Genomic DNA, 57,671 nt, shown 5'->3' on the forward strand with positions numbered 1-57,671 from the left:
GAGCGGACGATGAAGAGCGAGAAATCGCCGAGATAGCCGATATCCCATACTTCGCCATAGAAGCAGTTGGCCGACAGGTCGGCCGGCGCATCGGGAGAAATACGCACCTTTTCCGGGCGGATGGCGAAGGCGACCTTGTCACCTTTCACCGCCTGGCATTCCTGGTCGACGGCGATGGAGAGGCCGTCGCTCTCGATCTTCACCGTGCCGGGCGCGCCGAGCGCACTTGCCGTGTCGGTGATCGAGCCTTCGAGGATGTTGATGTCGCCGATGAAGTCCGCGACATAGCGGCTGTTCGGCGCCTCGTAGATTTCCGCAGGTGTCGCCACCTGCATGATGATGCCCTTGTCCATGACCGCGATACGGTCGGACACGGTCATCGCCTCTTCCTGGTCATGGGTGACGATAAGAAAGGTGAGGCCGAGCGTGTGCTGCAGGTCCATCAGCTCGAACTGGGTTTCCTCGCGCAGCTTCTTGTCGAGCGCGCCGAGCGGCTCGTCGAGAAGCAGAACCTTGGGGCGCTTGGCGAGCGACCGGGCGAGCGCCACGCGCTGGCGCTGGCCGCCCGAGAGCTGGTTCGGCTTGCGCCTGGCGAACTCTTCCAGCTTGACGAGTTTCAGCATTTCCTGAACGCGCGCCTCGATCTCGCCCTTCGGCATGTTGTCCTGCTGCAGGCCGAAGGCGATGTTCTTCTCCACCGTCATATGGGGGAAGAGCGCATAGGACTGGAACATCATGTTGGTGGGGCGGCGATAGGGTGGGACGCCACGGATATCCTGTCCCTGAAGCAGGATACGGCCCTCGGTCGGCTCCTCGAAGCCGGCGAGCATGCGCATCAGCGTGGTCTTGCCGCAACCGGACGGGCCGAGCAGCGAGAAGAACTCCCGCTCGTAGATATCCAGCGTCAGGTTATTGACGGCGGTGAAGTTACCGAACTTCTTGGTTATGTTCTCGAAGCGGATGAAGGGCACCGCCTGCGGATCGGTCCAGGGAGAGAATTTGCGTTTTACCGGTCCGAGAGATTTCGCCATGCCTTGCCCCAGCTCGTCTTGCAAATGAAAAGGGCGGGTCAATGCCCGCCCTTGCGATATCGGCGATCAGCTGCCGGTTTTGACCTGCGTCCAGACCCGGTTCAGCACGCGCTGTTCGCGGGGGCCGTAGGGCGAGATGGTGAACAGCTTCGAGATCACCTCTTCCGGCGGGTAGACCGACGGGTTCTCCAGGACTTCCTTGTCGATGAACTGCTGCGAGGCAAGGTTGCCGTTCGCATACTGGACGTAGTTGGAGGCCTTGGCGATCACTTCCGGCTTCATCAGGTAGTTGATGAAGGCATGGGCTTCCTCGACATTCTTCGCGTCCGCCGGGATCGCGAGGTTGTCGAACCACATGTAGGTGCCTTCCTTCGGGATGACGAACTCGACCTTGACGCCGTTGCCGGCCTCCTCGGCGCGCGATTTCGCCTGCAGGACATCGCCCGACCAGCCGATGGTGATGCAGCTGTCGCCGTTGGCGAGCTCATCGATATAGGCCGACGCATTGAAGGTCTTCACGAAAGGACGGATTGCCTTGTAGACATCGCCACCGGCTTCCAGGTCAGCCTGTTCCTTGCTGTCCGGGTTCTTGCCAATGTAGTTCATGGCGATCGCGAAGGTCTCGTCGGATGCATCGAGGATGTTGATGCCGCAGGACTTGAGCTTCTCGGCATTTTCCGGCTTGAAGAGAACATCCCAGCTGTCGATCGGCACGTCGCCGAGGGCTGCCTTCACCTTATCGACATTGTAGCCGATACCGGTCGTGCCCCACATGTAGTTGATGGCGTATTCGTTGCCGGGATCATATTTGGCAAGACGCTCGCTGACCATCGGCCAGAGGTTCGTCATGTTCGGCAGCTTGGACTTGTCGAGCTTCTGGAACACGCCGGCCTGGATCTGGCGGGCAAGAAACGGACCGGTCGGGACGACGACATCGTAGCCGGAACCGCCGGCCAGAAGCTTGGTCTCCACGAGATCGTTGCTGTCGAAGACGTCATAGACGACCTTGATGCCGGTTTCCTTTGTGAAATCCTCAAGGATCGACTCGTCGATATAGTCCGACCAGTTGTAGACATGGACAACCTTCTCCTGGGCCGAGGCGCCCGAAGCGAAGACCGACGCCATGAGCGCGGCAGCAAGGCCAAGTAGATGGTTTCTCATGATTTCTCCTGTTCCGGCTTTTCCCGCCGCCATTATTCGGGGAAAAATTCCCTCATCTTTTAAGGCAGAGTAGAAAGGATTTTTCCGAGCCACAAGTGGGAATGTGCGGTGCGATAAAACTTCCTCCCCAGGCTTCTTGCAGTCCCTATTGAAAGTCGAAGGCGCTGAGGCCCGTCACCATTTCATCGAGCCCGAGCGGACGGGTGATCGGCGGCTCGGCGCGGGACAGGCAGGCCTTGCGCTCGCAGATGCGACAGGCTGGGCCGATGGCGACCGAAACCGGCGACGCAGGCAGTGCGGCCGCATAAACGAGATCATCGGCAAAAGCGACATCGCAGCCGATCAGAAGAGCGGTGCGGCGGATGCGCTCGCCGAAATCTGCCTGCGGTCCTTCCAGCGTCCGCGAAAGCGTCAGGAAGGCGTGGCCATCCGGCATTTCCACCCTGTCGACGAGGATGCGGCCGGGCTCGGCGAAAGCAGAATGGATGCCGAGTTTAGGACAGAGCCCGCCGAAGCGCGATTGGGGAAATCCTTGCGCCCCTGCCCGCCGGACGGCATTGCCGGCGTGGTCGATTTCCATGATGAAGAAGGGAAGGCCCGGCGCGTCCGGCCGACAGAGCGAGGTCAGCCGGTTGGCGGCCTGCTCGAAGGAGACATCGAAGCGGGCGCGCAGCACGTCGATATCCCAGCGGGCACGGCGGGCGGCGGCGAGAAAGTCGCCATAGGGCATCAGCAGCGCATGGGCGGCATAGCGGCCGAGCTCGAAGCGGGCGATGCGACGTGCTTCCGCCGTGTGGAGCGAAAGCCCATCCAGTTCCGCATCAATCTCCGCATGAAACGCCAGAAGCGACACTTCCATCGCGAGTTCCCGGTTACGATCGAAGGGTGACAGGCGTTCGGAGAGAAAGAGACGCATGCTGTGGCGGTCATAACGACGGCGCAGCGTCGGCATGACATGGGCAGGCAGCGTGCGGACCGTGATGCCGCGCTCGGTTTTCAGCCATGCACGAAGGGCAACGGGCATTTCATCTGCCGCCACCAAGCTCTTCGCCAGAGTTTCAGCGGCATCCTCGATACGGGAGAAGAAGTTGGGGCGTCGTTCGAATGCCTGGCGCACCTCGTCGATCGGCATGCGGCTGCCAGTGACCGACAGTTCATGGCCTTCGCGGGCCAGAACCGCCGCGAGATCCGAAAGGCGCTGCGCCTGCTCTTTATAGGCGCGATACAGCTTGACGGTCGCAAGTGCGGCATTGGGCGCGGCTTCCGCCACCTCGATGATCTCTTGGTCGCCCGGGATCTCGCCGGCCAGGAGCGGATCGGCGAAGACCTCGCGAAGCTGGGTATCGAGGCCGCCGCCCTCCCCCTGCAGCGCTTCGAGATCGACCTTGTGGACCGAGGCGAGCTTCAGAAGCAGCTGTACGGTCAGCGGCCGCTGGTTGCGCTCGATCAGGTTGAGATAGGACGGCGAGATGCCGAGATCGGCCGCGAGCGCCGTCTGGGTCAGGCCCAGCCCCTGGCGTACGCGCCGAACGCGCCCGCCCGCGAATACTTTCCGTTCCGCCATTCGACCTCCTCCTGTCAAAGGCTTTTACAGTTCGTCTCTTTTACAATTTTTACAAATTCACCGGACACCTTGTGTAAGTCGTGACATCATAACCCGTTTAATCTCAGCAGCTTATAGCATGCCTACCGGCAATACTGTAAATCTTTCACAGAACATCCTGTGCGTGTCCAGATGTTCAATCCAAGTGGGAGAGAGATAAATGACAGATTTTTACAAGCTCGTAGCCAATGCACCTGACGGACGTTTCGACGGCATCAGCCGTCCCTATTCCGCTGAGGACGTGCAGCGGCTGCGTGGCTCGATCGAGATCCGTTATTCGCTGGCGGAACAGGGCGCCAACCGGCTGTGGTCACTGCTGAGGCAAGAAGACTTCGTCAATGCGCTGGGCGCCATGACGGGCAACCAGGCCATGCAGCAGGTCCGCGCAGGGTTGAAGGCGATCTATCTCTCCGGCTGGCAGGTGGCCGCCGACAGCAATACCGCATCCTCCATGTATCCCGATCAGTCGCTCTATCCGGCCAATGCCGCGCCGGAACTGGCGCGCCGCATCAACCGCACCCTGCAACGCGCCGACCAGATCGAGACGGCGGAGGGCAAGGGCCTTTCGGTCGACACATGGTTCGCGCCGATCGTTGCCGATGCGGAAGCAGGTTTCGGCGGGCCGCTCAACGCCTTCGAGATCATGAAGGCGTTCATCGAGGCGGGCGCTGCCGGCGTCCATTTCGAGGACCAACTGGCATCGGAGAAGAAATGCGGCCATCTGGGCGGCAAGGTGCTGATCCCGACCGCCGCGCATATTCGCAACCTGACGGCAGCGCGTCTCGCAGCCGACGTCATGGGCGTGCCGACGCTGGTCATTGCCCGCACAGATGCGGAGGCGGCGAAGCTGTTGACGTCGGATATCGATGAGCGCGACCAGCCGTTTGTCGACTATGAGGCCGGTCGGACACCGGAAGGATTCTACCGCATTCGCAACGGACTGGAGCCCTGCATCGCCCGCGCCGTCGCGTATGCGCCCTATTGCGATCTCATCTGGTGCGAAACCTCGAAACCGGACCTGGAACAGGCGCGGCGGTTTGCGGAGGGCGTGCACAAGGTGCATCCGGGCAAGATGCTCGCCTATAACTGCTCGCCGTCCTTCAACTGGAAAAAGAACCTCGACGACGCGACGATCGCCAAGTTCCAGCGCGAACTGGGGGCAATGGGCTACAAGTTCCAGTTCATCACGCTTGCCGGCTTCCACCAGCTGAATTTCGGCATGTTCGAGCTGGCGCGCGGCTACCGTGATCGTCAGATGGCAGCCTATTCGGAGCTGCAGGAGGCGGAGTTCGCTACCGAGATCAATGGCTATACGGCCACCAAGCATCAACGCGAAGTCGGCACAGGCTATTTCGATGCGGTGTCCATGGCGATTACCGGGGGGCTTTCGTCGACAACGGCAATGCACGAGTCCACCGAGCATGCTCAGTTCCGGCCGGCTGCGGAGTGAACAAGAAAAGCCCCCTCCCAACCCTCCCCACAAGGGGGAGGGCTTAACCCAGCCTCACCGCCGTTGCGTGCGGCGAGGACGAGCGGGTGCCACAAGTTTTCGCCCCCCTTGTGGGGAGATGGCCGGCAGGCCGGAGGGGCCTTTATCGCCGAGAGGGCACCGACGTTAGGGAATGATCTAAACCACCCAATCCAACGAGAGGAGAAACGACATGACGATCCAGACACCCATCCAGACCCACGTCAAGGAACGGGCCGAAGAACAGGCGACGGCGATGACATCGGACCAGCAGGCGGCGATCAGAGCGCTCGCCAACGATCTACACCGGCTGAACCACGCGGTCATGCGGGCGGTCGATGCGGGCATTTCGGTCGAGCTGATGCGGACGGCCCGGCACCATGGCGGCGACGGCCACTGGGGCGACCTGATGGTGCCGATCGTCATGACCAACCGGCTGCAGTAAGCGATTGAGCCCTGCTCGCGAAAGGCACGGCTTTCCAATCTCAGGACGATCCAACACCGGCCAGAGGAAGAGCCGGGATCATGGCCGCGCCGGCCCCTCCGGCTACCGGACAAGCCTTGTCTTCATCCCCGAACAGATCATGCAAAAGGAAAGGGCGGCCAAAGCCGCCCTTTCTCACGTTTCAATATTCGCTTGCCGGAACACGGCCGATCAAGCAGCGCGGTCGTAGCGGTGGCCAGACTGAGTGGCAGCCGAGGCATCGATGCGGAACTGCTGCAGCAGGCCAAACAGGGCTTCGGTCTCGTCGGCCAGACGACGGCTCGCCTCGCTGGTTTCGGCCACCATGGCGCCGTTCTGCTGGGTCATCTGGTCCATCTGGTTGACGGACTGATTGATGTTCTGCAGGGCGGCGGACTGGTCGCGGCTTGCGGTCGCGATCGTTTCGACATGCTGGCTGATGACGACGATCTCGTTGCTGATCGTGGCGAGAACTTCGCCGGCCTGCTGGACGAGCGAGGCACCGGCGCCGACTTCGTTGGTCGACTGGTTGATCAGGCCCTTGATCTCCTTGGCGGCATCGGCAGAGCGCTGCGCCAGTTCGCGGACTTCCTGAGCCACGACCGCGAAGCCCTTGCCGGCTTCACCGGCGCGTGCCGCCTCGATACCGGCGTTGAGCGCCAGCAGGTTGGTCTGGAAGGCGATGTCGTCGATAACTTCGATGATCAGCTCGATCTTCTGCGAGGCGTCTTCGATCCGGCCCATGGCGTCGATGGCGTTCTTGACGACCACGCCGGAATTGTCAGCGTTCTTCTTCGTCAGTGAGACAGCTTCATTGGCTTCACGGGCACGGTCGGCCGAAGAACGGACCGTCGTGGTGATCTCGTCGACGGCAGCCGCGGTTTCTTCCAGCGATGCAGCCTGGCTTTCGGTACGGCGCGACAGGTCGGCCGAGGAATGGCTGAGATCGGCGCTGCTCTTCTGGATCGCCATCGTGCTCTGGCGGATATGCGACAGCGTATCGCGCAGCTTGATGATCGAGCCGTTGAAGTCGGTGCGGAGCGGTTCGAGCTTGCCGGAGAACGGATGATCGATCGTGACCGACAGATCGCCCTGCGAGAGACGCGAAAGAGCTGCACCGAGAGCCGATACGGCCTGGTCGATCTGGCCGTCGACCATACGCTTGTCGCTGTCGTTGCGCTCGCGCTCGGCTTCGGCCTCAGCGCGCTCCATGGAGCTCTGATGTTCGATGCGCAGCTTTTCCAGCGCGTTGTCACGGAAGACTTGAAGAGCGCGGGCAATGTTGCCGAACTCATCGGAGCGCTGCGTGTATGGGATTTCCGACTTGTTGTCGCCGGCGGCGATCGCACGGACAGAACCGGTCAGGGTCCCGAGCGGACGGACCATGCCACGGATGACGAAGTAGCTGACGGCGGCCAGAACGAGCAGCGCGATCAGCGAGGAGACCATGACCGCCATGCCGGCCGAAGCGATATGGGCAAAGTAGACTTCCATCGGGATGCCGATGAACAGCACGCCGCTGACGGCGCCGCCGGCATTCACGATCGGATAATAGGCAGTCATGAAATCTCGACCGAACAGGACCGCAGGCCCATAATAAGCCGTACCTTTGGCAAGGGCTGCCTGGGCCGGATGTTCAGCGGCAAGCTTGGTGCCAATAGCGCGTTCGCCCTTTTCGTTCTTCACGTTGGTAGAGATGCGGACGTAGTCACTGCCCTGCTTTTCGAAGACGGTGGCAACGCCACCGATCGAACCGGCCGTACGGTCCACGAGATCGTGCCCCTGCAGAGCGCCTTCCCCGGCCGCAACCTTGGCAAGCTTGCCCTCGGCAAGCGTAGTCTTGGCGCCCGCGAGGCTGGTCTCATAGATCAGGGCCATCGTGCGGATGGACTTGTGCGTATCGTCGACCGCCGTCTCCATGATGTCCTTTCGAAACGTCATGAAGGCCAGACCCGATACAGCTGAGACAGCCACTCCGATGAGAAGCAGACACAGGAATACAATTTTCGTGACAACCGATGACGGTACGATCTTTTTCATGGAGACCCCTTGCGAGAGTAAATTTCCCGACAAGTAATCGCCTATAAGAATGAATTTTTGCTAAATTTGATAAAAATCAAAGATAAGGCGAAGTCTCGCCCGACCAACCCGCGCATTAAATACTTGCGCGATATATTATATTAGCCTCTATGTATGTTTTGAGCTAATCAGCCAAATAGAACCGGCAATGCCAGAACAGCTGCTGTCGCCCCGGCCGCGAGCATAAGTAGACGGAAACGATATACTTTAGAGCGGTCTTCCGCCTTGGCAACTGCAATGGCGCGGGCACGGCGAGCATTCGGCATGAATTCGAACTCCCAGACGATAATGGGGCTGAGTGTGACAGCCAAGCCAGCGTTTGAACATGGAAATTTGCTGGCAATATGGCAACTTCCGCCAGCTATATTAAGAAGTGCTGAATAAAAGTCACACACTCTCGCCGCAGACATGGCCCGACGCCCAGGCCCACTGGAAATTATAACCGCCGAGCCAGCCCGTGACATCGACGCATTCACCGATGAAATATAGCCCTTGGACGGTCTTCGCCTGCATTGTCTTCGAGTCCAGATCTGCCGTGTCGATGCCGCCGAGCGTTACTTCCGACGTTCGATAGCCTTCCGAACCGGCAGGTCTGATCTTCCAGCTTTGAATGGAGGCGGCAATCGCGTCGAGCAGCTTGTCGGAACAATCCGCGAGCTTGATGGCGGCGGGATGCTGTTCCGCGAAGAATTGTGCCAGCCGTTTGGGAAGTATTTCCGAAAGCGCCGTCTGGGGCGCCTGGCGGCCGTTCGATTTGCGCGCGGCCTTCAGCAGGTCCGCAATAGGCATGTCGGGCTCGAGCACGAGAGTTACATCATCGCCTTCCCGCCAATAGGAAGAGATCTGCAGAATCGCCGGGCCGCTCAGTCCCCGATGAGTAAACAATAGCGCCTCGCGAAAGCTCGTCTTTCCATGGCGGATTTCGGCCGGGACGGCGATGCCCGATAGCGGCGAGAGCTTTTCCAGGAGGTTCGGATCGAGTGTCAGCGGCACAAGGCCGGGGCGGGTTTCGACGAGCTTCAACCCGAACTGCCTTGCGATATCATAGGCAAGCCCGGTCGCACCCATTTTCGGGATCGACTTGCCGCCGGTGGCGACGACGAGGGAACGCCCCTCGACCACTTCGGAGCGGGATGTCGTCACACGAAAGCCGTCGAGAGATTTTTCGATCGAGGCGATGCCCGTCTGCAGTTCCAGTTTCGCGCCGACGGCTTCCATTTCGGCGAGCAGCATGCGGATGATGTCCCTGGCGCTGTCATCGCAGAAAAGCTGTCCAAGCGTCTTTTCATGCCAGGCGATTCCGTGGCGATCGACAAGATCAATGAAGTCCTGCGCCGAGTAACGCGCAAGCGCCGACTTGGCGAAATGCGGGTTTGCCGACAGGTAATTCTTCGCGCCGGCATGGATATTGGTGAAGTTACAGCGGCCGCCGCCGGAAATGCGGATCTTGTCACCCGGCGCCTTGGCATGATCCAGAACCAGCACGGAGCGGCCACGCTGCCCGGCGCGAATTGCCGCCATCATGCCGGCGGCGCCAGCGCCCAGTATCACCACATCGAATTTGCGCGCCAATATCCGTTCCTTTGCCTTCGGCGGTTGTCAGCTTCGCTCTTCGCCATACTTGTCGCAAAGTCAATGATGAGTGCTCTTGGGCGTATCCTCCTGCCGGAGGTTTCATCCTTCGCCCCCCCTCGCCATTCGGCAATCCCTGACTATGATGGGAACATTCGATCAACCCCACCCCGGTGTGTCATGCCGCCTAAGAAATCAGCTCCCCCACTCGCAACCGGCACAGTGGCCAAAGCTGCAACCGAGCAGCCCACGCTTACCTCGCTTCGCGGCGTGTCCAATTGGCAGGAGGCGGCGGCGTGGCTTCGTGCCCGCGGGATCGAGGATATCGAATGCATCACGCCCGACCTTGCAGGCGTACCGCGTGGCAAGATGATGCCGTCGTCAAAATTCACCTCCAACACGTCGCTCGCCTTGCCCTCGGCGCTCTACCGTCACACGATTTCCGGCGAATATCCGGAGGAGACGGCCAATTTCCGCTATGAGCCGCGCGACAGCGATCTGAAGCTGATGCCCGACCTCTCGACGCTGTCGGTGGTGCCATGGGAGACGGATCCGACCGCACAGGTGATCTGCGACATCGTCAGCACCGAAGGCGGTGCGGTAACCTATACACCGCGTAACGTTTTGAAGAATATCGTCGACCTCTACAAGGAGCGCGGCTGGAAGCCGGTAGTGGCGCCGGAAATCGAATTCTATCTCGTCGCCAAGAACGACGACCCCGACTATCCGCTGCATCCGCCCAAAGGCCGTTCGGGCCGCTCCATCCTCGGCGGCCAGGGCTACTCGATCGCCGGCATCAACGAGTTCGACGAACTGATCGACGACATCTACCACTTCTCCGAAAAGCAGGGGCTGGAGATCGATACGCTGATCCACGAAGAGGGTCCGGCGCAGCTTGAGATCAACCTGCGCCACGGCGATCCGGTCGAGCTTGCCGACCAGGTGTTCATGTTCAAGCGCACGATCCGCGAGGCGGCACTGAAGCACGGCATCTACGCCACGTTCATGGCCAAGCCGATGCAGGGTCAGGCAGGATCGGCGATGCATATCCACCAGTCGGTCGTCGATATCGAGACCGGCGCCAACATCTTCTCCAACAAGGACGGCAAGCCTTCGAAGGAGTTCTTCCAGTTCATCGGCGGGATGCAGACCTACATTCCGAAGGCGCTGGTGATGATGGCACCCTATGTGAATTCCTATCGCCGCCTGACCCCGGACATGGCTGCGCCGGTGAACACCGCCTGGGGCTACGACAACCGCACGACGGCCTTCCGCGTGCCCGTCTCGGACCCCGCCGCGCGGCGCGTGGAAAACCGCCTGCCGAGTTCGGATGCCAATCCGTATCTTGCGCTTGCCGCATCGCTCGGCTGCGGCCTGCTCGGCATCATGAACAAGATCGACCCGACGCCGCCGACGGACGAAACCGCCAATGAAGGCGCGATTTCGCTGCCGCGCGACCTGTTGAACGCGGTCTCGCTGCTGGAGGAAGAGCCCGAGCTGACCAAGGTCTTCAGCCCGGAATTCATCGGCATCTATGCCGGCGTCAAGCGCGGCGAATTCGAGACATTCATGCAGGTGATCAGCCCGTGGGAGCGTGAATTCCTGCTTCTCAACGTGTGAGGTCGCGCCCGATGACGGACACATATCCGGCCGACAATCGTGTGAGCAATACACTTGCCGGTGAGACGGCCGTTGGCGACACCTGGCAGAGCCCAATCGCGCCGGGCCTCTCCTGGTATCAGGCAACGGTTCCGGACCGGCCTGCCTATCCGCAGCTCGACGGGTCGCAGGCGGTGGACGTCACGATTATCGGCGGCGGGTTTACCGGCCTGCAGGCGGCCTACAATCTTGCCAAGGCGGGCGTCTCCGTGGTGCTCATCGAAGCGAGTAGGTTCGGCGACGGCGCATCCGGCCGGAACGGCGGTCAGCTGGGCACCGGCCAGCGCTGGTGGCCGGAGGATGCGGAGAAGGAACTCGGCTACGAGCGCTCCAAGCTGCTGTTCGACATGGCAGAAAACGCCAAGCATCACCTGATGGATTTTGCCAGTGTCCACGGCATAGACATGGAATACATGCCGGGCCAGCTCAACGTGTCGCACAAACCAGGATACGAGCGCGACTACCGCGCCAATGCGGAGATCGCGGCTGAGCGCTACTACTACCCGCATCTCACCTTCATGGACGCAGCCGAGACGGCCAAACGGGTCGGCACGAAGGACTATTTCTGCGGCGTGCGCGACACCGGCACCGGGCATATCCATCCGCTCAAGCTGCTCGTCGGGCTGGCGAAAGTGGCGAAGGCCGCGGGCGCCATGATCCATGAGAATACCAAGGCGACCGCGATCCGCCGCGAGGGCGGCAAGATCAAGGTCGAGACCGCCCGCGGCACGCTGACTTCGGACAGATTGCTGATCGCGACCAACGCCTATGTCGGCGATCTCGAGCCGGTCACCTCCGCGCATGTCATGCCGATCGGATCCTTCATCGCCGCGACCGAACCGCTCGACGCATTTCCTCATGTCATTCCCGGCATGGAGGCCGTGTGCGACAGCCGCTTCGTCGTGCGCTATTTTCGCAAGTCGAAAGACAACCGCCTGTTGTTCGGCGGCCGCGAGGTCTACAGTTCAAAAAATCCGAGCGACACGGCAGAGGCGATCCGCCAGCAGATCGTCGGAACCTATCCGGCGCTGAAGAATGTGCGAATCACCCATGCCTGGGGTGGCAATGTCGGCATCACCTTGCCGCGCCGTCCGTTCGTGCGGCAGATCATGCCCGGCGTCACCTCGATCGGCGGTTATTCCGGCCATGGCGTCATGCTGTCAAATTATTGCGGCAAACTTTATGCTGAAATGGTAGCAGGCAGGCCGAGCGAATTTGACGCGCTCGCCGATCTCGACATCAAAGCTTTTCCCGGAGGTCAAATGATGCGCAAGCCACTGCTTTTCCTAGCGCTGACCTGGTTTGCCCTGAGAGACCGGATGTGATGTCCACCTTTTCGGACTAGCGTTTTTAAATCGATTAGATTAAGACACCAACCACCAAGATGAAAGTTGAGCGATGAGCAGCCAGATCATTCCAGTGGAACCATTCGATTGTGTAGTCTTCGGCGGAACGGGAGACCTTGCGGAACGCAAGCTGCTGCCGGCCCTGTATCACCGGCAGATCGAAGGCCAGTTCACGGAGCCGACGCGCATCATCGGGGCGTCGCGTAGCGCGCTTTCCCATGAAGAGTATCGCAAGTTCGCGCAGGATGCCCTGAAAGAGCATCTGAAGAAGGGCGAATACGACGAAGAGCAGGTCAAGAAGTTCTGCGAGCGGATCTATTACGTTCCCGTCGACGCCAAGTCGGAAGGCGGCTGGGCCGACCTGAAGAAGCTGCTCGACGAAGGCAAGGACAATATCCGCGTCTTCTATCTGGCCGTTGCTCCGGGCATTTTCGGCGCGATCTCGGAAAAAATCCGCGATCACAAGATGATCACCAAGTCGACCCGCATCGTCGTCGAAAAGCCGATCGGCCGTGACCTTGCCTCGGCGCTGGAACTCAACAACACGATCGGCAAGGTCTTCTCCGAAGAGCAGATCTACCGCATCGACCACTATCTCGGCAAAGAGACGGTGCAGAACCTGATGGCGCTGCGTTTCGCCAATGCGCTCTACGAGCCGCTGTGGAACGCCAACTATATCGACCACGTGCAGATCACGGTTTCGGAGGCTGTCGGCCTTGAAGGCCGTGCCGGCTACTACGACACCGCAGGCGCGCTGCGCGACATGGTGCAGAACCACATCATGCAGCTTGTCTGCCTGGTTGCGATGGAAACCCCGTCGTCGATGGATTCGGAAGCCGTGCGCGACGAGAAGCTGAAGGTGCTGCGCGCGCTGAAGCCTATCAATGCCGACAATTGCGAGCAGATGACGGTGCGCGGACAGTATCGCGCCGGCGCATCCGCTGGCGGTCCGGTCAAGGGCTATCTCGACGAGCTGGAAGGCGGCGTCTCCAACACCGAGACCTTCGTCGCCATCAAGGCCGAGATCGGCAACTGGCGCTGGGCGGGCGTGCCCTTCTACATCCGCACCGGCAAGCGCCTTGCAAGCCGCATGTCGGAAATCGTCATCACCTTCAAGCCGATCCCGCACAACATCTTCGATGCCAGCGCCGGCCGCATCAACCAGAACCAGTTGATCATCCGGCTGCAGCCGGACGAAGGCGTCAAGCAGTCGCTGATGATCAAGGACCCCGGTCCGGGCGGCATGCGCCTGCGCAACGTCTCGCTCGACATGAGCTTTGCGGAAGCCTTCCACGTCAGAAGCCCCGATGCCTACGAGCGCCTGCTGATGGACACGATCCGTTCCAACCAGACGCTGTTCATGCGCCGCGACGAAGTCGAGGCCGCATGGCAGTGGGTCGATCCTATCCTGAAGGGCTGGGAGGCATCCGGCCAGAACGTGCAGGGCTATACCGCCGGCACCTGGGGTCCGAGCCAGGCCATCGCGCTGATCGAACGTGACGGCCGCACCTGGCACGAGGGCTGATCGGCCATGACCTTCACGATGAACGAATTCAAGGATGGCGCGGAACTGGCTTCGGCTTTGGCCGATGAAGTCGCGCGCCGTCTGGCGGGTGCGATCTATGCGCGGGATTCCGCCTCGATCGCGGTTTCCGGTGGCTCCACCCCGAAGCGCTTCTTCGAGGAGCTTTCGACCAAGGAACTCGCCTGGGACAAGGTCAAGGTGACGCTGGTTGACGAGCGTTTCGTGCCGGCCGACAATCCGCGCTCCAACCATCTGCTTGTCGCAACGCATCTGTTGAAAAACCAGGCGGAGGCTGCGACCTTCGTGCCGCTCTACTACGATGCCGACACGATCGAGGAAGCCGCGAAGAAGGCGACCGAGAAGACTGCCGGTCTCGACCGGCCGTTCGACGTCGTCATTCTGGGCATGGGCGGAGACGGGCATACCGCCTCCTTCTTCCCGCACGGCGACAATCTCGACCGAGCGCTCGATCCGACGGGGCTCAACGGCGTTCTGACGATGCAGGCGCCTGGCGCCGGCGAGGAACGCCTGACCTTCTCCTTCTCCAGCCTTTCCGATGCGCGCTTCCTGGCGCTTCATATCGAAGGGGACGAGAAGAAGGCCGTTCTGGAAAAGGCAAAGGCCGGATCGGACGAAACGGAAATGCCCATCCGGGCCATGCTCAATCGCGCCGCCTCCCCGGTGGATATCTACTGGGCGCCGTGACGCGACCATAATACGCATCGCAAATCCCGAAGGTCGCGTGCGATCTTCGGGATACTGCAAAGGCCGGGTGAAGCCGGCCAAACAGCTTAGCCAAGTCCCGGTAAGCATCGCGTCCATTGGCGTTCTGCGTCCATTGAGCGCCCCGCGTTCGCCGGGACCGATCAGAGAGGACAAAAGCCATGGCGGCCCATTCCAGCATCGAGGCGATCACTGCAAGGATCGTCGAACGGTCCAAACCGCAGCGCGAGCCCTATCTCGACCGCGTGCGCAAGGCCGTCGCCCGGGGCCCGCATCGCGCCACGCTATCCTGCGGCAACCTCGCCCATGGCTTCGCAGTCTGTTCCCCCGCCGAGAAGGAGGCGCTCGCGGGAGATGTCGTTCCGAACCTCGGCATCATCACCGCCTATAACGACATGCTCTCGGCGCACCAGCCCTACGAGACCTATCCGGCACTGATCCGTGACGCAGCGCGCGAGGCGGGCGGCATTGCCCAGGTCGCCGGCGCGGTGCCTGCCATGTGCGACGGCGTCACCCAGGGCCAGCCGGGCATGGAGCTGTCGCTCTTCTCGCGCGACGCAATCGCCATGGCGGCCGGCATAGGCCTGTCGCACAACATGTTCGATGCGTCGGTCTATCTCGGCATCTGTGACAAGATCGTGCCGGGCCTCGTCATCGCCGCTCTCTCCTTCGGCCACCTGCCGGCCGTGTTCATTCCGGCCGGTCCGATGACGTCGGGCCTGCCGAATGACGAGAAGTCGCGCATCCGCCAGCTCTATGCGGAAGGCAAGGTCGGCCGTGCCGAACTGCTGGAAGCGGAATCCAAGTCCTATCACGGGCCGGGCACCTGCACCTTCTACGGCACCGCCAATTCCAACCAGATGCTGATGGAGATCATGGGCTTTCACCTGCCCGGCGCCTCCTTCGTCAATCCCGGCACGCCGCTGCGCGATGCATTGACCCGCGAAGCCGCCAAGCGGGCGCTGGCGATCACCGCTCTCGGCAACGAATTCACGCCTGCCGGCGAGATGATCGACGAGCGCTCGATCGTCAACGGCGTCATCGGCCTGCATGCGACCGGCGGTTCGACCAATCATACGCTGCATCTCGTCGCCATGGCACGCGCTGCCGGCATCTGTCTGACCTGGCAGGATATTTCCGAGCTTTCGGATGCCATTCCGCTACTCGCCCGCGTCTACCCGAACGGGCTTGCCGACGTGAACCATTTCCACGCGGCGGGCGGTATGGGCTTCCTGATCAAGCAGCTGCTGCGCCAGGGCCTGCTGCATGACGATGTGAAGACAGTGTTCGGCCAAGGGCTGGAAGCCTACACCGTGGAAGCGAAACTCGGCGAAGACGGCCAGATCTGTCGCGAGACGGTGCCGGATGCCAGCGGCGACCCGAAGGTTCTGTCGACCATCGACGCGCCGTTCCAGAAGACCGGTGGACTGAAAATGCTGACCGGCAATGTCGGTCGCGGCGTGATCAAGATCTCGGCGGTCAAGGCGGAGCGGCATGTCGTCGAGGCACCGGCGCTGGTCTTCCACGGCCAGCAGGAAATGCAGGACGCCTTCAAGCGCGGCGACCTGAACCGCGACTTCATCGCCGTCGTACGTTTCCAGGGCCCGAAGGCGAACGGCATGCCGGAGCTTCACCGGTTGACCCCGCCGCTCGGCGTGCTGCAGGACCGCGGCTTCAAGGTGGCTCTCGTCACCGACGGCCGCATGTCCGGCGCATCCGGCAAGGTGCCGGCGGCAATCCATGTGACACCCGAAGCCTGCGACGGCGGCGCAATCGCCAAGATCCGCGATGGCGACATGATCCGCCTCGATGCGGTGGCCGGCACGCTGGAAGTGCTGGTCGACGCGGCGGAATTCGACGCGCGTCCGCCTGTCGTGGCCGATCTTTCCGACAACGAATTCGGCATGGGCCGCGAACTGTTCGCCGCCTTCCGCCGCAATGTCGGCCGCGCCGATCAGGGTGCCAGCGTGTTTGCATAGGGCAAAACTCTTCGGGGATCGGGAATGGTCAACCTCGCGCTTTACAGCGACCAGATCATTCCCGAGAACTCGGCGATCGATGCCAGGCTGATTGCGCTGCTGCAGTCGCAGGGCGTTGGCAATCACATCGGCTATGTTGCGTCCGGCCCGGACCCCTCGCGTCGCTTCTTCACCGAACGACAAGCCTATTATCGCCGCATCGGGCTCGACCTCTCCCTGTTTCACGATCTCGATGCAGAACCCGATGTATCCGATATGGATGCGCTGTTTGCCTGCGATGCGATCCATCTCTCCGGCGGCCATACGGGCGGCTTCCTGGCGCGGCTCAAGCGCGCCGGCATGGTTGGGCCACTTAAGGAATGGGCGACCCGAGGCGGCGTGCTGATCGGCACTAGCGCAGGTGCCATCCTGATGACGCCGACGATCGCGGTCGATGCCCTGTTTTCCGATGGGAAGCCCGAGGATGTCGTGGATGGAGAGGCGCTGAACCTGCTGCCATTCGAATTCTTTCCGCATCTGAACGGCAAGCCGAATTTTCTGCCGGACCTCGTTCGCTACAGCAGGCATACACTGAGGCCGATCATCGCCTGCAATGACGGCGATGGGCTGGTCGTTTCGCAAGGGCAGGTCGAGCTCATCGGCAATCCGCTCTGGATCGCCAATGGCGAAACGAAAGAGGCCCGGCAGATCGAGCCGGGCCTCCTCAATATATTGTCGGTCTAGGACGCGGCAGCGTTACCAGCTGCGGATGTCGAGCTTACGGTCGCGATGGGCCGGATGGGTCGAGAAGACGAAGATGCGATCAAGTTCCTTCTGCGTCAGCAGGCGCAGGAAGCGGACGTTGATCGTGTTGTTGGTGTTGACCCGCATCAGCAGGCAACCAACCTTCGAGATGCGGGCATCCGGAATGTCGAGATAGAACTGTTCGGGGAGATTGTACTGGGTCAGCAGACCGAGCACGGCCTCGCTCAGGGAGATCCGCAGCACGTCGCAGCGACGCTGCGCCATGTTGAGGATCGCTTTTTCGGTGTATTCGATGCGGCCGGCATTCATGGTGTCTTCCATCTTGAACCGCTGCTCGCGGTCGTACATGAAAGACTCTTCCTTGTTCAAAAAGTGATTTCTACCAGCTGGCGCGGCACCCACGACCCGTTCTCCTGTTTCAATGAAAAGAGACTAGGCGCGGAAGTTTAAGAATGCGTTGGCGTATGTTAGCCACTGGCTCGTAAACCTTGGTTTTTCCGCGCCGTTGCTTGCCGTTATCCACAGGCTTACCGACGGTAGGAGCGCCCGTTATCGCCGAAAAGATGCAGCCTGGCGGGATCCGCGCTCAGGCGGACGATATCGCCCTTGGCGATATCCGACGTGCCCTGCAGCTTGGCGATGATCGGCTCATCGGCGGACGGCCCTTCCAGATAAAGCAGGGTCACTTCGCCAAGTGCCTCGACCAGCAGGATGCGGCCTTCGATCAGATAGTCTTCGCCCGTCGAGACCGTCAGATCCTCCGGCCGGACGCCAAGGCTTGCGGCCTTGCCCTTGTCCGAAGCCGGCACCTCGATCGGCACGCCGGCGGATCGATTGCCTTTCAGTGACAGGGTCGTTCTCGCCCCAGGCTCAGCAATGGTGACCGGCAGGATATTCATCGCCGGCGAGCCGATGAAGCGGGCAACGAAGAGGTTGGCGGGCCGCTCGTAAAGCTCCAGCGGCGCTCCGACCTGCTCGATCTTGCCGGCGGAAAGAACCACGATGCGGTCGGCGAGCGTCATTGCCTCCACCTGGTCGTGGGTGACGTAGATCATCGTCGTGTCGGCCATTTTCTCCTTGAGCTTGGCGATCTCGATACGGGTCGCCACGCGCAGCGCCGCATCAAGGTTCGAGAGAGGCTCGTCGAAGAGAAAGACCTTCGGGTTACGGCAGATGGCACGGCCGATCGCGACACGCTGGCGCTGGCCGCCGGAAAGCGCCTTGGGCAGGCGATCGAGATAGGGCGTGAGCTGCAGGACATCGGCCGCCGCGCGGACGCGGCGATCGATCTCGTCCTTGCTTTCCCTGGCGATCTTCATGCCGAAAGCCATGTTGTCGTAGACTGTCATGTGCGGATAAAGCGCGTAGGACTGGAAGACCATGGCGATGCCGCGCCGCGACGGCGGGACGTCGTTGACGACGGCCCCGTCGATCGACATTTCGCCGGCGGTGATGCTCTCGAGGCCCGCAATCATCCTGAGAAGCGTCGATTTTCCGCAGCCGGAGGGGCCAACGAAAACGACGAACTCGCCCTGTTTTATGTCCAGGTCAATGCCGTGAAGCACCTTCACCTGGCCATAGGACTTGCGGATTTCCTTAAGCGTAACACCTGTCATGGCCTGTCCCTCCCCTTATCCTTTTCGTTAGACCGTCACCTCATCAGACGCGGCGGGCGAAGAATGCGCCCCAAGGCTGCAGCTCGACATCCCGCCCTTCGAGCGAAGCGTCGAAGCCATGGCCGGTCAGGACCTCCCAATCACCGATCGGCAACGTGCCTTTGAGGGAATTAGGGCTCATGTTGAAAAGGCAAAGGACCGTCTCGTTGCCGTGGCTGCGGGTATAGGCCAGCAGAGGCTCCTCCGTCGGCAGGAAGGCGATGTCGCCTTTGGCAAGCGCCGGATGCGTCTTGCGGAATGCGAGGAACCGCCGGTACTGCTCCAGCACGGAAGACGGATCGCCATATTGGGCGCTGACGGCGTGCAACTGATGCTCGACCGGGATCGGCAGCCAGGTGCGTTCGGCGGTCGAAAAGCCCGCCTGCAGCGCCTGGGCATCCCAAGCCATCGGCGTGCGGCAGCCGTCGCGGCCCTTGAATTCCGGCCAGAACTGGATGCCATAGGGATCCTGCAGGTCGGCATAGGCGATATCCGCCTCGGTCAGGCCAAGTTCCTCGCCCTGGTAGAGGCAGACGGAACCTCGCTGGGTCAGCAGGATCGCGGAGGCCATCTTGGCGAATGTATCGCGGTCCAGCACCTCCTGGCCCCACCGGGTCACGTGGCGCACGACGTCGTGGTTGGAGAAGGCCCAGCAAGCCCAGCCCTCGGGTGCGGCGGCAGAAAATGCGGTCTGGACCTCTGCTACCCTCGACGGCGTCAGCGGATCGGGCGCCAGGAACTCGAAGGCGTAGCACATCTGCATCTTGTCGTCGCCGGACGTATACTCACCGACGATTTCGAGACCTCGCTGGCTGTCGCCCACCTCGCCGACGGCGGCGATCGCCGGGAATTCGTTCAGCACGGCGCGAAAACGCTTGAGGAATTCCAGGTTCTCCGGCCGGTTCTTGTCGTAGAGATGCTCCTGGAAATTATAGGGATTGACCGCAGGTGCCGTGGAGGCATTGCGCCGCGAGGGATCAAGCGCCGGATTGTCGCGCAGGTCCCTGTCGTGGAAGTAGAAGTTGATCGTGTCGAGGCGGAAACCGTCGACGCCGCGCTTTAGCCAGAAACGGGTCATGTCGAGCAGCGCGTCCTGCACTTCCGCATTGTGAAGGTTCAGGTCCGGCTGCGAGGTCAGGAAGTTGTGCATGTAATATTGCATGCGCGTCGGATCCCAGTGCCAGGCGGACCCGCCGAAGATCGACAGCCAGTTGTTGGGCGGCGTGCCGTCCGGCTTGGCGTCGCTCCAGACATACCAGTCGGCCTTGGGATTGAAACGGCTCGACCGGCTCTCGATAAACCACGGATGCTGGTCGGACGAATGGGACATGACGAGGTCGATCATCACCTTGATGCCGAGGCGATGGGCTTCCGCAATCAGGCCGTCGAAATCCGACAGCGTGCCGAACATCGGATCGACGTCGGTATAGTTCTGGACGTCATAGCCGAAGTCCTTCATCGGGGATGGGAAAAAGGGAGAGATCCAGACCGCATCGGCGCCGAGCGCCGAGATATGCGGCAGGCGGGCGGTGATGCCCTTCAGGTCGCCGATCCCGTCGCCATTCGAATCCTGAAAGGAACGGGGATAGATCTGATAGATGACGGCGCCGCGCCACCAGTCCTTGTCGGGCTCGACGGAGCCTTCAGTCACAATGCTCATTCGCTACCTGTCTTGAGAGGATTATAGGAATTGACCGCCTGCCCGCTCAGCCACCCTTGACCGAACCGGCAAGGAGGCCGCGGACGAGGTACCGCTGCAGGGCAAAAAAGACGATAATGGGGACGAGGATGGAGATGAAGGCCGAAGCCGTCAGGATTTCCCATTTTCCGCCCATCGACCCCAGCAATGCATTGAGCGCGCCCGTCAGCACCAGCTGATCCTTGCCGGTGCCGAGAAGGACCATGGCGACGAGAAGGTCGTTCCATGTCCAGAGAAACTGGAAGATGGCAAACGAGGCGAGCGCCGGGAAGGACAGGGGCAGCACGATCTTGACGAAGATCTCGAAATCGCTGGCGCCGTCGACGCGGGCGGATTCGATCACTTCCTTGGGCAGGCCGGCGATATAGTTGCGCAGGAGATAGATGGCGAGCGGCATGCCGAAGGCGGCATGGGCAAGCCAGATGCCCACATAGCTGCGCGACGGCACGCCGAAGAAGGCGCCGATATTGTTGTACATCGTCAGGAGCGGGATGAGCGACATCTGCAGCGGCACGACGATAAGGCCGACGACGACCGCGATGATGATCGTGCGGCCGGGAAAATGCATCCACGATAGCGCGTAGGCGGCAAAGGCCGAAATCAGGATCGGGATGATGGTGGCCGGGATTGCGACCGTCAGCGAATTGACGAAGGATTGGCCGATGCCCTGCGCGGTCAGCACCGTGCGGTAATTGTCGAGCGTGAAGGACGGCGGCTGGGTGACCGAAAGATAGACGCGTTTGCCGCGCTTGTCGTCGAAGGGTCCATTCTTCGTGTAGGTATAGCTGCCGTCGTCGTTGACGATGAGCTTTTCGCCATCGCCGAGGTCGGCTTCCTCCCCAGCGGCGAATTCCGTCGGAGCGGCGACGCGTGTTCCGTAAGCCTGCACGCTGCCGTTAGGCCCTGCGCCCTGGTCGTCGAAGACGGAGCCCGAGATCACGTAGTTCGGACCATCCTGCCGCGCCGTCGACGGATCGCCCAGGCGTGCCGCGCTGGTTTCGGCAGCGCCGGTGAAGGCCGTCCACCAGCCGGACGAGGCAATCTGCCCCGCTTCGCGGAAGGAGGTAACGAAGATGCCGATAGTCGGGATCATCCAGAGGATACAGATCAGCAGGACGGAGACGTGGACGATCAGGCGCGGAAGGCCGATGCGGCGGAGGCTTGCGACGGCGCTCATGTCAGTGCCCTCCCCGGTCTTCGCTGGCCTGCCTTATGTTCCAGATCATGATCGGTGTGACCGCCGCCATGATGACGAGTGCGATGACGGCGCTGCGGCCGGAATCGCCGCCGCCGCGGAACATCCAGTCGAACATCAGATTGGCCAGCACCATCGAGTTCCACTGGCCGTTAGTCATGGTCAGCACGATGTCGAAGACCTTGAGGACGAGAATGGTGATCGTCGTCCAGACGACGGCGATCGTGCCCCAGATCTGCGGCACCATGATCTTCCAGAAAATCTGCCAGCCGTTGGCGCCGTCGATCACCGCCGCCTCGATCGTCTCTTCCGGGATGCCGCGCAAAGCTGCCGATAGGATGACCATGGCAAAGCCGGTCTGGATCCAGATGAGGATCGCCATGAGGAAGAAGTTGTTCCAGAAGGGCAGCGCGATCCAGACCTGCGGATCGCCGCCAAAGAACTGCACGACGGCGTTGAGAAGCCCGATCTGCGCCTCCTCGCCTCCACGGAACTCGTAGATGAACTTCCAGATGACCGAGGCGCCGACGAAGGAGATCGCCATCGGCATGAAGACAAGGCTCTTTGCGATATTGCCCCACCAGATGCGGTCGGTCAGCACCGCGATGACGAGGCCAAGGAAGGTGCAGGCGGCCGGCACGACCGCGAGCCAGAGGATGTTGTTGAAGATCGACTGGCGGAACTGCTCGTCGCCGATTGCCCAGCGGTAGTTGGCGAGGCCGACGAAATTGCCGCCCGAGCGGTCGTAGAAGGAGAGGATGAAGGTCGAGATGACCGGATAGACGAGATAGACGAGCAACAGGAGAAGTGCCGGACCGAGGAAGAGCCACGGCCGGATGACCGCATGGGCCCTGAGATTGGAAGAGGCGCGGCGGGGATCGCCGACGCGGACGGGAAAGGCGACCTGCAGCAGCTTGTCGGACAGCCAGTAATACAGCGCGCAGGCAAAGACGCCGGCAATGACCGCCCCGAAGGCCGTTATAATCTGCGATGCCATGCTTCCTCCCCTTGTTGTTCTTGCGGTCTTGCGACGCTTATCCGCGCGCCCGGATGGCCGTCCAAGAAAGTCCCCCCCCCCAAACCCTCCCCACAAGGGGGAGGGCTTAACCCAGCAGCACCGCCGAAACTCAATTGAGACGAGCGGTTGCCGCGGATCTTCTCCCCGGTGTGGGGGAGATGGCCGGCAGGCCAGAGGGGGGGGGTATTGCTACGGGCGATTGGTCAGCGAGCCCGGGCCCCTCTTACTTCAACCCATCCCAGGCCTTCTGGATCTCGTCGGCCGATGCCTGCGCATCCTTGCCGCCGACATAGTCGATCATGCCGGTCCAGAAGGCGCCGGCACCGATCTTGCCGGGCATCAGGTCGGAGGCGTCGAAACGGAAGGTCGTGGCGTTGGTCAAAAGCTCGCCCTGCTTCTTCAGGACGTCGTTGGCGTAGGCGTCCAGATTGACACCCTTGTAAGGCGTCAGGAACGAGGCCTGCGCCATCCAGACTTCATGGGCGATCGGCGTCTTCAGGAATTCGATGAAGGCCTGTGCGGCAGGCGAATCCTTCGTGATGGTGAACATCGTGCCGGCGCCGAGCACCGGTGTGCCAAGCTCGGGCTTCGAGGCATAGGTCGGCAGATAGAAGAAGTCGGCATCGACGCCGAGTTCCTTGTCCGGCGGGAAGAAGGACGGAACGAAGGACGCCTGATGGTGCATGTAGCATTTCGGCGGAATGTCGAAGAGCCCCTTCGGGCTGTCACGGAAATCGGTCGAGGCGACGGCCGGCACGCCGCCGGCGACGTATTTGTCGTTCTTGGCGAACTTGCCGAATTCCTCGATCGCGCCGACGACGGCCGGATCGTTGAACTTCACCTCGTTCGATACCCACTTGTCATAGGTTTCCGGCGTCTGGGTGCGGAGCATCATGTCCTCCACCCAGTCGGTCGCCGGCCAGCCGGTGGCGCCGCCCGAGGCAAGGCCGATGCACCACGGCACGCCGCCATCCTCGACGATCTGATCGGAGAGCTCGAGAAGTTCCTCCATCGTCTTCGGAACCTCGTAGCCGGCCTCCTCGAAATTCTCGGGCACGTACCAGACGATCGATTTCAGGTCAGCCTTGAACGGGAAGCCGAAATAACCCTGCTGGCCGTCCTTGCCTTTATAGGTGCCGTATTTCACCCAGTCCTCGCCGGAACCGTAATTGGTCTTGACCCAATCCTCCGTTTCCTTGCCGAGCGGCGTCAGGAAGCCCTTGGGCGCGAGGTCGGCCAGAAGACCCGGCTGCGGCATGATCGCAATGTTTGGCGGCGACCCCGCCTGGGTGTCGATGACGATCTGCTGTTCGTAGTTTTCCGACGAGGAATATTTGCCATTGGCGCCGGTCGCGGCATTGAAATAGGCGAGCACGCTGTTGAACAGGACTTCGTCCTCGCCGCGCCAGGGGCCGAACAGTGTCAGGCTCTGGCCCTTCAGGTCGGCATGGGCGGCCTTGAAATCCTCGTAGCTCTTCCAGTTGAATTTGGCGTCTTCGCCGGGAGGGAACTTCAGCTCCTGCGCGTGGGCAGCACCTGCGATCAAGGCGGCCAGCGCGGTAGCACCGACCCAAACTGAAGTTCTCATCAAGCTATCCTCCCATCAGAGATCGTGTCTGCGACCTGAGTGATTGCCGTGCAGTTGGAACACGACAGTCCGGATAGTGATTTAAGGCAGTTGCGGAGGTTTCAAGGGCTAATATTTGCGCTGCATCGCACAACCAGTGCCCGATGCCACCACCGGTGTTCCCGCGGGAATGCTTCAGAATTTTGGCGCGCCAAGACCTGCTACGCGGTGAGCGGCGATGACGGTATTGGCCATCAGCATGGCGATCGTCATGGGGCCGACGCCGCCGGGGACGGGCGTGATGGAGGCTGCAACCTCGGAAGCTTCGGCAAAGGCGACATCGCCGACGAGCTTGGTCTTGCCCTCGCCCTTTTCAGGTGCGGGCACGCGGTTGATGCCGACATCGATGACGGTTGCACCGGGCTTCACCCAGTCTCGCCTGACCATTTCCGCGCGGCCGACGGCCGCGACGAGAATATCGGCATTGGCGCAGACGGATGCGAGATCCCTTGTGCGCGAATGGGCCATGGTGACGGTGGCGTTTGCGGCGAGAAGCAGCAGGCCCATCGGCTTGCCAAACAGGTTCGAGCGGCCGATGACGACCGCGTTTAGACCCGAGAGGTCCTCGCCGTGGACCCGCTTGACCAAGAGCATGGCACCGGCCGGGGTGCAGGAGATGAGACCGGTCAAGAGGTCGCCGGTGGCGATCTTGCCGGCATTGGCGATGTTGAGACCGTCGACATCCTTTTCCGGCAGGATCGACTGGATGATCGCGTCGGAATCAAAATGCTTCGGCAGCGGCAATTGGACAAGGATGCCATGGACCGAGGGATCGGCGTTCAGCGTATCGACAAGGGCCTGCAGCTCGCCCTGCGTCGTGTCTTCCGGCAGCGTGTGCTGGATGGAGTTGAAGCCGCATTGCTTGGCCATCTTGCTCTTGGAATTGACATAGGCATGGCTTGCCGGGTCGTTGCCGACGATGACGACCGCCAAGCCCGGCTTGATCCCGGCCTTGGCTTCCAGCGATGCGGATGCTTCGGTTACTGCGGAAATGACGGAAGCGGCGGCTTCCTTGCCATCAATCACAAATGCCACGATGAACTCCTCGCTAGATCAGCGCCATCCTATGCAACGGCCTCCAGGCCGTTTGCCCATCAACGCCCTATGCTGTCCAGATCAGGCAAAAGCAAGAGGTTTGTCACCTGCAGCCAGCGGCGCGATCAGCCGTTGGCCTTGCGCTGACGGGCTTCGTGAAGTGCGACGAGTTCGCGCAGTTCTTCGAGCTTGTGCTGGAGAGCGGCGAGCTCTTCCTCCTCGCTGGCAAAGTTGCCCTCCGCCAGATCGCCGAGCCAGTATGCCCGGTCTTCAACCTCTTCGGCATGACGTTCCTGCGACTGCTCGACGGCGGATGCGACGAGAGGCGGAAGATCCGCCTCGTCGGGCCGAAGACGGTTGTTCTCCAGCAGCGCCCGAATGCGATCGCCGAAGGCCACGTCGTTTGCCGCCTCGTCATGCAGCGGCTCGTCCACGAGTTCCCCGTGGACCGGGAGTTCGTCTTCAAGCGCCCGCGGCAGGTCGACGACCTGATCCTCTTCGGCGAGGACAAGTTGCGGCTCGGTGATCGGATCGGCGCGGTCGTCAAACGCATCGAAGTCGGCGTCGAGTTCGTAGGTATCCTGTGCAACCTCTTCGGCAAGCCGTGCCTGCCGCCGGCGCCATAGCTCGACAATGGCCATGCCGGCCAGTCCGCCGGCCGCCGCGCCACCGACGATCAGCGTCACAAGGTCAGGCCCGAGCCGCCTGGCGGAGGCCTCGGACGCGGGCACGATCACGGTCGTCCGCGGCAGGCTCACGGGCCTTGCAACAGAGGTATTTCCCTCGGCCTCGGCAAGGTTTCGCCGCGCTTCCTCGGCCGCACCTTCGAGCACTGCAAGCTGCGTCGCGGCTTCGGTCAGCTTGGGGTCGGATGATGCGGCTGCCTTCTGCGCCTTCAGCCCATCGAGCGATTTCGCCGCCGACGCGGCCTGACCGGAGAGCGATTCGGTAAGCTGCTGCAGAGCTTGCTTGATATCCCGCTTGGCGTCATCGACCACCGCCTGGGCGGCTATGTGCTTGGGATGCTTCGGGCCAAGCTGCACCGACAGTTGCTCGAGCTCGACCTCTGCCTGGACGTAGCGCTGGCGCTGGTATTCGAGGCCCGTGAACTCCAGGCTGTCCGGCAGCGGCTTGGAAAGCACGTCGGCGACCGTCATCGCCGCGGCCGTCTTTTCCTTTTTCTGCAGATCGGCAAGCTGCTCGCCGACGGCAGTGATCTCGATATCCCGTGCATCGCCCTCTTGGCGAAGCTGCTGCATTTTGGCCAGGGTCGCGGCATCGAGCTTGCCGGTAAAGCCTGAAAGCGCGGCATCCGCCCTACCCGCCGTCTTGCGCAATGCTTCGACCTGGGGAGATACGGATGTGCCGGCGGTCGCGAGGATCGCATGGCGGAACTCTTCCGCGGTGCGTTCGGCAATCGAAGCCGCGCCTTCTGCATCCGCTGCGGTAGCCGCGATGATCAACCGCTGACCGGGTGCGTCATAGGTGAAGGAAAGCGCATCGAGGAGGCGTTGGCGAAGCGCCTGTTCCGCCTCGGCGACGGTCGTCTCCCGGCCGGACCATACTTCGGAAGCGATCCGGATGATCGTCGGGGTGTTTACGGCAAAGCCTTCCGCTTGGCCGAGATCGAGCGCGCGGATGATGTTGTCGGCGGTCTGGCGCGACTGCGTCGCCCTGATTCCGGCGAGGATCGCGTTCTGGCTGACGCCCTGGACGGTCAGCTGGGTTTCGCTGCGAAACTGCGTGTTGAAGAGTGGGGAAAGCGCGACCGGAAGCGCACCGCCGACGCAGGCGAAGAAAGCGCCCGCGAGGACGATCGATCGAAACCGGCGCAGCATAGAGGAATCATCGCCGAGCGCCGCGTCGTCCCGCATCTCGGCATTGGTCAGCGCATCCATAGTCCATCCACCTCTGATCGCGGTGGTGCCCAAGATCCGCGTTCATTAACGCAGTCTAAATTTTCTAGGCAAACAAATGGTTAACGCGCAATTTGCAACGCCTGAGCAAGACGCAGCGCTTCATTCGCCGATGCTTAGCGACTTGCTGCCGGCAAAGATGGTGAGGTTGGCTCTCATGTCGCCAGCAACCTCGGCACGCATTCCGCGACCTGCGGAAGGGCTGCCAGGAGCGATCATGACGTCGCACTGGTCGATGGACCTGTCGGCGGCGAGGACGACCCTGTGCCAGGGCGCGTGTCGCTGCAGACGATCGCGCAGCCGTTCGGCCTGCGTGATATCGCCATGGCGAACAGCTACCGTCATCGGCCGTTCCGCATAGGTGAGAAGTGCCGGCACGAAGCCTGCCGAGCACAACTGGCCGACGCTGCTGCGCGCGCCCATCATCCTGAACATCAGCCCCGACAGGATGCCGCCGGCCGGCAGAACGAGGTGGCGCGCGAGCATCCGGCGCTCGGACGGGGAGAAAAGGCAGCGCGCCATCAGGCCCGCGTCGAGAAAGGAGAGCGCACTCTGGCCGCCTGGAAAGCGGCTGAGGTTTTCAGCCAGCCCCAGCGCCAGATCCCAGTCGAGATCATAGAACGGAAGAACACCGGCACGAGGGCCGGCGATGGCTGTCAGACGTTCTCCAGCGGCGTTCATCAGGGCATCCGTGCACAGGAAAGTTCGGACTTTTACCCTAGCAGAACGGCGCTCAACGGTGCTTTAAACCGGATGCTAAAATTCTATCGGCCCGTGCAGAAATGAGAAACCGGACCATGAGGCCCGGTTTCGGAAACGTCGCGGCAATGGGGATCAGTGTCCGCCGGAGGGCGCCGCTGCCGGCGCGTCGACCGTCACGCCATCGACAATCTTCTGGACAGCCGGCGCACCCTTGCCGCCTCTTGCGGCATTGGTGCGAATGTCTTCCTTCGACATGTAGTCAAGCTGTTCGACCAGAACCTCGGCCACGACCTGATCCTTGAACTTCTCGTTCATGCCGTCCTTCACGCTCGACTTGAACTTCTCAAGATCGAAAGCGCCGGGACGGGAAAGATCGACCATCTTGTTGCCCACCAGAAGCGTGAACAGCTGGTCGGTCATCAGTTCGGTGATCGGAAGCGTGATCGCCTTGGCCTTTTCCTTGTCCATCATGAAGGAGATGCGGCCGATGAAGTAGCCGGCGATATTGCCGTTAGCGATCATCGGTACGGTGATTGCCTCACCGCGCACGACCTCCAGAAGCTCCTTCTTCTTGGCTTCCTCATCGACGGGAGCGGGAGCCGCCGACATCTGGACGGAGGCATAGACCGCGCCCAGCGTGACGATGCAGACCCAAAGCCCGGTCAGTAGAAGCTTAAGCATCAGGCCTCGCTGTAGATGAACTGTTCCTGGGTGTAGGTGCCGTCACCCTCGGCGTCGCGTGCCGCATTCTTCAGAAGATCGGCAACCGCGCGCACAGCGTTCAGATGGGCCTCGACACGGCGGGCGTTGAGCGCCAGCTTGCTCTTGAGGCCATGCATCTGGTCGATGTGATTGGTCGCGATCGACTTCGGGTCGGTGCCGCGGAACAGCATGGTCAGCTCATAGAGGCAGCGGCTCTTGTGAGCATTAGAAACCTTCAGATCGAATTCGGGATCAGCGCCGATGCGCTGGTTCTCGTTGTCGATTATCATTTCAAGGCGACCGAGAACGGTCTTGATGCGATAATCGGTCGATACGACTTCCATGGTGTCTGCCTCATATTTCACGGTCAGGCCTCTTTCTTTTCAGTTGCCGAAATTCCAAGGACCTGACGTTGGAAATCGTCGACCATGCTCATCGCCCGGCTGCGCTCATTCTCGTCGGTGGAGGCGCTGGGCCCCTGACGTTGCAAGCGGTCGAGAGCTTGGGAATACATTTGTTCGGCGATGCCGATGCCGCCGGACTTGGACATTTCGTCCGAGATCTTCTCCGCCATCATGCCCTTCCAGAAGTCGCCGGCAGAGCCCTTGCCGTATACCTCTTCGCTATCGTTCGGCAGCATGGAGTTGACGAAGGTCGAAAGGATGGATGCCTCGAACTTGCGGTACTCGTCCGGCATTTCGGCGGCATCGGTCTTTTTCGAGTTGCGAACATGGTCGAGGCCAGCACGCGTGCCGGACGTATCGATGACGTCCATGGCAGCGCCAAAGCCCTTGCCGGCATCGGCAAGACTGCTTGCCGCAAAAGCTGCGCGGTTTGCCTTCAGTTTCGCCTGGGCAGCCTGGACCTCGGTCGGGTCGGCGGCGCGCACGACATCAAGCACCAGATCGCTCGGAGGGGAAATCGCCACGTCCTGTCCTTTCATTACCGTAGCAGCGCCGACCGCCATGGCGGTCTTGACTGCAACGAGAGTGTGAAATGCACGCGGCCTCGCTGACTAGCGACAGCACGACCGCTGCGATGACGGGACTATGACGATTGAAGCTTGCTGGAGGCTGGCGCGGCGAGCGTCATCTCGATCAGATCGTAGATCGCGTTGTCGGCGGCCTCGCGATCCTCGAGTTCGCGGGCTTCCTTCATGTTGTCTTCCAGCCGATCGCCCTTGGTGCGCTCCTTGAGGACCTTGTTTTCCTGGAACTGCTGGACGCCTTCCAGCTGGCGTTCCTTGGTCGTGAGCCGGCCGAGGCGGTCCGCATAGTGATTTGCAAACTGCTGGTGAACCGGATTGACCGACCCGATGGCATCGATCACCGCATCTATGGACTGGGCAACTTCGGCGCGATGGCGCACCGTCGCAGCGAGCTCGGAATCCGCCATCTTCTCCAGATGCCGCTGCACGGCGACGAGGCGCTTCAGCTTTTCGGAACGTTTGTCGGAACCGGAGGCCATGGCGATACCTAGAAACCGTTATAGATGCGGCCGAAGCCGGCAGCGTATTGATGGATGAAGGACGCGATCGAAAGATAGAGAAGGAACAGGCCTCCCGCCACAAGGAAGGGCGTGGAGATGAAGTAGACCGGGATCTGCGGCGAGAGCTTGTTGATGAGGCCGATCGCGATGTTGAACATCAGGCCGTAAATGAGAAACGGGCTGGCGAGCCGCATCATGATCATCGTCGAGGCGCGCAGGGTATCGGTCAACGTGATGAGCATCTTCTGCGGGTCGATGACCGCCCCGACCGGCGTGGCGTCGTAGGAATCGACGAGCGCCCGGAAGACCATGTGATGGAAATCCATCATGAACAGAAGCAGCAGTCCGCACAGCGTCAGCAGATTGGTCAGCTGGTTTTCCTGGGAATCCTCGAGCACGTCGTGACCACCCGGCGCGGAAAAGCCGATACTGGTCGTCAGCAGCGTGCCGGCAAACTGCAGTCCGAGCGTGTAAAGCCTTGCGATAAGCCCGTACATGACGCCGATCAGCGTCTCGGTGAGGATCAGGCCCACATAGGTAGCGGTCGGAGCCGACGCTTTCGGATAAATCATGTCCCAAAGGACCGGCAGCACGGCCATGGCAAGGCCGAGCGCGACGAAGAGCCTGATCTGCGGCGGCACGCGGGCGCTGCCGAAGCCCGGCAGGGTCATCACGCAACCACCCATACGGCAGAAAGCCAGGAATAGTGCGAGAATGGTGCCCTGCGGGTCGAGAATCATGGACTTTGTCTTCGAGGGCCGCGACCCAAAGGGCTGACGATCATGAAATCGCGCCGAGGATCTTGATTTCCAAGCCCTTGGCGAGTTCCACGTGCGAGAGCACCGGCAGCGTTGCGAACAGGCGCTCGATGATCATGCGCACATAGGAGCGGGTTTCCGGCGACGTGACAAGCACGAATGGCAGGCCACGGTCCATGAATTCACGGATAACTTTGGTGGCCTGCTCGCTGAACTCTTCCAGCGTGCGTGGATCGATGTCGAATTCGACGACTTCGCCCTTGGCATCGCGCTTTAGCGCCTGGTGGAACAGCATGTCCCACTTGCTGCCCAACCTCAGCACGCGCAGCACGCCATTGTCGGCCAGATCGCCGCAAAGCTGCTGCGACATGCGCACGCGGACATGCTCGACGATCTGTTCGGTCTTGCGAACGTGCGGCGCAAGTTCGGCCACCGCTTCGAGGATCAGATGCAGGTTTCGGATCGAGACGCGCTCGGCGAGCAGCAGCTTCAACACGGCCTGCAGGCCCGAATAGGACATGTGCGACGAGCAGATCTCGTCCGCCAGCTTCTTGTATTCGGGATCGAGACGCTCGATGAGGATCTTGACGTCCTTGTAGGAGAGAAGCTGCGGCAGGTTGTTGCGGATCACTTCCGACATGTGGGTGAGCACGACCGAGACGTTGTCGATCGGGTGGAAGCCTTCACGCTTCAGGTCTTCGGCAAAGGTCTCGAGGATGGAGACAGCCGGCATGCCGAAAGCGGGTTCACGGATTTCGTCGCCCGGAATGGACGGCTTGCGGCCGGAACCGGTGACGACGAGGACATCGCCGACGCGCAGCTGATTCGAGGCGATGGTCGTGCCGTGGATGCGGATCTGGTACGACTTTTCCGGGATCCCGATATCGTCCGCGACCTTGATCTCGGGAACGACAAAGCCGTATTGCGTGGCGAATTTCTTGCGCATCTTGCCGACGCGGAAAGCGAGTTCCTGGTGGGCGCCGAGAAGGCGCGTCGAAACCTGCTTGCCGAGCGCCAGCTCGATTTCCGCCGTCTTCAGGACCGACTTGACCGAATCCTTCTCCGCTTCCTTGTTCTGGACGACCTTCTTTTCCTCGTCTTCACGACGAGCCTTGTTTTCCGCCTCGACGCGACGCGGCACGAACCATGCGCCAAAACCGAGCAGGCCGCCGAGGGCAACGAACGGCAGAAGGGGCAGGCCGGGAATGATCGCCAACAGACCCATCAGGGCCGCCGCCATGGAAAGCGCGCGTGGATAGCCGGAAAGCTGATCGATAACCGCCTTGTCGGTGGAGCCGGAAGCGCCGCCGCGGGTGACGAGAAGGCCGGCGGCGAGCGAAACGATAAGAGCCGGGATCTGCGAGACGATACCATCGCCGACCGAGAGCTTGACGAAGACGTCAGCCGCTTCGCCGATCGGCATCTCATGGCGGAAGTAGCCGATGATGATGCCGCCGAAGACGTTGATGGCGGTGATGATGAGGCCGGCGATCGCGTCGCCGCGGACGAATTTCGAGGCACCGTCCATGGCACCGAAGAAGGAGCTTTCCTGCTCGAGCTCGGTACGGCGGCGCTGGGCTTCCTTCTCGTCGATGATGCCCGCCGACAGATCGGCATCGATCGACATCTGCTTGCCCGGGATCGCATCGAGGGTGAAGCGGGCGCCGACTTCGGCGATACGCGTTGCACCCTTGGTGATGACGATGAAGTTGACGGTGATCAGGATCATGAAGACGATCACACCGATGACGAAGTCGCCCGACATGACCAGCGAAGAAAAGCCGGAAATCACACCGCCGGCCGCGCCATGGCCTTCATGTCCGTGGGACAGGATGACTCGCGTCGTGGCGATGTTGAGCGCCAGACGAATCATCGTCGCGATCAGGAGAACCGTCGGGAAGGAGGAGAAGTCGAGTGGCCGCTGGATCCACAGTGCCACCATCAGGATCAGCACCGAGAGCGCGATCGAGAAGGCCAGACCGATATCGATCAGGAACGGCGGGATCGGCAGGAACAGGATGCAAAGGATAGCGACGATACCCGCCGCAAAGCCTATGTCACGGCCGCGCGGTGCGACCTTCGGAATGGATAATGCAGGTGGCTGCGCCATGGCTTTTTCCGTCTCTTCATGAGAAGGCGGCAGGTCGCAGACCCACCAGTTCACCTAGCTCATTAGCGGTCGAAGCTTGCGCGAAAATAGCCGGTCTCTAGAAACCCGACTGCACCCGAGAAAATACCAGATTTGCAAAGAGGCTGATCTGTGCGCCGATAAAGGGAGCGGTGATCCCGATGGTCACCATGATGGCGACGATCTTCGGCACGAAGGTCAGGGTCATTTCCTGGACCTGGGTCAGTGCCTGAAGAAACGCGATCGTCACGCCGACAACCATGGCGACGAGAACCGCTGGGCCGGAGGCGATCAGGATCGTCCAGATCGCCGCCTGCATGATATCAAGGGCATCGGCTTCATTCATTGGGCCGGCTCCGCCTTCTAGCGTCTGATCAGGCGTCAGTGACTTTATCGGTGTCGCTGCCGGTATCGGTATCCGTATCCGTCGGAGCGGTACTGGAGATGATGATTCCCGGCTGAACCAGGACCTTATCGCCTGCTTCTGTGATCGCAACAAGGCCGTCGGAATAGACTTCCACTTCTTTGACCTTGCCGGAGATCTTGTCGTCGGCGCTGGTGACATATTTGCCGACCAGATCGGAGGCCTGGGAGAAGGAATTGGCCTGGATCATCGACTGAAGATTGCTGTTCATCTTCACCGACTGCTCGACCTGCGAGAAGGTGGCGAGCTGCGCGACCTGTTCGCTCGCATCCATCGGATCGGTCGGATCCTGGTTCTTCATCTGGGCAATGAGCAGCTGAATGAAGTTGTCGTAGTTCAGCGAGGCCGACGACGCGTCCGTCTTGGCGGCAGTGCCGTTGCCCGACGCGTAGGGGTTGGTTGCGCTGTTGACTGCATCTACCGCCATGGTGCGATCTCCTTGCGAATCTGCTCGATGGTTGCCGGCGCAATTTCCTGGTTGTTCAGGATGCGATCCTCGATCGGATAGAGCGAGCGAATCGCCTTCAGGGCGTCGAAGGCGCGACCTGAAGCTACCATGCCATCGACCCTCTTGAGTTCTGCCAGGATCTCTTCGTCACGGAAGCAGCCGAGCAGCATCGCGACCGACTTGCGGAACAGAACGGAGGACTGTTCCTTGCCTTCCGGGTTGATCAGCATCATCTGGGCGATGAAATACAGCTGGCGAAGCGGGGTCGTGGCCTGTTCCGGCTGGAGAACGTGGTTTTCCAGGAGGAAGGTGACGTCGTTCAAGAATTCCAACGCTACCTTGCGGTCAACGCGCAGGACTGCGCCGTTGATGAAGATACGTTCGCCGGATTTCAGCGAGATGCGCAGCGTGCTTTTCATTTAAGTCCATCCCTGATGATGGTGGTCACGTCGATAATGCCTTGGAAGTTTTCCGACTGCCGCTTCCTGATCTTTTCGCATTCCTTGAGAATCCAGATTGCGATGGAGATAAGGTCGGCCCGCAGCTCCGTGGCCAGTTCATTGTCCGGCTGTCTCAGATCCTCGATAAAGCGGATCCAGACACGCCGCGTATAGAATACCGCCTCGACGGTCATTCGAGAGTAGCTCGGCTCATCGCGTGCGGCGACGAGGAGCACGATCGAACGATCCAAGGCCTGCCGTTCACGTTCCTTGGCGTCCGCGACGCCATCCTCCATGATCTCGGCATATGAAAACTGGTACATTCATGTATCCTTCATTTTCATCGCTACCTTTGGTCATCAAAGGTAGTTGACTAGGCTCAGATTTTGAATCTTCGCCGTCACTGAATAAGCAGTCTCCAGAAGCGTCTGCAGCGTGTTCACGCGCGTGGCCGCTTCAGCAGCGTCGACCTCCTGGAGATTGCCCAGGTGAGTCGTCAGAATATCTTCTTGCGCCTGCAAGCTTTCCTCAGCCTTGGCAACGCGTTCGGTGTAGATACCAATCGTCGTGCGCTGCTGGGTCAATCCGCTCTGCGCCTTGCCGACATAGGTGTCGGCAACCCGGTCGCCGACGAGCTTGCGGGCATCGGCATCCATGTCCGTGCTCAGGAATTCGACTGACAGAACTGCAGCCAGCGCGAAGTAGCGCATGCCGCTGGTATTGGCATTGGTCGAGCTTTCCACGACTTCGGTCGGCGTGATGCGGCTCTTCATGTTGTCGTTGGAGGCACTGGAGACCGACGTGGTCCAGAAGTCGTCGCCATTCACCGACGGCGTCGTACCCAGAAAGACTTCTTCGATGTGGGTCAGAAACTCAGCCATGTCGGCTTCCGTCATATCCCCTTTGTCATCGAGTCCCTTCGAATCAAGGAAGGCGTCCAGCTCGGCGTTGAAGGCCTGCTTCGCGTCCGACCCCTCGTCGAGGAAATCGCCCAAAGGCTTCACGTCGCTATTGATACCAGCAAATATGTACTCACCGTTAACGGCGGTATTAGCAAATCCTGTAAACCCCGCGAGCGAAGCGCTCATCACGGTGCGGGCCGTGCCGAGGCTGGTCTCGTCGGTCGCGCTGCCGAGCGTGATGATGGCGTTCTGCATGTCGAGCGCCAGCGTGTCCATTTTGGACAGAGCAAGCTCGGCGCTTTCCAGCCGCTGCGTGGCGAGCGACGCCGTATTGTAGAGGGAGTTGATACGCGACAATTCGCGGGTGAGATCCAGCGCGCGCGACGTGCTTGCCCCAAGGGTCGCGCCGATATCGGCATAGCGACCGCTGACCGCTTCCGTGTTTGCGTCCACCAGGTCGCGCTGAGCGCTCGCAATCGAGTTGCGCATGGTGGTCTGGACAGCAAGTGAGGAAATGAATGAGGTCTTCATAATCAGCTCGCAATATCAAGAAGGGCTTGCATCATCTCGTCGACGGTCGACATCAGCTTCGCGCCGGCCTTGTAGGACTGTTCGATGTCGAGAAGCAGCGAAAGTTCTTCGTCCAGGCTGACGCCCGTCGTGCTGGAATAGGCCTCGAAGGCGCGGGTCAGCATGGCATACTTGTTTTCGTCGGCGGTCGTTGCCGAGCTACGCAGCTGCTCGAGCCAGCCGAGCGAGTCCGATGCGAAGGACATGAGATCCGGCGAATCGCCGATCTGCGTCGACGGATCGAACGACATCGGCGCTTCAAGCGCCTCGTTGTATTTGTCCAGCAGATCCGAATAGCTGCTGCCGCCAGGCTGCCCGTCGACCAGATTGACGACGTAGTCCGAACCATTGATGCCGCCATCGCGGATGAGGTCGGCAGAGCCGGTCGGGGGCTGCACGGCCGGGTTCAGCCTCAGCCGCGAGGCAAGTCCGGTGATGACGGCCGAATTGGGAACCGGATTTCCGTCGCCATCGACCTCGACGCCCGTCGGCACTTCGGTCTGCAGGGTGCCGTCAGCACCGAGATAGGTGAAGAGACCGGTCATCGGGTCGAGCGCCGGGTCGGCATCCGGATCCGGATCGGTTTCGGCAAATGCAGTGATCAAGCCGCGCGCGACTTCATCGAGCTGCGTCTGGAAGACCGGGGCGACATCGTCGCGCAGCTGGAGCAGCGCCGGCAGCGAGCCCTTGGCGCTCGTGTCGCCGGACGTACCGGCCTTGAGCTGGACGCCGTCGACATATATCGCGTTGCCGACAGTGCCCGCCTCGTAGGTGGAGGTCGCTGCAAAAGTGACCTTGCGCGGAACAGCCTCGAACAGCGTGACGCCGTCCGAGGTGTAGAGAACCATGTCGTTGTTTTCGCGAACGTAGGACGAAACGCCGACGATCTCGGAAATCTGCTTGAGCAGGGCATCGCGCTCGTCGAGCGCGTCGTTCGGATCGCCGCCGGTCGAGGTCTGGATCTTGACCTTGTTGTTGGCCTCTTCGAACTTGCCGAGCAGCGTGTTGAGATCAGAGACATTCTGCTTGATGTCGTCGTCGGCACGCTTGCGGATCGCCTGCAGATCGTTCGAAGCGTTGTTGAGCGCGGTGACGAGATCCTGGGCGCTGGAGACGACGGCGAGGCCCATCGCATTGTTGTTAGCCTTGCCGACGAAGGCATCCATGCTTTCGCGGAAGGCAGACAGATAGGCGGCAGGCGACGTTTCGTAGTCGTTGCCGCCCATCAGGCTCTTGATTTCCTCGAGGCCGGTCAGCAGCGTGCGCTGGCCGCTGGAGACCGAAGTGCTTTCGATCGTCTGGCGGAAGAGTGGCTGGTTCTGGTCGCGAACGATGTCGCCAATCATCGCGCCGTTGCCGCCGGTGACAACCACGGCAGAACGCCGGACGTAATCCGTGTTCTGCGCGTTGGCGATGTTCTTCGCGGTAACCGACGACTGGGTGCCGGTGTTCGTGAAGATGGACTGCGCCGTAGACAATGCGGAAGTAAGCGACATCGTGTCTTAACCTCTGGAGACTGATTCTCTGAGTTACCGCTTCAGGTTGATGAGAACGTCCATCAAGTCCGAACCGGTCTGGAATACCTTGGAGTTTGCGGTGTAGATGCGCTGCGCCTCGATCATCTCGGTGAGCTCGCTGGCGATATCGACGTTGGAGCTTTCCAGTGCGCCGGAATAGATCTGGCCGAACACGCCTTCCTGCGGGAAGCCGATGGTGACGACACCCGATTCGTTGGTCGGTACGTAGACGTTGCCGTTCTGAGGAAGCAGCTTGTCGATGGCAGGAACCGTGGCGAGGGCAACCTGGTAAATCGCACGGCGGCCGCCATCCTGGTAGACCGCGGTGACGAGACCGTCGGCGCCGATCTCGACATCGGTGATCGGGCTCGGCGCGTTGCCGTTAATGATACCCTTGCCCGGTGTGAAATCGGTGGCGAACTGTGTCATGTCCGATAGATCGATCTCGATGTTCAGCCCTTCGAGCGAGCCATCATCATCCGTGATGTTGATCGACGTCGGAGAAGTGGTGGCGAGCTTGTTGGTATCGGGATCGAACTCCAACGTTACGGTCGACTTGGTTGCGGAGTCCGGATCGCCATCCGCCCCTACATACGGGAAGCCGCCATTGGTGGCCTGGTCCTGACGGTAAACCGTCACTTCCCACGTATTGTCGTCAGTCTTGGTGTAATAGAAGTCATAGAGCACCTTGGCACCGGCATGGTCGTAGCCCGTCAGCGAACTCTTGTTTGTAATCGTCGCACCGGCAACGTTGTCGCTCGGGCGGCTGCCAGCCGGAACGGTTTCCGCATCACGGTCGAGGTTGGCCGGGAAGCTACCGTAGGTCGACGGCGAGGAGACCATGCCGAAATCGTTGATGTTGATCGCTTCGAGGCCGTTGAAGCCGTTGACGACGGCGGCCGGCGGGTTCGAGCCGTAGGGATATCCCATCAGCTGATAGCCGGCAGCGTTCACCAAATAGCCCTCGGAGTTTTTCTGGAAGGAACCGGCGCGGGTCAGAACCGGCGTACCGGCCTGGTCGCTGACGATGAAGAAGCCTTCACCCTGGATGGCGAGGTCGGTCGACGAGGTCGTGTAGCTGATGCCGCCCTGTTCGGAAATGCTGTAGCGAACGTTGGTCTGAACGCCGCCCGAAGTATAGCTGCCGGACGTGGACGGCAGGACCAGAGAGGAGAATGCGGTCGAGGCGCGCTTGTAGCCCACCGTGCTGGAATTGGCGATGTTGTCGCCCACGGTGCTGAGACGGTTGGACTGGGCGTTCATCCCCGACACAGCCGTCTTCATCGAACCGAAAATGCTCATCTGGAAAATCTCCTAATTTGGCTGATCCGGAACCTAAGGGGCGGGCCTTGCGTGAAGCTGGCTGTCCGATCAGTTCCGCCTTTGCAAAAAAGAAAGGCCGCCCTAGTCGGCGGCCTTGTCTGGCGGAGTATGAGCCTCTCAGCTCCAGTCGATGCAGTAGCCAAGGAAGCGCTTGGAATCGACCGGGTCAAAACCGAGCTTCTTGCGCAGTTTCTTGCGCAGCTTGCTGATGTGGCTTTCCACCACGTTCTCCTCGACCTCTTCGTCGAAGATGCCGTAGATCGCGTTGAAGATCTGCGTCTTCGACACGCGGCGACCGCGGTTGGCGACCAGATATTCCAGGATGCGGCGCTCGCGGCGCGGCAGCGCAAAGGTGTCGCCATCGATCTCGGGATCACGACCGTCGGAGAAGACGCGGATCGAGCCGATATCGGTGAAGTTCGAAATCGCCTTCAGGCGGCGACGGATCGCCGCTGCACGCGCCAGGATTTCACGGGGGTGAACCGGCTTGCGCACGACGTCATCGACGCCGCTGTCGAAAAACGCGAGCGTCGCTTCCAGCGAAGGCTGATCGCTCACCGCGATGACCGGCGCCATCGAACGGTCGCGGATCGCCCGCGGCAGTTCGAGCGAACGCTCGCCCTGGCCGATCAGGAATGCCTCGACCGCAGCGATGTCGGAGTCGGCTGCCGACTCCACCCACTCGCTGAATTCCCGCGGGTCGAATCCTGTGGAAGGAATGCCCTCGCGCCCAAATAGGGATGTATATCCGTCTTTAACGAGCTCTCGCTCATCAACCACTACGATCATTCGTCCGCCTCCGAATCAGTTGTGGTGCCTCGATGGCTCTATGGGTACGAATCGGAGGAATCTGGCGCAAGCTATGCAAAGTTAACCAAACAAATTAATAGTTGATTAACCTTTAGGCAGCGATTTGCACTACATCTAGTGGGTCTGAGCGGATTTCGGAATATTATCTCGTGGAAAAGTTAACGGGTTTTGGATGAGGGCTTGCCTGCCCAAATTTCTGCAACTTTTCGCCACATGCAATCATGCGATTCTTTTTGAGTTGTCAATACAACCCAGAATAGATCACGCTTGACAGAATTGTGACGCGTTTCGCGTCCAGCTTCCATAACCGGTTGCGACAAGATTGGCGATTACGCGACATACATATCGCTTCTGAGCGGGGTCGTTGTTCGGTCCGGCGTGGTATCTTGCTACCGCCATCGTCCAGGTATCATGCCTGTCGTGGAGCGATCTCAAGAACTTCGCGGCGTATTCCACATTCAGCCGCGGATCGAACATCTCCTGGGCGGAGGAGAAATTCTCACCGTGGAAGTGGTGGTTGATCTGCATGCAGCCGATGTCGATCAGCTTGGCTCCCCGTTGCTTGGCGGCGCCGAAGGTGGCCATTGCGTCCCCAATCGAAGCGGCAAAATAGGCCTTGCCTTCGATGTTCATCGCCAGCGGGCTGAGACTGCCCTTGCGACCTGTTTCCGTCAGACCGACCGAATAGAGTATTCCCTCCGGTATTCCGTATTTCGCGGCGGCCGCCTGGATCTCCCGTTCGCAGGCCCCGGGATTGACCGGAGTGCGAGATTCCGCCTTAGGCACCGAGGCCGATCGAGGTGTGGCCTTGGGCGTCGACGGAGCCTGGGGAGCACTGTTGCCAGCACCCCAGGATCCAGCGGAAAAGAGAGAAGCAGATCGGGCGTTAGAGATAGAGCTGGCCAGAGCGAGCGCCGCCAGAAGCGGGAGCAGCCTGGTTTTCCTGAGCGCCTTCATTGCCGTTTCCTGCTGCCTGTTGGGAGAACTGGCGACCGTCGGCATTTTCCTGCCCGCGACCGGCGCCGCCCTGCTTTTCACCCTGTGCCGACGCCTGCTGGCCGTTCTGCTGGTTGTTGCTGGTGGCGTCGCTATCGGCGGTCGGTGCGATGCTGATCGTCACCTGATCGACCGCGAAGCCCTGCGACCGCAGGGCGTCGAGAATGCCGCCGCTGTCATCCGACAGCTGACGGTAGGCGGCGCGTGTTTCCACCGTCAGGTGGACGTTGAGCTGCTCGCCCTGGAGGCGAAGCATGGCCGTCACGGAACCGAGATCGTGCGGGGTCATCTGCAGCTTCAGCGTATTGACGACGCCACCAGTCGTGTTCTGAGCGGCAACGTTCTGCGAAGAGCTCGTCGACTGCATGGCGGAAACCCATTCGCTGTCACCCGACAGCGCCGAGGTTAGGGCCGAGGCGTTTGGGGCAAGGCCGAGGAAGCGGCGCGAATCGAGCACGTTGATGGTCTCCGCCTGTCCGCCGGCCGCACCGCGGGCATCTACCTGCTCGCTGCGGCCGTCGCCGACGCGCATATCCATGCTCTGGCGCTCACCCTTGGCATCCTGGAAACGGAAGAGCCGGTCCTGTTCAGTCTTGACTTCTGTGCCCGGTACCGGCGTTGCATCAGTATCCGCCGACATGCTCGACAGGGCGCTGATTGCGGAGCTCACTTCGGACTTGCCGCGTATGGCGTCGCCATCGGCCTTACCCTGCTTGCCGGAGACAACCTGCCCCCTCTGCGCGGGGACCATTCCTTCGGCTGACGCTGCGGCGCCATGGCCGTTCAACAGCGAGAGGATATCGCTGAGTTCGAGATCGCCGTCGTCCCGGGAGAGCAGCTTGTCGAGATCGACGTCGTCGGCCTCGGTGCCGTCCTTGCCTTCCAGCGCGTCCGCCTTGGCGGTCAAGGCCTTGGCCGCCGCCAGGGCATCCCTTAGCTTCTTTTCGCCGGCGGTCAGTTCGCGCATTGTTTCCTTGCCCAGGGCGTCCTTGACCGAAACCTGCTGCTCCTGCTGCAGGAAGGCGGACTGCTCCTGGATCGTCGGCTTGCGAAGCGATTCGGGGCGGATGTCGATGATCGGCTTCGGCTTGGCTGCTACTTCATCCGCAGCCGCGGCGTCCTGGCCGGCGGCGTCTCCGTCACCGGCTGCCTGCCTTGCGCCCGACTTGCTGCCGACAGCGTCCTGGTCGAATTCGGACATGGCGTTGGAAAAGCCCTCGCCACTGTCCGCGCCCTTCTTGCCCGTCGAGGAGAGATTCGAGGAGACCGCCGCATCCGCAGCGTTGGTGCCTACAATATTCATCATGGGGACGCAGTCTCCTCCTTCAGCAACTCATCAAGGGCATCGAGCTTAGAGCGACCGCCGTCAACGAATGTCTTGAAGGCCGGATCGAACGAAGCCTGGGATCCGGCAACCGGATCATTGGCATTGGGGCTAGTTCCGGCAATTTCATTTCCGGTCGAAGCGGATGAGGATCCCGCCTGGGTGGTATCGTCTAGATTGACCGGAGATTCTTGCGCGAGGCTGTCGGCCTCCGGTTTGGCGATGACTTGGCTCGCAACGGCCTTGGCGGCCTGCAAAAGCGCCCGATCGCGCTCGGAAAGATTTTCTTCGGGAATGGCTGAAATGGCATCCATGGCCGATCCGACGGCGCTGGTCGAAATATCGGCCACGCCGCCATAGAGCCTGGCCATCGAGCCTGGCGTATCCGACGGATTGCCGGCAAGCGCCTCGGCCTTGGCCGATGCGAGCCGCGCCAGCGCCGCATTGCCCCTGATAGCGGCCGCGCGCGCGATCCGCAGGAACACTTCCCTGCGCCTGTCGACGTCCATGAATTCGACCGTGCCGTCGATATCCGCCTCGGTGATCTGGCCGAAATGCCCGACCACGAGATCGACGAAGAAATCAGCGAACTGGCTGGCATAGGGCGAATGGACGAAGCGACGCGCATACTGGCGCGAATAGAGCAGGCCTTCGGGCACCATGTTGGCCTCGACCGCAATCGCGACCGAGCGGCGCAGGGCCGCCTCCTCGATGATCGTACCCGGCGCGGTCAGTCGCGCCCAGTCGTAATGCACCAGTGCGGCCTTCGGGTCCCGGCTGACGGCCACATTGCCGCTGACGAGCGCGAGATAGGGGCCAATCTTCTGGTCGCGATATTCCTCGGCCATCTCCGCAAGGTTTTTCGCCGCGAGATTGCCTTTTCCGCTCAGATATTTGCGCAGGCCATCCGCCACGCGACTGTCGAAATGACCGGCAACGTCGCGCGATGCAAGATATTCGAGCGTCGCGGGATTGCCCCCGCTCATCGCGTAGATCATCGCCGCGTCGACGTTACGGGGATCCTCGAAGACGGAGGCGTTGGCGGTTCTCAGGCGCTTGTCCAGCGTCGCCAGCATGAAACGCTGCATCTCGCCGGCCGAATGATCGCCCTGCACCACCGTATCCTGGACGAACTGGAGCGAGCGAAGCATGGCATAAGGCGCCAGATCGACGGAATCGTCCGCGATGACCGAGGCCGGCGCCGCCACGGTGCATAGGAGGCCCGCGGCCAGGATGGACCGTATCCTCTTAGCCCTCATGGTCAGCTCTCGTCCGCCTGCAGCAGGATCTCGATGCGGCGGTTGCCGTCGGCGAACGGATCGTCCGGCACCTGAAGTCGTCGGTCTGCAAAACCGGAAACCTGCTTGATGCGATCTTCCGCCAATCCGCCATGGACCAGCATGTAATAGGCGCTGTGGGCGCGGGACATGGACAGGCGCCAGTTATCGTTGCCGCCGCCCTTGAACTGCCGTCCGTCCGTATGGCCGCGAATGACGATATCGCCCTTCTTTTCCTTCAGGACCTGGCCGATCTTCTCCATGGCAAGCACCATGTCCTGCCGCGGCACGGCCGAACCGACATTGAACATCGGGTCTTCGGTCTGGTCAGAAATGGTGATCAGCACGCCGCCTTCAGCCGGAGTAACGATCAATCCTTCCGTCAGCTTGCCGGGCACGCCGGACAGCTGCTTTTCGAGCTCATCGCGCAGATTGTCGGCATCCACCTGGGCTTCCGCTTCCGCGGGCTTGCCCTCAACCGTATTCTCGCTGTCGGTAGGTTTGCCCTCGGCGGTCTTGTTCGTCTCGGACGACTTCCCTTCGGCGGCTTCAGGCTTCGACGGCACGGCAAGCGCAACCTCAGTGGCCTCTTCCGGCGATTTCTCGGCCGTTGGCAATGCGGTCTCCTGCGCCAGCGGATCCTGGCTCGGATCAACCTTGACTGCCTGGGATGGGCCTTCGGCGCGGGTCACCTGGATCTGCTTCGTCCAGAAATCCGGATCGAACGGGTCGCGATAGGCCTCACCGCCATCGGCGCCGGTCGCCGGGCCGGAATCGCTCGCCCCGCCCTCGCCCTTGGCGCTGACATTGGCCTGCTGGCCGACTTCCTGGGCGATCTCTGCCAGGACGGAATAAGGATTCTCGAAGAAATCGGCCTCGGAATAATTGGTCTCGTCGCCGGAAGTCGAGGTCATGTCCTCGCCGGTCGCAGCAGCCGAACCGACGACGGAGCCTTCGCCCTTCACCTTGGACTGGGCGCTTTCCTCCTCGCCCTCGGCCTGGTCGACGGGCTTTTCCAGCCCCTTCTTCGCCGGCGTTTCGTCCGACAGCTTGATGGGATTGAAATAGCTCGCCATCGAGGCCTTGGTTTCCTCGTTGGCGGCATTGACCAGCCACATGACGAGGAAGAATGCCATCATCGCGGTCATGAAGTCGGCATAGGCGATTTTCCACGCGCCACCATGCGCGCCATCGTCATGGCCGCCGCCGTGACGCTTGACGATGATGATCTCGTTCTTGCCGTGGTGGTGATTTTCGCCTTCGCTCATCCCAGCACTTTCTTCAGACTTGCGGACCATGCCGACATACGGGTGACGAGCGACGCATCACCGAGTTCAACGGTGAGGTCGACATCGTCGGATTCGACATGCCGGATGACAGTCGCGTTATCACCAAGGCGCGTACGCAGCGCCTCGAACATCGGTGTCGGCCCGCGCACGGTTACCGCGTTGACCTCGCCCTCAATGATCGCCGCCTTGATAAGGTCGGCGAGATCGGCCGTGGCCTTGGCTGCAACGGCGTCCTCCACCAGCGGCGCGAGCACGCGCGCCGTCTGTTCCGCAACTTCCTGCGCGGTCGCGGTGGCGAAAGCCTCGACACGGGCCGCGATAGTCGCGGCAAGTTCGCCTTCCAGCCTCTCCTTCAGCGCCGCCATCTCGGTCTCGTGGGCCTCGACGAGCGCTGCCCGGTCCGCGGCCCAGCGCTGCTCCCATTCGTCGGCCGCTTCCTGTTTGCCCCTGGCAAGGGCATCGGCGCGCTCGGCCTCGATATCGACCGGCTCTTCGGCCGGCAACGCCAGGACATCGCTCAGGTCGGGCGCGAACATATCGAGCTCGTCGTCCATGACAGGCGGAGGCGGCGGGGCGCCGAAATCCTTCAGGTAGCGGGCAATCGACGCGCTCATCGGCATGCTCCGTTCTCTGCCGATCCGCCGGCGAGACGCGCCTGCAGACGGGCGCACCCTCCGTGCCGATCATTGGAACCTTGCAGCGTCTTCGCCATCATAGCCTTGTCCTGAAACCGTTTCGCGATCCGCCGGACGACGGACCGGATCATCCCATGTTCAGCGAAACGCTAGACCGGTAAACTTGCGCGAGGATGAAGGCGGAGCCCGCAGGCGCTCTGCGGACTGCCAACGCTTGATATTCGCGCGGCCGTTCGACCTTACTGCTGGAACAGCTGGAGAATGTTCTCGGCGTTGCTGTTGGCGATCGACAGGGACTGGATGCCAAGCTGCTGCTGGGTCTGCAGCGCCTTGAGCCTGGTCGATTCCTCGTTCATGTCCGCATCCACAAGACGGCCGACCCCCTTGTCGATAACGTCCGTCAGCGAAGCGACGAAATCCTCCTGCAGGTCGATACGGCTCTGGATGGAGCCGAGACTGGAGGCGGCGCTGGTCATGGCGAGAAGCTGCTTGTCGACGAAGCTCTCGATGATGTCGAGCACGTCCTCTTCGGTCGAGATCGGCTCGACCGCATCGTCCGGATCGAGATTGGCGGCATTGTTGATCTCGGTCAGGTAATCGCTGAGCTTGTTGATATCGAGATTGAAGACGGAGAAGCTGAGCCGGGTTTCGGGATTCTCCGGATCGAGCTGGGCCTGCTTGTCGAGAATGGCCTGATTGCCGCCGCTCAGATCGAAAAGAACCGTCGATTCGTCGAGAACATAGTCGACCGTCTGAACCTGGACTGCTCCCTGGGCCGTACGCGTGAAGGACGCCACTACCTCCTTGGTCACCGGCGTCAGTTCGGCGACCACATCCGGATCATCCGGGTCGCCGCCATCGCTGATCTTGTCCTGCAGCCAGTTCTCGCCGGAGAAGGCGGCGGAATCGGAAATGCTCTTCAGCTGCGCCTGCAACTGGGTGATTTCTTCCTGGATCTTGTTGCGGTTGGAGCCGACGCCGTAGGCAGCAACGAGCTTGGTCTTGATTTCGGTGACGGTCTCGATGGCGCTCTGCATGCCGGCATAGGCAGTATCCACCTTCGCGGCGCCAAGCCCCAGGGCGTCCTGGACCGTGGACAGTGCCTGGTTGTCGGAACGCATCGTCGTCGCGATCGACCAGTAGGCAGCATTGTCGGCGGCGGTTTCGACCCGAGCACCGGAGGATACGCGCGCCTGCGTCGTTTCAAGGGTGCGATCGATCGCGCGTAGGGTCTGCAGGGCAGCCATGGCCGCGCTGTTGGTGAGAATACTGGTCATCGCTGGCCGTGCCTCAGTCAGAATGTCTGGAAAATCCGGGATGGGTCACAGGAACAGCAAGAGGCCTCATGCCGGTCGCACGTTAAACTTGGGCAACCTTGCCGTTCTTAACAAATCATTAACGTTCATTAACAGATGGATTTGCAGTCTTACAAGTCGTAATCCGGCTTCCAGGCGCCTGATGACTGTGGTGCGGCAGGGTTCGCGCAAGCTTTACTTCCCCCGCACCAGCAACGGGAATGTCGGCCCCGGTGACATCTGTAACCTGTCGCAACTTGCCGTTAACCGAATTTTAACTAGCCATTACTAGCTTGCAGGTAATCGAGCGTGTCCGCCGGAAATCGCTTCTGCCTTCAGGCAGTAAATTTCCGAGATGCGACGGCTCGCAAAAAGGCGCAAGGATCGGCGTTCACCAACTCCGATGCATGATGTTTCTTCACGCGCAGGCTCATGTCGGGCCATGTTTCCAAAAGAATTTGACGTGCCGTTTCGGTTCAGGCTTCCGGGATTGAGTTTATCCAGGGCTGATCCTTCCGAATTCGGCGAATGCCAATAAATTTTGTGGTGCGGGCGGAGAAACATAGCTGTGACCTCTATTTCCTCTATGACGCTTGCCCAGGTTCGTGCGCTGACGACCGACGAGATCGGCGCGCTGACGACAACTCAGATGTCAGAGTTCTCGCGTAGCCAGATAGGCGTGCTGAGCGCCAAGCAGGTGGCGGCGCTCTCGACCCAGAACGTTTCGGGCATGAGCAGCACCCAGCTCAGCGCCGTCAAGACCAGCGCGATCATCGGCCTGACCGCCGAGCAGATCGGTGCCCTGTCTGCCACGCAGATCGAAAAGCTTTCCTCCGCCCAGGTCGGCGTCCTTCATGTCGATCAACTTTCCGCCTTCAGCGCGGAACAGGTCGGCGCGCTGACGTCGCTGCAGATCCGCGCGCTCAGCTCGTCCGATTTTGCGGCCTTCTCGAGTGAAGATCTCGCGACCTTCACAGAAGGCGAAATTGCAGCAATTGGCAGCACCGCTATTCGCGGCCTTTCCGACGACCTCATCGAAGGCCTTTCCGAAGCGCAGGTTCAGGCGCTGACATCCCGCCAGATCGCCGCCTTCAGCACCGAACAGGTTGCCGTTCTCACCGCCGCCCATCTCGACAGCCTGACGCCCGCGCAGATCGGCAGCTTCTCTTCCCGCCAGATCGGCGGTCTCAGCCTCGAAGCCTTCTCGCCCACTCAGGCGGCCGCCCTGTCGACGGGTTTAATCGCCGCACTCAAGAGCGCCGATGTCGCCGCACTCAGCCAGGAGCAGGTCGGCGCGCTGACCGAAAAGCAGATTGCCGCCCTGAAGTCGGATGCCATACGCGGCCTCGAAGAGGAAGACATCGCCTCCCTCACGTCTGAAAAGATCGAGGCTCTGGGAACCAACGGACTGCGCGGTCTCACGGCAGAGCAGATCGCCGGGTTTTCCGATACGCAGGTCAAAGCAATCAGCACCAAGCAGATCAGCGTTCTGTCAAATGCGCAGATCGGTTCCCTGATATCGACCAATATGAGCGCGATGTCCGAGGGGCAGATCGGTGCACTGACGGCGCGTCAGCTGACCGGAACAGACTTGTCCGCATTCGAGGATACCGACATTGCAGCACTGTCGACCCGCGTCATCGCGGCCTTCAAGAGCGCCGATATCGCAGCCCTGAGTTCCGAGCAGATCGGCGGCCTAACGGACAAGCAGCTTGGTGCACTGACCAGGATCGGCATGGGGGGCCTTCAGGGCGAAGACATCACCGCGATTGCGCCGGATAAGCTCAAGCTTGTCAACAAGACCTCGATTACCGGCCTTTCGACTGCCAATATCCTCCTGCTGTCGAACGAACAGGTCGGCGCCTTGACCAGCCTGCAGATTGCAGCGCTCAGCACCGAGCAGGTGGCGACACTGACGGCTGCGCATATGGACAATCTGAGCGAAGAACAGCTCAAGTCCCTGAAGCCCAGCCAGGCTTCGGCCATCGATATCGAAGCGCTCGGCGATGAGAAGATCACGGCCCTGTCCGATGACGTGATCTCGGCTCTCAGGAGCAACCAGATCGCCGCCATGTCCGAAGAGCAAGCTGAGGCGCTCACCGAGAGCCAGGTCGCCGCCCTCTCCGCCACCGGCATCCGCGGGCTGACGCCCGACCAGATCAAGACATTCACCCCGACCGAGATCTCACTGCTCGATCGCCGCGCCGTTCTAGCCCTTTCCGAAGACGTCGTCGCGGGAATGACCGATGATCAGGTCAAGTCGCTGACCTCCGTCCAGCTTTCTGCCATGTCGAGCGCGCAGATTGCGGCCTTCACGCCGGCTCAAACCTCGGTCCTGACCGTGACGCAGCTGGCGGACTTCGGAGCCAAGCAGGCCCAGGGCCTCAACATCACGGCACTTGAGACCGTACAGATCGCAGCTCTTTCGACGAAGGCGATCGCCGGTCTGCAGGCGAGCCAGATCACCGCCCTCAGCGAGGAACAGGCTACCGCGCTCACCACGATCCAGATCGCGGCGCTTACGGCCGCGGAACTGCATGCACTCGATGCCGAAAACCTGGCGACGTTCGAACCGGACGAAATCGCGGCGATCAGCACTCGCGCCATTAGCGGTATCTCCAACGAAGCGATCGCTGAACTGTCCAACGAACAGTTGCTGGCGCTGACAGAGGACCAGATCGGCAAGCTCTCGAGCCTGCAGGTTGGAGCGCTACAGGCAGATCAGCTCGAGGCGATGGAACCCGAGCAGATCGGCTGGCTGTCCTCCCGCCAGGCCAAGGCTCTCGACGTCGCGGCACTTTCCACGCTGCAGATCGCGGCTTTCTCGACGAGCCTCGTCAGCGCCCTGACGAGCAGCCAGATGGCGTCGCTCACGAGCGAACAGCTCGGCGCCTTTACCGACGAGCATCTCGGAGCCCTCAAGCTCGACGCCGTTTCAGGCATCACGACGGACAACATCGCCGGTCTTTCCGCCGAATCATTGTCTCAGATCAGCACGAGATCGATCAGCGCCCTGTCGACCGCCGCAGTGCAGGTGTTGAACGACGAGCAGGTACAGGCCCTGACATCCGACCAGATCACCAAGATGCGGGCAGACCAGATCGGTGCGCTTTCTGTAGCGCAGGTCACCCTGCTCGATTCCGAACAGATCGGAGCCCTCAGCTCTGCCCAGATCGCAGCCATGCTGATGGAGGAGATCGCAACCTTTACTACGGACGAGATTGCCGCAATCAACAGCCGAGCGATCAAAGGACTTGCGACAGAAGACTTTTCCGCGCTTGAACTTGAGCAACTGGATGCCTTTACCGGCGAACAGATCAAAGCAATGACCGGCGCTCAGGTGAATGCCGTTGTTTCTGCTTACCTCGAGTACGAAAACGTCTAGAAACAAGAATAAATAGGCCGGTATTAAATGATTTTAAACACTTAGGCACAATAATCCGATCGAAAGCAAAGGCCATGTACTTAAGGCAACCCTGAATGAGACAGGAATGCCGGTTTCAAACGAGTAGATGGAACTTACTTTCTAAGGCGCGGGAAACAGAGAAATCACCTCTCTGCATGCATGAAGCCATTCCGATGCGCTGGCTCACGGGAGCCATGTCTCACCCAGCTTTGTCTTCTTTTCGTCAATGACGCTCCAGGTCGCGTGATGCGGCCTTTGGCTCCAGCGACCTGAGACGACGTTTCATTCTTTCCCTATTGGAGATTTCCATGGCTCTCGACGCATTCATCAGCAACATTTCCGCAACGCAGGTCAAGTCGCTCAGCAACACCACTATCGGTCAGCTGGTCTCGGAAGATGCCGTAACGGCACTGGGCAAGCACGGAGCTTCCCTCTCGTCTGGACAGGTTGGCGCCCTCAACCAGAGCGTCGTCAACACCTTCGACTTCACCTACGTATCGTCCAAGTCGGCCGCAGGCCTGACCGCCACGCAGATCGACGCACTGACGTCGATGACCAATCTCAACTCAGAAGTTGTAAAGGGCCTTTCGGCGGCAGCCGTCGGATCGCTCAGCACGGCGCAGCTTACGACACTTGGCACAGATGCAGACGATACTGACGACGTTCCTGCTCTTCTCGCGTCCCTTAGCGCGAAGCAGGTCCAGTCGCTGGACGTCACCCAGCTGGACGCACCCGTCCTCCTCTCGCTGAATGCCGATCAGGTCAAGGGCCTCTCCACCACGCAGATGGGCCAGCTGACCGGTGCTCAACTCGCTGGCATCGACGACGATCTGGGCGCGCTGACGTCCACCCAGCTGAAGGCGCTCAGCAACAACACGATTGCCAGCCTCGGAAACGACGCACTTGCTTCCCTCGATACGGCCGCTCTCAAGGGCTTGGAAGCTGATGACTTCCTGGCACTCACCGACGTCCAGCTGGATGCGCTCTTCGGTCTCAATACTCTCACTGATACGTCGAGCGACGAAGAAGTCAAAGCCGTCCAGGATCGCGTACAGTCTGTCAACGCGGAGTGGGTCACCGCTGCCTATCTCGAAACCAGCCGGGCTGGTACCGGCGCATAATATTAGGCGCTATCAGTTGCTTGCATGAGAGGGCGGTGCTTCGGCACCGCCCTTTGTACATTTCCGGACCGGCTCTCAATTCCTGCCAGCCTGGCACAAGTCGCCCGCTGCATGATCGCGCGCGCATCCCGCCGCGATCAGGCGGGCTTGGATCATCGGCTGGGAACTGGCATGAACATCACCAACAAACCGAACGAGGCTGCCGCCGCGACGCTGGCCAGCCTTCATCATCGGGCAAAGACGCAGCAGTCCTCGATCGCCGAAGTCATCAAGATGGTCGAACAGCTCAATGCTGCCGGCCTGCGGGCAGAGGCATCCGATCTCTACAAGACCTGGATCGCCTATAACGAAGACAACCCGCTGATCCATGTCGCGTATTTCAATTATTCCGTGGTCCTGAGGAATGCGGGCGACCTGCCGGCTTCGATGCAGGCGCTGCAGATGGCATTGAAGATCGACCCTGCTTTCGGACCTGCCCATATCAATCTCGGCCGCAATTTCGAAGACAGCAACCTACCTGGTCGCGCCGTCACCCAATGGAAAGCATTCGCGACGCTGACCGAAGATATTACGGCGGACCGTGTCGGCCACCGCCTGATGGTCTTGCAACATATCGGCCGCGTTCTTGAGGATGGTGGCAGCCTGGACGGAGCGGAGAACTTTCTCTGGCAGGCAATGGAGCTTGCGCCGCACAAGCCGGAGGCGGGACAGCACTGGATCGGCATTCGTCAGCAGCAATGCAAGTGGCCGGTGCTGACACCGTCGAGCCATGTGACGGGACGGCAGATGGTGGAAAGCTTCTCGCCGATGACGCTCGGCTGCTATTCCGACGATCCCATCTTCCAGATGGCCAGGGCCTATCGTTATCACAAGACGCTGGTCGGCCGCCCGGATACGAGCGGCGTGGCACGCAAGCCGGTCCGGTCAAAGATCGGCACCGAGAAGCGCCTTCGCGTCGGCTATGTTTCATCGGACCTGCGAGAGCACGCGGTCGGCTTCGCGCTCTGCGAGATGCTGGAACTGCACGACAAGTCGCGCGTCGAGGTCTTCGCCTATTATTGCGGCGTCGCCCGCAAGAACGACAGGACGCATGACCGTATCCGTGCCGCGGTCGATACCTGGCGTGATATCGGCCCGCTCACCGACGAACAGGCGGCCGCGCAGATAATCGAGGACGAAATCGACGTCCTCATCGACGTCAACGGCTATACCAAGGAAGCCCGCGCCAAGATCTTCGCCTATCGTCCGGCACCGGCGATCGTCAATTTCTGCGGTTATCCCGGCACGACTGCCAGCCCCTATCATCAGTACATGATCAGCGACGCGGTGATCGTGCCGCCGGAAAACGAGATCTACTATACGGAAAAGGTCCTGCGGATTGCCTGCGACCAGCCTGTCGACCGCAAGCGCGAAATTGCCGAACGGTCGACGCGGGCTGAAGCCGGCCTGCCGGAGGATGCCTTCGTTTATGCCTGCTTCAACGGCACGCAGAAGGTAACGGAGCGCTGCTTTGCCCGCTGGATGACGATCCTGAAGGCGACGCCGGGCAGCATTCTCTGGCTGCTGTCGGAAAACGCCACGGTCGAACAGCATCTTCGTGACCTGGCGGAGCAGGCCGGTGTTGAGCCCGCAAGGCTGGTCTTCGCCCAGAAGACCCCGAACCCGAAACATCTGGCCCGCATCGCGCTGGCCGACCTCTTCCTCGATACCTTCCCCTATGGCGCCCATTCGACGGCAGCCGATGCGATCACGATGGGCCTTCCGGTGCTGACCATTGCTGGCCGGAGTTTTCCCGCCCGTTTCTGCGCCAGCATCGTTGCTGCGGCAGGCATCCCGGAGCTGATCTGCGCCACGCCGGAAGACTATGTCGCCCGCGCCGTCACCTTCGCGCGCGACCGGGAAAGCCTCGCCAAGGTCCGGCGTTCGCTTGCCGACCAGAGGGAGACCTCCGTGCTGCGCGACATTCCCGGCCTCGCCCGCCGACTCGAGGAGCTCTACTGGCAGATCCAGGGCGAGGCGGAGCGCGATGAAATGCCGGTGCCCGACCTGCGCAATCTCGACATCTATTACGAGATCGGTGCCGAGCTGGTGCTCGAAAACATCGAATTCGAAGACAACGCGGCCTGCCGTCAGCGCTATCGCGACAAGCTTGCCAAATGGAACGAATACGAGCCGATCAACCCCGACAACCGTCTGTGGCCGCAGAGCCCGGATTGATTGCATTCGAGAGGAGGTCAGGTCAAATGAAGCAGGACATTCTCATCGTCGGCGCGGGTCTCTCGGGCGCAGTCATCGGGCAAGAACTGGCGCAGGCGGGACACAGAATCTCGATCGTCGATGCCCGCGATCATATCGCCGGCAATTGCCATACCGAACGGGATCCCGAAACCGGCGTCATGGTGCACGTCTACGGGCCGCATATATTTCACACCGACGACCGGGAGGTATGGGACTATGTCAATCGCTTCGAGACATTCCTGCCCTACCAGAACCGGGTGAAGACCTCGAGCGGCGGCAAGGTGTTCTCCCTGCCCGTCAACTTGCATACGATCAACCAGTTCTTCGGCAGGACCATGCGGCCCGACGAGGCGCGGGCCTTTATCGAGCAACTTGCCGACAGCACGATCGAAGATCCCCAGACCTTCGAGGAACAGGCGTTGCGCTTTGTCGGACGTGATCTCTACGAAGCATTCTTCAAGGGCTATACGACAAAGCAATGGGGCTGCTCGCCGACCGCGCTGCCGGCCTCCATCCTGAAACGGCTTCCCCTCCGCTTCAACTACGACGACAACTACTTCTACCACCGGTACCAGGGCATGCCGGAGGGCGGCTATACACAGATGGTTGCGCAGATGCTCGACCATCCGAATATCACCGTGGAACTCAACACCCGTTTCGCCCGCAGTCAGAAGACGGAGTATGACCACGTCTTCTACTCAGGACCGATCGACGGTTACTTCGGCTATGATGCCGGCCGGCTCGGCTATCGCACGTTGGATTTCGAGCGTTTCACCTATGACGGCGACTACCAGGGCTGCGCGGTGATGAACTATGGCGACGCGACCATCCCCTATACGCGGGTGACCGAGCATAAGCATTTCGCGCCATGGGAAAGCCACGAGAAATCAGTCTGCTACCGGGAATTTTCGCGCGAATGCGGACCGGACGACATACCCTACTATCCTATCCGGCTGGTGGAGGAGAAATCGCTGCTGACCGATTATCTCGACCGCGCGCGGGAGGAAGACCGGGTAAGCTTTGTCGGGCGGCTCGGCACCTATCGTTATCTCGACATGGACGTCACCATCCGGGAAGCGCTCGATACCGCCCGCGCCTTTCTTGCTCGGCCCGAGACCGCGACGGCAAGCAGGATATCCGAGCTGGTTCCTGCCTGAGCGTACGTCGCCCCCTGCCCTGCCTTTCCTTTTGATAAAACTGGAAAAACCGCGCTCGTGAGAGCGCGGCTTCTTCCAAAACTATCTGTCGTGTCAGAGCGGGACGAAACCGCTCCAGCCAAAGAGCGTCGCTTACTGACGGAAGAGCGACAGGATGTTTTCGGAATTGGTGTTGGCGATGGAGAGCGACTGGATCGCCAGCTGCTGCTGCGTCTGTAGAGCCTTCAGGCGGGTCGATTCCTCGTTCATGTCGGCATCGACCAGGCGGCCGATACCGCTGTCGATCGAGTCGGTCAGCTTGGAGATGAAGTCCTCCTGCATGCCGATGCGCATCGAGACCGAACCGAGGTCAGCGGTGGAGCTGGTGATCGCCTGGAGCTGGTTCTCGACGAACTGGATCATCGCGTCGAGACCCGCATTTTCCGTCAGGCCGTTCTGCGTCAGGTCGGTGGTGATGTCGAGATCGGAGACGGAGTAGTCGAGCTGGGTGGCAAGCTGCTCGTCGGCTTCGTCGAGGAAGATCTCATTGCCGGCGCCATCGAGGCCGATAGACGCGCTGTCGCCGCCGTCATCGGTCACCTTGACGTAGGTATCCGTGCCGATCTTGTAGTAGGTGCCGTCGGTTGCAACGCCGTCGGCATCCGTCAGTTCGACGAGACCGGTGTCGGGGTCGACCGCGAAGTTGGCGGCATCGTCGACGCTGTTCTTCAGCTGGGATTCGCTGTAGGTCTTGGCGGCAACGGCGGCAGTCGTCTGCGGATCGGCAGCGGTGTTGGTGACGTCGAACAGCTTGTAGGAGCCGGTTTCGGAATAGTAGGCCATCTGGTCGAGAATACCGGTATTGCCGACGGTGTCGTAAAGAACGTTCTGGCGGCTCAGCGGAATGTCGATCGTCTGGACCGAGACGTTGCCGCTCGAAGTACGGGTGAACGAGCCGACGACCTGCTTGGTCACGGTCGTTACATTGCCGGCGCCGTCGCTGATCGCGGCCTGAAGCCAGTTCTCGCCGGAGAACGAGGCGGATTCGGCAACGCTCTTCAGCTGGTCCTGGAGCTGGCTGATTTCTTCCTGGATCTTGGTCTTGTCGACACCGGCTTCGCGGGCAGCGACGAGCTTGTTCTTGATTTCCGTGACCACGTCGACGGCGCTTTCCATCGCGGCGTAAGCGGTATCGACCTTTGCGGCGCCGAGACCGAGTGCGTCCTGGACTGCCGAAAGCGCGCCGTTGTCGGAACGCATGGTGGTCGCGATCGACCAGTAGGCGGCATTATCAGATGCAGTGCCGACGCGCAGGCCGGAGGAAACGCGCGCCTGGGTGTCTTCCATCTTGTCGTCAAGCGAGCGGAGGGTCTGCAGGGCGGCCATTGCCGCGGTATTCGTCAAAATGCTGGTCATTGAAATTGCCCCTATTTTGGCTGAGGGAAAAGGGACATCCCGGCTTAAGCGGGGAACGATGGCCAGGCCTGATGCCGTTAACCTCTTTTTCGTCTTGGTTAACCCATCGTTGCGATGGGCCCAGTTAAGTCAGGAATGGTTAACAGATGTTAAACGCGATTTACCAAAGTTAACAAAAATCCAACACGACGACCAAAAAAGCGAACAACGAAAAAGGCCGCGCCAGAGGCGCGGCCTTTCCCTTTGTTTCAAGGCTGATCCGATTAACGGAAGAGCGTGAGGATGTTTTCCGAAGCCGAGTTGGCGATCGACAGAGCCTGGATACCGAGCTGCTGCTGCGTCTGCAGAGCCTTCAGGCGGGTCGATTCTTCGTTCATGTCGGCATCGACGAGGCGGCCAACACCAGAGTCGATCGAGTCGGAGAGCTTCGTGACGAAGTCTTCCTGGAGGCCGAGGCGCATGGAGACCGAACCCATGTCGGCAGCGGCGCTGGTGGCGGCTTCGAGCTGCTGGTCGACGAAGGAGATCATCAGGTCGATGACTGCTTCATCAGAAGCTTCCGCGTCGACACCGAATGCGTCACGCATCGCTGCCATGTCGGAGATGTTGAGTTCGGTCACGGACGTGCCGGTTGCGAACACGTTCTCAAATTCGGTAATTTCGTTGGCGCTTACTTCGAAGCTCGTGGCGTCGACCTGGACCCACTTCCCTTCATCAACCTGGATGTAGGCATCAGAACCGGTTTCGCCGGTGGTCCAGATGCCATTCGCATCCTCAAAGTAGGTATCGGTACCTTCCTCGCCAGTGTTCAACACGGAGGCTTCGTAGTATTTGTCGCCGACCTGACCGACGCCTGCCTTCAGCGCGTCCTGGTCGAGGATGCCCATCTTGTTGCCGCTGGTGTCGAACAGAACGTTGCTCGAGTCCAGCTTTACGTCGACGGTCTGAACCTTGACGTTGCCAGACGAGTCACGAGTGAAAGAGCCAACAACCTGCTTGGTGACAGTAGCCAGCGAAGCGACCGTTTCACCGTCTGCGTTGGCGACCGAGACAGATGCCTTCAGCCAGTTTTCGCCTGAGAAGGATGCAGAGTCGGAGATCGACTTCAGCTGATCCTGGAGCTGAGTAACTTCTTCCTGGATCTTGGAACGGTCAACACCGGTTTCGCGCGATGCAACGAGCTTGTTCTTGATCTCTTCGATAACGTCGATGGAAGATTCCAGACCGGCGTAGGCGGTATCAACCTTGGCGGCGCCGAGACCGAGAGCGTCCTGTACGGCAGAGAGTGCACCGTTGTCGGACTTCATCGTGGTTGCGATCGACCAGTAGGCCGCGTTGTCGGAAGCTTCGCCGACGCGCAGACCGGAGGATACGCGAGCCTGCGTTTCTTCCATGCCCTGGCCGATCGAACGCAGAGTCTGAAGCGCAGACATCGCTGCGGTGTTAGTGAGAATGCTCGTCATAGTTGTTGCCCCTTGAATGGCTGATTAAATAAGGGCATTCCGGTATCCCGGTGAACGGCGCACAGCCTCATGCCTGTTAACCATTCAATTTGTTAAGGTTAACCGCCGCTCTCTTGAAGCCATTGATAGCGCCGGCGTGGTTAATGAAGAGCTAAACGAATAGACAAAAATTCGAGTGCTGAAATCTCAATGCAATCTTCGCGTGCGCGCGCGTAGCATGAGTTGATAAATAAAACGTGAAAGCCGCACCCGTTTCCGGATGCGGCTTTCGCAAAGTTGGAGATCGAGATCCGGAAGGAACCCTCCGGATCAGATCGCTGCCATCTGCTCTTAGCGGAAGAGCGACAGGATGTTCTGCGAGTCGC

The 57,671-nt window shown here is 60.8% G+C and carries 49 protein-coding genes (2 of these 49 only partly in view); 12 read left to right on the plus strand and 37 right to left on the minus strand.

The window, feature by feature from the left end:
• The 3 genes from BM216_RS09095 to BM216_RS09105 form a co-directional block, all read right to left on the minus strand.
• Positions 1–1,031, minus strand: the 5' portion of a protein-coding gene (locus BM216_RS09095) for an ABC transporter ATP-binding protein (protein WP_092998187.1). It extends 127 nt beyond the left edge of the window; the window shows 1,031 of its 1,158 coding nt (coding positions 1–1,031); the start codon lies at positions 1,029–1,031; the stop codon falls past the left edge of the window.
• A gap of 66 nt (positions 1,032–1,097) precedes the next feature.
• On the minus strand, positions 1,098–2,192 hold the full coding sequence (locus BM216_RS09100; RefSeq protein WP_092998189.1) for a polyamine ABC transporter substrate-binding protein: 1,095 nt from the start codon (positions 2,190–2,192) through the stop codon (positions 1,098–1,100).
• Between the two features lie 145 nt (positions 2,193–2,337).
• Positions 2,338–3,756: a helix-turn-helix domain-containing protein gene (locus tag BM216_RS09105; RefSeq protein WP_092998191.1), complete on the minus strand. Its 1,419-nt coding sequence runs from the start codon at positions 3,754–3,756 to the stop codon at positions 2,338–2,340.
• 199 nt (positions 3,757–3,955) lie between these two features.
• On the opposite strand from BM216_RS09105, the gene aceA reads away from it, so the two are divergent.
• Positions 3,956–5,245 (plus strand): isocitrate lyase, encoded by a 1,290-nt coding sequence (aceA, locus tag BM216_RS09110; protein WP_092998193.1) that lies wholly within the window; start codon positions 3,956–3,958, stop codon positions 5,243–5,245.
• A 211-nt stretch (positions 5,246–5,456) separates the two neighbouring features.
• A complete protein-coding gene (locus tag BM216_RS09115) occupies positions 5,457–5,708 on the plus strand; it encodes an SMc00767 family acetate metabolism repressor (protein WP_092998195.1) in 252 nt (83 codons plus the stop codon).
• Between the two features lie 210 nt (positions 5,709–5,918).
• On the opposite strand, the gene BM216_RS09120 is transcribed toward BM216_RS09115, so the two are convergent.
• Together BM216_RS09120 and BM216_RS09130 are read right to left on the minus strand one after the other, a co-directional pair.
• On the minus strand, positions 5,919–7,766 hold the full coding sequence (locus BM216_RS09120) for a methyl-accepting chemotaxis protein (protein WP_092998197.1): 1,848 nt from the start codon (positions 7,764–7,766) through the stop codon (positions 5,919–5,921).
• Positions 7,767–8,192: 426 nt separating this feature from the next.
• A complete protein-coding gene (locus tag BM216_RS09130; protein WP_092998201.1) occupies positions 8,193–9,377 on the minus strand; it encodes a BaiN/RdsA family NAD(P)/FAD-dependent oxidoreductase in 1,185 nt (394 codons plus the stop codon).
• Between the two features lie 180 nt (positions 9,378–9,557).
• Here BM216_RS09130 and BM216_RS09135 point away from each other — a divergent pair, with 180 nt between their 5' ends.
• From BM216_RS09135 to BM216_RS09160, 6 genes are all read left to right on the plus strand, one after another.
• Positions 9,558–10,997 (plus strand): glutamine synthetase family protein, encoded by a 1,440-nt coding sequence (locus tag BM216_RS09135; protein ID WP_092998203.1) that lies wholly within the window; start codon positions 9,558–9,560, stop codon positions 10,995–10,997.
• 11 nt (positions 10,998–11,008) lie between these two features.
• The gene (locus BM216_RS09140) at positions 11,009–12,361 is read left to right on the plus strand and encodes an NAD(P)/FAD-dependent oxidoreductase (RefSeq protein WP_092998205.1); all 1,353 of its coding nucleotides are present in this window, start codon (positions 11,009–11,011) and stop codon (positions 12,359–12,361) included.
• Between the two features lie 73 nt (positions 12,362–12,434).
• The gene (gene zwf, locus BM216_RS09145; RefSeq protein WP_092998207.1) at positions 12,435–13,907 is read left to right on the plus strand and encodes a glucose-6-phosphate dehydrogenase; all 1,473 of its coding nucleotides are present in this window, start codon (positions 12,435–12,437) and stop codon (positions 13,905–13,907) included.
• 6 nt (positions 13,908–13,913) lie between these two features.
• The gene (gene pgl, locus BM216_RS09150) at positions 13,914–14,612 is read left to right on the plus strand and encodes a 6-phosphogluconolactonase (RefSeq protein ID WP_092998209.1); all 699 of its coding nucleotides are present in this window, start codon (positions 13,914–13,916) and stop codon (positions 14,610–14,612) included.
• Positions 14,613–14,791: 179 nt separating this feature from the next.
• Positions 14,792–16,609, plus strand: a complete 1,818-nt coding sequence (edd, locus tag BM216_RS09155; RefSeq protein ID WP_092998211.1) for a phosphogluconate dehydratase — start codon at positions 14,792–14,794, stop codon at positions 16,607–16,609.
• 24 nt (positions 16,610–16,633) lie between these two features.
• Positions 16,634–17,332, plus strand: a complete 699-nt coding sequence (locus BM216_RS09160) for a Type 1 glutamine amidotransferase-like domain-containing protein (RefSeq protein WP_092998213.1) — start codon at positions 16,634–16,636, stop codon at positions 17,330–17,332.
• A gap of 12 nt (positions 17,333–17,344) precedes the next feature.
• Here BM216_RS09160 and BM216_RS09165 read toward each other — a convergent pair whose 3' ends face one another.
• The 29 genes from BM216_RS09165 to BM216_RS09305 form a co-directional block, all read right to left on the minus strand.
• A complete protein-coding gene (locus BM216_RS09165; RefSeq protein WP_177230743.1) occupies positions 17,345–17,701 on the minus strand; it encodes a hypothetical protein in 357 nt (118 codons plus the stop codon).
• Positions 17,702–17,880: 179 nt separating this feature from the next.
• On the minus strand, positions 17,881–18,969 hold the full coding sequence (ugpC, locus tag BM216_RS09170) for an ABC transporter ATP-binding protein (protein ID WP_092998217.1): 1,089 nt from the start codon (positions 18,967–18,969) through the stop codon (positions 17,881–17,883).
• Positions 18,970–19,012: 43 nt separating this feature from the next.
• Positions 19,013–20,668: a beta-galactosidase BglA gene (locus tag BM216_RS09175; protein WP_092998219.1), complete on the minus strand. Its 1,656-nt coding sequence runs from the start codon at positions 20,666–20,668 to the stop codon at positions 19,013–19,015.
• 46 nt (positions 20,669–20,714) lie between these two features.
• Positions 20,715–21,884, minus strand: a complete 1,170-nt coding sequence (locus tag BM216_RS09180) for a carbohydrate ABC transporter permease (protein WP_092998221.1) — start codon at positions 21,882–21,884, stop codon at positions 20,715–20,717.
• 1 nt (position 21,885) lies between these two features.
• Positions 21,886–22,899: a carbohydrate ABC transporter permease gene (locus tag BM216_RS09185; RefSeq protein WP_092998223.1), complete on the minus strand. Its 1,014-nt coding sequence runs from the start codon at positions 22,897–22,899 to the stop codon at positions 21,886–21,888.
• 244 nt (positions 22,900–23,143) lie between these two features.
• Positions 23,144–24,508: an ABC transporter substrate-binding protein gene (locus BM216_RS09190; protein WP_092998225.1), complete on the minus strand. Its 1,365-nt coding sequence runs from the start codon at positions 24,506–24,508 to the stop codon at positions 23,144–23,146.
• A gap of 174 nt (positions 24,509–24,682) precedes the next feature.
• Positions 24,683–25,582 (minus strand): bifunctional methylenetetrahydrofolate dehydrogenase/methenyltetrahydrofolate cyclohydrolase FolD, encoded by a 900-nt coding sequence (gene folD, locus BM216_RS09195; RefSeq protein ID WP_092998227.1) that lies wholly within the window; start codon positions 25,580–25,582, stop codon positions 24,683–24,685.
• A 125-nt stretch (positions 25,583–25,707) separates the two neighbouring features.
• Positions 25,708–27,480: a GumC domain-containing protein gene (locus BM216_RS09200; RefSeq protein ID WP_092998229.1), complete on the minus strand. Its 1,773-nt coding sequence runs from the start codon at positions 27,478–27,480 to the stop codon at positions 25,708–25,710.
• A gap of 120 nt (positions 27,481–27,600) precedes the next feature.
• A complete protein-coding gene (locus BM216_RS09205) occupies positions 27,601–28,179 on the minus strand; it encodes a hypothetical protein (protein ID WP_092998231.1) in 579 nt (192 codons plus the stop codon).
• 153 nt (positions 28,180–28,332) lie between these two features.
• Positions 28,333–28,881: a hypothetical protein gene (locus BM216_RS09210; protein WP_092998233.1), complete on the minus strand. Its 549-nt coding sequence runs from the start codon at positions 28,879–28,881 to the stop codon at positions 28,333–28,335.
• A complete protein-coding gene (locus tag BM216_RS09215) occupies positions 28,881–29,246 on the minus strand; it encodes a hypothetical protein (RefSeq protein WP_092998519.1) in 366 nt (121 codons plus the stop codon). The genes BM216_RS09210 and BM216_RS09215 overlap by 1 nt, the downstream gene beginning before the upstream one ends.
• A 23-nt stretch (positions 29,247–29,269) precedes the next feature.
• The gene (locus tag BM216_RS09220; RefSeq protein WP_092998521.1) at positions 29,270–29,830 is read right to left on the minus strand and encodes a rod-binding protein; all 561 of its coding nucleotides are present in this window, start codon (positions 29,828–29,830) and stop codon (positions 29,270–29,272) included.
• 119 nt (positions 29,831–29,949) lie between these two features.
• Positions 29,950–30,369, minus strand: a complete 420-nt coding sequence (locus tag BM216_RS09225; protein ID WP_092998235.1) for a hypothetical protein — start codon at positions 30,367–30,369, stop codon at positions 29,950–29,952.
• An 8-nt stretch (positions 30,370–30,377) separates the two neighbouring features.
• Complete coding sequence (gene fliR, locus BM216_RS09230; RefSeq protein ID WP_092998237.1) at positions 30,378–31,130, minus strand: flagellar biosynthetic protein FliR; 753 nt, start codon at positions 31,128–31,130, stop codon at positions 30,378–30,380.
• 40 nt (positions 31,131–31,170) lie between these two features.
• Positions 31,171–33,258, minus strand: coding sequence for a flagellar biosynthesis protein FlhA (gene flhA / locus BM216_RS09235; RefSeq protein WP_092998239.1), 2,088 nt, complete (start codon positions 33,256–33,258; stop codon positions 31,171–31,173).
• A 97-nt stretch (positions 33,259–33,355) separates the two neighbouring features.
• Positions 33,356–33,622: a flagellar biosynthesis protein FliQ gene (gene fliQ, locus BM216_RS09240; RefSeq protein ID WP_092998241.1), complete on the minus strand. Its 267-nt coding sequence runs from the start codon at positions 33,620–33,622 to the stop codon at positions 33,356–33,358.
• A 28-nt stretch (positions 33,623–33,650) separates the two neighbouring features.
• On the minus strand, positions 33,651–34,127 hold the full coding sequence (gene flgD, locus BM216_RS09245; protein ID WP_092998243.1) for a flagellar hook assembly protein FlgD: 477 nt from the start codon (positions 34,125–34,127) through the stop codon (positions 33,651–33,653).
• Complete coding sequence (gene flbT / locus BM216_RS09250; protein ID WP_092998245.1) at positions 34,118–34,567, minus strand: flagellar biosynthesis repressor FlbT; 450 nt, start codon at positions 34,565–34,567, stop codon at positions 34,118–34,120. Before flbT ends, flgD begins: the two co-directional genes overlap by 10 nt.
• Positions 34,564–34,911: a flagellar biosynthesis regulator FlaF gene (flaF, locus tag BM216_RS09255; protein ID WP_092998247.1), complete on the minus strand. Its 348-nt coding sequence runs from the start codon at positions 34,909–34,911 to the stop codon at positions 34,564–34,566. The genes flbT and flaF overlap by 4 nt, the downstream gene beginning before the upstream one ends.
• Before the next feature lie 36 nt (positions 34,912–34,947).
• Positions 34,948–36,021, minus strand: coding sequence for a flagellar hook-associated family protein (locus tag BM216_RS09260; protein ID WP_092998249.1), 1,074 nt, complete (start codon positions 36,019–36,021; stop codon positions 34,948–34,950).
• A 2-nt stretch (positions 36,022–36,023) separates the two neighbouring features.
• Positions 36,024–37,556: a flagellar hook-associated protein FlgK gene (flgK, locus tag BM216_RS09265; RefSeq protein WP_092998251.1), complete on the minus strand. Its 1,533-nt coding sequence runs from the start codon at positions 37,554–37,556 to the stop codon at positions 36,024–36,026.
• A gap of 33 nt (positions 37,557–37,589) precedes the next feature.
• On the minus strand, positions 37,590–38,879 hold the full coding sequence (locus BM216_RS09270; RefSeq protein ID WP_092998253.1) for a flagellar hook protein FlgE: 1,290 nt from the start codon (positions 38,877–38,879) through the stop codon (positions 37,590–37,592).
• A 138-nt stretch (positions 38,880–39,017) separates the two neighbouring features.
• Entirely contained in the window at positions 39,018–39,689 is a 672-nt protein-coding gene (locus tag BM216_RS09275) for a transcriptional activator Rem (RefSeq protein WP_092998255.1), read from the minus strand.
• Between the two features lie 282 nt (positions 39,690–39,971).
• The gene (locus BM216_RS09280; protein ID WP_092998257.1) at positions 39,972–40,496 is read right to left on the minus strand and encodes a lytic transglycosylase domain-containing protein; all 525 of its coding nucleotides are present in this window, start codon (positions 40,494–40,496) and stop codon (positions 39,972–39,974) included.
• A 100-nt stretch (positions 40,497–40,596) separates the two neighbouring features.
• Complete coding sequence (locus BM216_RS09285; protein ID WP_092998259.1) at positions 40,597–42,012, minus strand: flagellar hook-length control protein FliK; 1,416 nt, start codon at positions 42,010–42,012, stop codon at positions 40,597–40,599.
• A complete protein-coding gene (gene motC / locus BM216_RS09290) occupies positions 42,009–43,289 on the minus strand; it encodes a chemotaxis protein MotC (protein ID WP_092998261.1) in 1,281 nt (426 codons plus the stop codon). The genes BM216_RS09285 and motC overlap by 4 nt, the downstream gene beginning before the upstream one ends.
• 2 nt (positions 43,290–43,291) lie before the next feature.
• Positions 43,292–44,575 carry a MotB family protein gene (locus tag BM216_RS09295; RefSeq protein ID WP_092998263.1) on the minus strand — a complete coding sequence of 428 codons (1,284 nt, stop codon included), beginning with the start codon at positions 44,573–44,575 and terminating at the stop codon, positions 43,292–43,294.
• Positions 44,572–45,210, minus strand: coding sequence for a hypothetical protein (locus BM216_RS09300; RefSeq protein WP_092998265.1), 639 nt, complete (start codon positions 45,208–45,210; stop codon positions 44,572–44,574). The genes BM216_RS09295 and BM216_RS09300 overlap by 4 nt, the downstream gene beginning before the upstream one ends.
• A 260-nt stretch (positions 45,211–45,470) precedes the next feature.
• Positions 45,471–46,508 carry a flagellin N-terminal helical domain-containing protein gene (locus tag BM216_RS09305; RefSeq protein WP_092998267.1) on the minus strand — a complete coding sequence of 346 codons (1,038 nt, stop codon included), beginning with the start codon at positions 46,506–46,508 and terminating at the stop codon, positions 45,471–45,473.
• A gap of 586 nt (positions 46,509–47,094) precedes the next feature.
• On the opposite strand from BM216_RS09305, the gene BM216_RS09310 reads away from it, so the two are divergent.
• The 4 genes from BM216_RS09310 to glf all read left to right on the plus strand — a co-directional run bounded on the left by BM216_RS09310 (position 47,095) and on the right by glf (position 54,448).
• Positions 47,095–49,911 carry a hypothetical protein gene (locus BM216_RS09310; protein WP_143102761.1) on the plus strand — a complete coding sequence of 939 codons (2,817 nt, stop codon included), beginning with the start codon at positions 47,095–47,097 and terminating at the stop codon, positions 49,909–49,911.
• A gap of 329 nt (positions 49,912–50,240) precedes the next feature.
• The gene (locus tag BM216_RS09315) at positions 50,241–51,053 is read left to right on the plus strand and encodes a hypothetical protein (RefSeq protein WP_092998271.1); all 813 of its coding nucleotides are present in this window, start codon (positions 50,241–50,243) and stop codon (positions 51,051–51,053) included.
• A gap of 171 nt (positions 51,054–51,224) precedes the next feature.
• Entirely contained in the window at positions 51,225–53,270 is a 2,046-nt protein-coding gene (locus BM216_RS09320) for an O-linked N-acetylglucosamine transferase, SPINDLY family protein (protein WP_092998523.1), read from the plus strand.
• A gap of 26 nt (positions 53,271–53,296) precedes the next feature.
• On the plus strand, positions 53,297–54,448 hold the full coding sequence (glf, locus tag BM216_RS09325; RefSeq protein WP_092998273.1) for a UDP-galactopyranose mutase: 1,152 nt from the start codon (positions 53,297–53,299) through the stop codon (positions 54,446–54,448).
• 132 nt (positions 54,449–54,580) lie between these two features.
• Here glf and BM216_RS09330 read toward each other — a convergent pair whose 3' ends face one another.
• The 3 genes from BM216_RS09330 to BM216_RS09340 form a co-directional block, all read right to left on the minus strand.
• Complete coding sequence (locus BM216_RS09330) at positions 54,581–55,843, minus strand: flagellin N-terminal helical domain-containing protein (RefSeq protein ID WP_092998275.1); 1,263 nt, start codon at positions 55,841–55,843, stop codon at positions 54,581–54,583.
• A 263-nt stretch (positions 55,844–56,106) separates the two neighbouring features.
• Entirely contained in the window at positions 56,107–57,306 is a 1,200-nt protein-coding gene (locus BM216_RS09335; RefSeq protein WP_092998277.1) for a flagellin N-terminal helical domain-containing protein, read from the minus strand.
• Between the two features lie 330 nt (positions 57,307–57,636).
• Positions 57,637–57,671, minus strand: the 3' end of a protein-coding gene (locus BM216_RS09340; protein WP_092998279.1) for a flagellin N-terminal helical domain-containing protein. It continues 1,144 nt past the right edge of the window; only the last 35 of its 1,179 coding nucleotides appear in the window; its start codon lies beyond the right edge, outside the window; it ends in the stop codon at positions 57,637–57,639.

Origin of the sequence: Rhizobium sp. NFR07 (assembly GCF_900111905.1) — a bacterium.
Taxonomy (GTDB): Bacteria; Pseudomonadota; Alphaproteobacteria; order Rhizobiales; family Rhizobiaceae; genus Neorhizobium.

Excerpts from the sequence above, each read along its gene's own strand:
- BM216_RS09100 (WP_092998189.1), bottom strand. The coding sequence starts at position 2,192 with ATGAGAAACCATCTACTTGGCCTTGCTGCCGCGCTCATGGCGTCGGTC.
- BM216_RS09105 (WP_092998191.1), bottom strand. The coding sequence starts at position 3,756 with ATGGCGGAACGGAAAGTATTCGCGGGCGGGCGCGTTCGGCGCGTACGC.
- aceA (WP_092998193.1), top strand. The coding sequence starts at position 3,956 with ATGACAGATTTTTACAAGCTCGTAGCCAATGCACCTGACGGACGTTTC.
- BM216_RS09115 (WP_092998195.1), top strand. The coding sequence starts at position 5,457 with ATGACGATCCAGACACCCATCCAGACCCACGTCAAGGAACGGGCCGAA.
- BM216_RS09120 (WP_092998197.1), bottom strand. The coding sequence starts at position 7,766 with ATGAAAAAGATCGTACCGTCATCGGTTGTCACGAAAATTGTATTCCTG.
- BM216_RS09135 (WP_092998203.1), top strand. The coding sequence starts at position 9,558 with ATGCCGCCTAAGAAATCAGCTCCCCCACTCGCAACCGGCACAGTGGCC.
- BM216_RS09140 (WP_092998205.1), top strand. The coding sequence starts at position 11,009 with ATGACGGACACATATCCGGCCGACAATCGTGTGAGCAATACACTTGCC.
- zwf (WP_092998207.1), top strand. The coding sequence starts at position 12,435 with ATGAGCAGCCAGATCATTCCAGTGGAACCATTCGATTGTGTAGTCTTC.
- pgl (WP_092998209.1), top strand. The coding sequence starts at position 13,914 with ATGACCTTCACGATGAACGAATTCAAGGATGGCGCGGAACTGGCTTCG.
- edd (WP_092998211.1), top strand. The coding sequence starts at position 14,792 with ATGGCGGCCCATTCCAGCATCGAGGCGATCACTGCAAGGATCGTCGAA.
- BM216_RS09160 (WP_092998213.1), top strand. The coding sequence starts at position 16,634 with ATGGTCAACCTCGCGCTTTACAGCGACCAGATCATTCCCGAGAACTCG.
- BM216_RS09165 (WP_177230743.1), bottom strand. The coding sequence starts at position 17,701 with ATGTACGACCGCGAGCAGCGGTTCAAGATGGAAGACACCATGAATGCC.
- ugpC (WP_092998217.1), bottom strand. The coding sequence starts at position 18,969 with ATGACAGGTGTTACGCTTAAGGAAATCCGCAAGTCCTATGGCCAGGTG.
- BM216_RS09175 (WP_092998219.1), bottom strand. The coding sequence starts at position 20,668 with ATGAGCATTGTGACTGAAGGCTCCGTCGAGCCCGACAAGGACTGGTGG.
- BM216_RS09180 (WP_092998221.1), bottom strand. The coding sequence starts at position 21,884 with ATGAGCGCCGTCGCAAGCCTCCGCCGCATCGGCCTTCCGCGCCTGATC.
- BM216_RS09185 (WP_092998223.1), bottom strand. The coding sequence starts at position 22,899 with ATGGCATCGCAGATTATAACGGCCTTCGGGGCGGTCATTGCCGGCGTC.
- BM216_RS09190 (WP_092998225.1), bottom strand. The coding sequence starts at position 24,508 with ATGAGAACTTCAGTTTGGGTCGGTGCTACCGCGCTGGCCGCCTTGATC.
- BM216_RS09200 (WP_092998229.1), bottom strand. The coding sequence starts at position 27,480 with ATGGATGCGCTGACCAATGCCGAGATGCGGGACGACGCGGCGCTCGGC.
- BM216_RS09205 (WP_092998231.1), bottom strand. The coding sequence starts at position 28,179 with ATGAACGCCGCTGGAGAACGTCTGACAGCCATCGCCGGCCCTCGTGCC.
- BM216_RS09210 (WP_092998233.1), bottom strand. The coding sequence starts at position 28,881 with ATGCTTAAGCTTCTACTGACCGGGCTTTGGGTCTGCATCGTCACGCTG.
- BM216_RS09215 (WP_092998519.1), bottom strand. The coding sequence starts at position 29,246 with ATGGAAGTCGTATCGACCGATTATCGCATCAAGACCGTTCTCGGTCGC.
- BM216_RS09225 (WP_092998235.1), bottom strand. The coding sequence starts at position 30,369 with ATGGCCTCCGGTTCCGACAAACGTTCCGAAAAGCTGAAGCGCCTCGTC.
- fliR (WP_092998237.1), bottom strand. The coding sequence starts at position 31,130 with ATGATTCTCGACCCGCAGGGCACCATTCTCGCACTATTCCTGGCTTTC.
- flhA (WP_092998239.1), bottom strand. The coding sequence starts at position 33,258 with ATGGCGCAGCCACCTGCATTATCCATTCCGAAGGTCGCACCGCGCGGC.
- fliQ (WP_092998241.1), bottom strand. The coding sequence starts at position 33,622 with ATGAATGAAGCCGATGCCCTTGATATCATGCAGGCGGCGATCTGGACG.
- flgD (WP_092998243.1), bottom strand. The coding sequence starts at position 34,127 with ATGGCGGTAGATGCAGTCAACAGCGCAACCAACCCCTACGCGTCGGGC.
- flbT (WP_092998245.1), bottom strand. The coding sequence starts at position 34,567 with ATGAAAAGCACGCTGCGCATCTCGCTGAAATCCGGCGAACGTATCTTC.
- flaF (WP_092998247.1), bottom strand. The coding sequence starts at position 34,911 with ATGTACCAGTTTTCATATGCCGAGATCATGGAGGATGGCGTCGCGGAC.
- BM216_RS09260 (WP_092998249.1), bottom strand. The coding sequence starts at position 36,021 with ATGAAGACCTCATTCATTTCCTCACTTGCTGTCCAGACCACCATGCGC.
- flgK (WP_092998251.1), bottom strand. The coding sequence starts at position 37,556 with ATGTCGCTTACTTCCGCATTGTCTACGGCGCAGTCCATCTTCACGAAC.
- BM216_RS09270 (WP_092998253.1), bottom strand. The coding sequence starts at position 38,879 with ATGAGCATTTTCGGTTCGATGAAGACGGCTGTGTCGGGGATGAACGCC.
- BM216_RS09275 (WP_092998255.1), bottom strand. The coding sequence starts at position 39,689 with ATGATCGTAGTGGTTGATGAGCGAGAGCTCGTTAAAGACGGATATACA.
- BM216_RS09285 (WP_092998259.1), bottom strand. The coding sequence starts at position 42,012 with ATGATGAATATTGTAGGCACCAACGCTGCGGATGCGGCGGTCTCCTCG.
- motC (WP_092998261.1), bottom strand. The coding sequence starts at position 43,289 with ATGAGGGCTAAGAGGATACGGTCCATCCTGGCCGCGGGCCTCCTATGC.
- BM216_RS09295 (WP_092998263.1), bottom strand. The coding sequence starts at position 44,575 with ATGAGCGAAGGCGAAAATCACCACCACGGCAAGAACGAGATCATCATC.
- BM216_RS09300 (WP_092998265.1), bottom strand. The coding sequence starts at position 45,210 with ATGAGCGCGTCGATTGCCCGCTACCTGAAGGATTTCGGCGCCCCGCCG.
- BM216_RS09305 (WP_092998267.1), bottom strand. The coding sequence starts at position 46,508 with ATGACCAGTATTCTCACCAACAGCGCGGCCATGGCTGCCCTGCAGACC.
- BM216_RS09315 (WP_092998271.1), top strand. The coding sequence starts at position 50,241 with ATGGCTCTCGACGCATTCATCAGCAACATTTCCGCAACGCAGGTCAAG.
- BM216_RS09320 (WP_092998523.1), top strand. The coding sequence starts at position 51,225 with ATGAACATCACCAACAAACCGAACGAGGCTGCCGCCGCGACGCTGGCC.
- glf (WP_092998273.1), top strand. The coding sequence starts at position 53,297 with ATGAAGCAGGACATTCTCATCGTCGGCGCGGGTCTCTCGGGCGCAGTC.
- BM216_RS09330 (WP_092998275.1), bottom strand. The coding sequence starts at position 55,843 with ATGACCAGCATTTTGACGAATACCGCGGCAATGGCCGCCCTGCAGACC.
- BM216_RS09335 (WP_092998277.1), bottom strand. The coding sequence starts at position 57,306 with ATGACGAGCATTCTCACTAACACCGCAGCGATGTCTGCGCTTCAGACT.